Raw genomic sequence first — 57671 nt, forward strand, 5'->3', positions numbered from 1 at the left:
TTGAAGATGACAACGTTGATAGGCTATAGATGTAAAGGCAGTAATGTCAAAGTCGAGTAGTACTAATAGCCCGTAAGCTTATGTGTATCTCCCTCTACGTTATGTAGAGGGAGGGCAACTTTCTAAAGTTAGTTATGTATTTGTTAAGTTATAATATACAATATTAGTTATAGGATCCTTTTAGGAATTTATAACAACCGCTTTAGGGTGGTTATTGCGGCGGGGCTCACCTCTTCCCATTTCGAACAGAGAAGTTAAGCCCGCTAGCGCAGATGGTACTGCCACATGGTGGGAGAGTATGTCGTCGCCCTTCTTTTAAAAGCCTGATTACGCAAGTAGTCAGGCTTTTTTTTTGGTTTATAGTGAATGGTAAAGATGAGAATAATCAACACAGATTTCGTCGCTCGTCGCTCTTTGCGCTTCGTTCGATGCTCGTTGTAAAGCACAATTATCTTACAAATGAAGAAACTAAACAAACCGTGCAAACCGCGCAAATAACAAACCGTGCAAATCGTAGCGTAGCGTAGATTCATCGAACACCAAAACAAAATATAAACTAGGTGAGATAAACCGCGCAAAAAACAAATCGTAGATTCATCGAACACCAAAACCAATATAAACTAGGTGAGATAAACCGTGCAAACAACAAAAAGCGCGAACAACAACTTAGCATTCACTTCTCCTCAAGTATAATTATCAAAAACGTTTTTTTTGTCTAATTTCATTGAATTATTCGTAATATTTGAATTTATGTCAGAATTTTTATGTTTACAAATATTTAACTACCGAATAATATTCATTAAACATTAAATATTTCCGTATATTATTCTTTTGTATTATCTTTGCCGTGTAAAACTAGATAACGATGGAATATAAGTTAGATGAAATTGATTTAAAGATCTTGCGTATGATGCAAGACAATGCGCGAATCAATAATTCTGAATTAGCTCGTGAGCTTGGAATGGCGCCTTCAGCAGTGTTAGAACGAGTAAAGAAGCTCGAACACAAAGATGCGATTGTAGCTTATCACGCAAGAGTAAATCCCAATGCAATCAATCAGAAAATGCTTTCTTTTATTTTTATTAAAGTAGATGAGATCATTGGAGATGAAAACACAGGAAAAGCTTTAGCTCAAATTCCAGAAGTTTTAGAAGTACACGATATTGCTGGTGATGACGGTTATATCGTAAAAGTAAGAACATCGGATTCTATTGCACTTGTAAATTTAATGCGCAACTCCCTATCAAAGATTGAAGGGATTATTTCAACAAGAACAATAATCGTCTTACAAACAGTAAAAGAAGATAATAAATTAATAATTCCAGATACATTAGAATAGGTATGAAAGCAGTAGCTACAAATCAAACAAACAATAAATTAGTCTTAGGTGCATACTTAGTAGTATACTTTGTATGGGGGTCTACATTCTTTTTTATTCATAAAGCATTGAGTGATTTTACGCCCTTTGTTTTAGGATCCTTGCGATTTTTTGCTGCCAGTATGATTTTATTGACCTATTGTAAAATGAGAGGATATAAGATCTTTAATAAACAAGTAGTAAAACAAGCGTGTATTACAGGATTCCTATTGCTCTTCATTGATATGGGAGCCTTAATATGGGCGGAGCAACACGTATCAAGTGGTATTGCAGCTATTATGGCCGCAGCAGCAGCTTTGTGGTTTATTATTTTAGATAAGAAACAATGGAAACACAACTTTTCAAGTTTACCCATTATCTTGGGATTGATCCTTGGATTCGTTGGCGTTATCATGTTATTCGCTGAACAAATTACAATCGCTGGTGACGAGAGTCAACGTTTACTAAATATTTTCTGTATGGTGTTATTGATTTTGGGATCAATCGCATGGACAGTTGGTTCGCTTTATTCGAAGTATTCTAAAACAAAAAATGAGAATCAAGGAGAAGATTTACACGTAATGGTGAAAACATCATGGCAGATGATTACAGCAGGTGTTTTGTTTACCATCGTGGCTTTATTAAACGGTGAATATGCGCAGTTTGATATCTATGAGATTTCAGCTTCAGGATGGTTCTCGTTAGTGTATTTAATTACTTTCGGATCAATCTTGGCATTTGGATCTTATATTTGGTTGATTCAAAACCGACCTGTAACCGAAGTAAGTACGTATGCTTATGTAAACCCTGTGGTTGCAGTAGCTTTGAGCTATTTCTTTACGGACGATATTATTACAAGTCTTCAAATTGGCGGTTTAGTTGTTGTTTTGTTGAGTGTTGGATTGATGAATTGGGACCTTTATAAAGACAGTAAGTTCTTTAAGGGGTTTCAAAAGAAACGTCGCATGGACACTCAAGACAAAGAACAACTCCATATGAGTAATTAATTCTTTTTTCATTATTATAAAATTGATTAGAGCTAGCGCGTCATTGCGCTAGCTTTTTTTTTGTCTAATACTTTAGGGGTGAGTCATTTGATTTAAAAAATAGTACAAATATATTTTTTACATTTAAAAAATGTTGTACTTTTGCACAGCTTTTAGATCAGCGTTGTTTCACTAAAAGTCAAACAGTTATAAATGTAAAACCACTTCTGTTCCTTATCGCTGTATAAAGAAACTAGATAATGCAGAATACAAATTTATTATCAGCACATGTCTGAAAACGCAAAAACACAGGAAGAATTTTTAAAAGATTTTAATTGGGATAACTATGAAAATGGTATCGATGCAGTAGATGCAAATCAATTAAAAGAATTTGAAAGCTTAGTAGACAAAACTTTTATTTCTACAGACGACGAGGAAGTAGTTGAGGGAGTTGTAGTGAGAATCACTGACAGAGACGCGATTGTAGATATCAATGCTAAGTCTGAAGGTGTTATTTCATTAAACGAATTCCGTTACAACCCGAACTTAAAAGTAGGAGACAAAGTTGAAGTATTAATCGACGTTAGAGAAGATAAATACGGACAATTAGTTTTATCTCACAGAAAAGCTCGTACAATCAAAGCTTGGGATAGAGTTATTGCTGCTCATGAGTCAGGAGAAATCGTTAATGGTTTCGTAAAATGTAGAACTAAAGGAGGTATGATCGTTGACGTATTCGGAATCGAAGCATTCTTACCAGGTTCTCAAATTGATGTTAAGCCTATCCGTGATTACGATCAATACGTAAACAAAACAATGGAATTCAAAGTTGTTAAAATTAACCACGAATTCAAAAACGTTGTTGTATCTCACAAAGCGCTTATCGAAGCAGATATCGAAGTACAGAAAAAAGAAATTATCGGTCAATTACAAAAAGGTCAAGTGTTAGAAGGTGTTGTTAAAAACATTACTTCTTACGGAGTATTCATTGACTTAGGAGGTGTTGACGGATTAATCCACATTACAGATTTATCTTGGTCAAGAATCAACCACCCAAGCGAGGTGTTAGAGTTAGATCAAAAATTAAATGTTGTAATTTTAGATTTCGACGACGAGAAAACAAGAATTCAATTAGGTTTAAAACAACTTTACGCTCACCCTTGGGATGCTTTAGATTCTAACTTAAACGTTGGTGATAAAGTAAAAGGAAAAGTAGTTGTTTTAGCTGATTACGGTGCTTTCATCGAAGTTGCTGAAGGTGTTGAAGGTTTAATCCACGTTTCTGAAATGTCTTGGTCTACTCACTTGAGATCTGCACAAGATTTCGTAAAAGTTGGAGACGAAGTAGAGGCAGTTATCTTAACTCTTGATAGAGAAGAAAGAAAAATGTCTTTAGGTATCAAACAATTGTCACAAGACCCTTGGACAGATATCACTGCTAAATATCCAGTTGGATCTAAGCATTCAGGTATCGTTCGTAACTTTACAAACTTCGGTGTATTCGTAGAATTAGAAGAAGGAATTGATGGATTAATCTACATCTCTGACTTATCTTGGACGAAAAAAATCAAACACCCATCTGAGTTTGTAAACGTTGGAGACAAATTAGACGTTGTTGTATTAGAGTTAGACGTTGAAGGACGTAAATTATCTTTAGGTCACAAACAAACAACAGCTAACCCATGGGATAAATACGAAGATGCTTACGCAGTTGGTACAATCCACAATGGTGAAATCTCTGAATTAGTTGACAAAGGTGCTACTGTAATTTTCGAAGAAGATGTTGTAGCTTTCATTCCAACTCGTCACTTAGAAAAAGAAGACGGGAAGAAATTGAAAAAAGGTGATGCTGCTGAGTTCAAAATCATCGAGTTCAACAAAGAATTCAAAAGAGTAGTAGCTTCTCACACTTCTATCTTCCGCGAAGAAGAAGAGAAAAATGTGAAAACAGCTGAAACTTCTGTAAACACTGCAGAAAAAACAACTTTAGGAGATATCGACGCTCTTGCTGAGTTGAAAGAAAGAATGGAAAAAGGAAACTAATCCTTTCATCTATACAAGCTAAAAAGTCCTGACACTTTGTGTCAGGGCTTTTTTTTTATTTAGATAAATCGCGAATGCTTGTATTGTTTTGAGAATGGATCTTATCTTTGGTTATTTGATACTATTTATATACAACAGCCATGATTGAATTAAAACCGCTGTCCAAAGAGGATGTAATCCCTTTTTATACCTGGATTAATGATGAAGAAGTGATCAAGTTTTCTTTGAGTCTCTTTCAGCGTTTAACCTCAAAAGAACAAATAGACGCTTGGTATGAAGGTTTGTTTGATGAACAAAACACCTACAATATTGGAGTGTTTTTAAGGGAATCAGGAGAGCTAATTGGCTATGCGGGGATCAGTGGTATATCGACGCTGAATCACAGCGGAGAATACTTCATTTTCCTTGGAGATAAATCACAATGGGGCAAGGGAATTGGTACAAAAGTTACGCAAGAAGTTGTCACATACGGATTTGAAGTCCTGCAGTTGAATCGCATCATGCTCACTGTTTCAGAACTGAATTATGGCGGCATCAAAGCCTATGAAAAAGCTGGATTTACCGTCGAGGGGGTCCTGAAAGAAGCTTGCTATCGACAGGGGGCTTATCACGATAAAATCGTCATGGCTAGACTTCGATCTGGCTATAGCCTTAAAAAGAAGTAATACTGTTCCTATTTTATAAGGGTGTACAAGGTATAGCTAAAAAGAGAAACAATACTCGTGCTATAAAAAAAGGAGATTCAATCGAATCTCCTTTTCTATACATTTATTATTTTACTGCTTTAGAAGCGGTTAACTCAGCAATCTTAACGATTACTTCTGTTGCTTTTACCATGCTTTCTACAGGTACATATTCGTATTTTCCGTGGAAGTTATGTCCCCCAGCGAATATGTTCGGACAAGGTAATCCCATGTACGATAGCTGTGATCCATCTGTTCCACCGCGTATAGCTTTGATCAATGGTTTTATCCCCAATTCTTTCATCGCTTGTTCTGCCGTGTCTACAATGTGCATAACAGGTTCAACTTTTTGCTTCATGTTGAAGTACTGATCTCCAATCTCGCAAGAAACAATTGGTCCACCGAATTTTTTGTTGTGTTTTTTGTTGAATTTCTTCGCTAACTTGTCAATAAATACTTTGCGTTGCTCGTATTTCTTAAGGTTGTGATCGCGTATAATTAACTCTACAACAGACTCTTCAATACTACCACTCACTGTGTGCACGTGGAAGAATCCTTCGTATCCTGTCGTTTTTTGAGGTACTTCGTCTTTTGGCAATTTGTTGATGAACTTATTTGCTAGAAGAATTGAGTTGATCATTTTCCCTTTTGCATATCCAGGGTGGACACTCTTACCTGAGAAAGTTAGTTTCGCATATCCTGCATTGAAGTTTTCGTATTCCAACTCTCCAATTTGACTTCCATCCATCGTGTAAGCCCATTCTGCACCGAATTTTTTCACATCAAACAAGTGTGCTCCACGACCAATCTCTTCGTCAGGTGTGAATCCTACTCTGATTTTTCCGTGTTTAATTTCTGGGTGTTGTACTAAATACTCCATCGCTGAAACGATTTCTGTAATTCCCGCTTTGTCATCCGCTCCTAATAAAGTAGTACCGTCTGTGGTAATTAGTGTTTGTCCTTTATATTGTAATAAATCTTTAAAGTATGAAGGAGATAGTACAATATTTTGTTCTTTGTTTAAAACAATATCGCCACCATCATAGTTCTCGACAATCTGTGGTTTTACATTTGCACCAGAAAAATCAGGTGATGTATCAAAGTGAGCAATAAAACCAATTGTTGGTACTTCATGCTCTACATTGCTAGGCAAAGTTGCCATCACATATGCGTTCTCATCTATTGTTACGTCTTCTAGACCAATTTGTTTTAATTCTTCAACTAGTTTGTTTGCTAAGTCCCATTGCTTTTCAGTACTAGGGCAGGTTTGAGAAGAAGGATCAGACTCTGTATCAACAGTCACATAACTGATGAAACGATCAATAATATGTTGCATAGTATTAAATTTTATATCTAACAAAAGTATGAATTTATTAAATGAAAGCCTTATAATGTCCAGGCTTTTTCACGGCAGTAGTTTTACCCTGCTCTTTGGGGCTAGTTTAAAAAAATTAGAATATCATTAGTAAACGCTATTTTCACGGCAAGGCAATAATCTGTAAAGAAGGATTGTTGTATCTTTGAATTTCAATTCAAAAAAGACGCGTAATGAAGCATTTATTTTGTTTGTTGAGCTTGTTATTTGCACAAGTTGTACTGGCTGTAAATCCAATAAAAGAATATGTTGACACGCCGGCAAACTCTAAATTTCGCTATGAGGAAGTGCAGATTGAGACTGCGGATGGGTATGCCTTACAGTCCTGGACGATATATCCCGATGATGCTAATCGATTGAATCGAACCTTAATTCTCGCCTATAGCGATGCGGGTAATATGTCGTATTGGCTCAGGCAGGGGATTGAAATAGTCAACCAGGGCTATACAGTAGTGATGTTTGATTATCGTGGATTTGGGGCAAGTGATGCTTTTGAAATGGAAGAGGATATGCTGTATTACGACGAATTTGCTATTGATTTGCAAGCCGTTGTTGCTTATGCGAAAGAAAAATTCAATACAAAAATAGGCGTTTGGGCCCTGTCTATGGGAACAATTTCTGCAGTTATTACACATAATGTTCAACCGTATGACTACTTAATCGCTGATGGTTTTGTGGTGGATCCCAAAATAATTATTGAACGCTTGTATCATTTTTTGGAAAAAGAAATCCACTTACCTCCGGGTGCGAATGCGTATGACAAAGCCTTGACGCGTTTAACGCTTCCTGTTTTATTTATTGTTGGCGATCGCGATGGATTGACCACGATGCAAGACAGCCATCGAGTGAAACCACTAAATCCCAAAAGCGAAGTGGTTGCCTATAAAGGAGGACACTTACAAGGGTTTCAAGCCATGACTAAAACCTATCACGGTGAAGGTTATATCGATGCAATTAACGCTTTTTACACTAAGACATTTGAAAAATAACTAACACATAATGGAACACAGACACTTTCTTCTCTACAAACCACACGGGTATATCAGTCAGTTTATATACGAAAAGAAAAGAAACAAAAGAAAATTAGGAGAGTTATTTGATTTTCCAGTAGGAACTATGGCTATAGGGCGATTGGATGAAAATTCAGAAGGATTGTTGCTATTGACTACCGATGGAATGATGAGTGAGCGTATACGCGGGGAAAAATATGAAAAAGAATACTACGCACAAGTGGATGGACGAATTACAGATGAAGCAATTGAAATATTGCGTAAGGGCGTGGAAATTGGTGTAAAGGGAGAAAAGTACTTCACCAAAGAATGCGAAGTCGAAGCTTTGGATCAAGTGCCGGATTGGATTGGTGTAGGAAGGAGAATACGAGACGAAAGACATGGGCCAACCAGTTGGGTTCGCCTTGTGTTGACAGAAGGTAAGTTTAGACAAGTGCGAAAAATGACTGCTAGCGTCGGATTTCCGACCTTGCGATTGGTTCGTGTGAGAATCGGAAATATTGCTCTGGCTGGTTTGAAAGTGGGAGAGGTAAAAGAAGTAACAACGTTGTAAAACTAAGTGTATGCATAGTAAAGCAAATGAGAATTACCAATTTCAAAAAATTATAGCAATTGTTGGTGTACTGTTGTTTCTGATAAAGCTAGTTGCGTGGTATATGACTCGATCTGTCGCTATTTTTACAGATGCTTTGGAGAGTGTGGTCAACGTCATTAGCGGTTTTATCGGTTTGTACAGCTTGTATTTATCGGCACAACCTCGAGATCGAAACCATCCCTATGGCCACGGAAAAGTAGAATTTATTTCTGCAACTATCGAAGGAGGATTGATTATCATGGCGGGAATAGCCATTATTTTTGAGGGGGTACGCAACATCATTAATCCGCAACCGATAGGACAACTCGATTACGGAATCTTTTTAGTCGCGGTTACTGCGGTAGTTAACTATGTTCTGGGGTGGTACGCAATCAAAAAAGGAAAAATAAACAAATCACTTGCGTTGGTAGCGAGTGGAAAACACCTCCAATCTGATACCTATTCGACTGTCGGAATTATTTTAGGATTGCTCTTGTTGTTCTTCACTAACTTGCATTGGATCGATAGTGGGGTTGCCCTTATTTTTGCCTTGATTATTATTGTTACAGGGTATAAAATTGTTCGAGGTGCAGTATCGGGAATTATGGATGAAACTGACGAAGCCTTATTAGAAGAGGTAATAGAATACTTAGAAAGCAACCGAAAAGAGAACTGGATTGACCTACATAATATGCGCATCATAAAGTATGGCAGTGTGCTGCACTTTGATTGTCACATGACGGTTCCCTGGTATTTTACCATTGTAGAAGGGCATAAGGAAGTAGAATTGCTAGAAAAGGAGATCAGTGATCAATTTGGTTCTGATTTAGAACTATTTGTTCACATGGACGACTGTAAGACGTTTTCGTGTAAAATATGTAGCAAACAAGATTGTCCATTCCGCAAGGAACCATTTGAAAGACAAATCAAGTGGACCATAGAGAATGTTTCAAAAAATAAACGACATACCAGTACTACTGGACAAGAGTAAAACGCTTGTTTTGCCTGTCAAACCGCAAGTAATCCTCTTGAAAAAAGCGATCAAAAACACCATTGGCAATTAAGGCATCAATGGTGTTTTTTGTATACCCATCAGCTTGAAGAACTAGGGCTTCATCTGCAAAGTGCAGAGCTAATTCGATATCGTGACTGGAAAATAAAATGGTTTTATTTTCCTCTCGTGTAAGGTGGTGTAAGAGTTGGTATAACTTGACTTTGTGGTTGAGATCCAAATGACTAGAAGGCTCGTCCAAAATCAACAACGGTGTGTTTTGGGCAAGGGCTTTAGCGATTAACACCCGTTGCAATTGGCCATCGCTCAAATTCATTAGCGGTTGATGTACTAAAGAGGCGATTGAAGTTAGATCTACGGCTTTGTCAATCCAGTATTGATCCTCTTTTGTCAATTTTGCTTGCCAATTTACATGAGGTGTTCGACTGATTTGCAGTAATTCTATTACGCGAAGATTCAACTGAGGAATAGGTTCGGTGAGGACAACGCTAATCTCTTTTGCCAATTCATGTGCAGAATAGGAGGTAAGTGGTTTGTCACCAAGGGTGATCCCTCCACTTAACGGAGGTTGATGCCCTATCAAGGTTCGCAGTAAGGTTGATTTACCAATGCCGTTGATACCTAATAAGGTGGTTAATGAATTGGGCGTAAGCTCGAAGGTCAGGCTTTCTTGGATGACCTTGGTCTGTCTTCGTCCTGTCGAATAACCAATTGTTAACGCTTTTGTATGTAACATAATCCTCTTTTTTAAGTAACCAAATACAAACTTACTACATTCTTTTTAGCAGGTAAGATTCAACAGTAAAAAAGGTGAAGATCACTATTAGATTCGTCGGATTATACCATAGAGTACAGTAAATAAGTTTTATATTTGTTGCATAATAAATTTAGATTGTCGAAATAATGAAACCGAACACACAACAACTAACGGAGTTAACTACACAAGTAAGAAGAGATATTCTTAGAATGGTACATGCGGTGAATTCTGGGCATCCAGGTGGTTCATTAGGGTGTGCTGAATATTTAGTGTCATTGTATCAAGCGATTATGGATCGCAAAGAGACTTTTACAATGGATGGAGAAGGAGAGGATCTTTTCTTTTTATCTAATGGGCATATTTCCCCTGTATTTTACAGTGTATTAGCACGTAGTGGATATTTTCCAGTATCAGAATTAGTTACTTTCAGAAAATTAAATTCGAGATTACAAGGACACCCTTGTACTCACGATAAATTACCAGGAGTACGCATGGCTTCAGGATCTTTAGGGCAAGGGTTGTCTGTAGGTATTGGAGCGGCTCAAGCTAAGAAATTGAATAAAGACGAGCATTTAGTCTATGTACTTTTAGGTGATGGAGAACTTCAAGAAGGTCAAAACTGGGAGGCGATTATGTATGCTTCTGCTAATAAAGTAGATAATTTAATTGCAACAGTCGATTTAAACGGAAAACAAATTGATGGGCCAACAGAAGAGGTATTGAATTTAGGCTCGATGAAAGCGAAATTTGAAGCTTTTGATTGGAGTGTAATCGAAATCAAAGAAGGAAATTCCATTGATGCGATTCTAAAAGGATATGAGCAAGCGAAAGGGTTGGCAAAACAAGGAAAACCAGTTTGTGTATTGTTGCACACGGAAATGGGGAATGGCGTTGACTTTATGATGGGAACACATGCTTGGCATGGAAAAGCACCTAATGATGCTCAATTAGAAGAAGCGTTAAAACAAAATCCAGAAACTTCATTTGGAGATTATTAATCTGTTGACTTTAGAATTATCATGAAAAAATATATAAATACAGGAAGTAAAGATACGCGTTCAGGTTTTGGAGCTGGACTTACAGAATTAGGGCAAACAAACGAAAACGTAGTTGCCTTATGTGCTGATTTAATTGGATCATTGAAAATGGACGATTTTAAAAAGAATCATCCAGAGCGTTTTTTTCAAGCGGGAATCGCGGAAGCTAATATGATCGGTATGGCGGCAGGGATGACTATTGGAGGGAAAATTCCGTTTACGGGAACATTTGCCAATTTCTCAACAGGTCGCGTATATGATCAAATCCGTCAATCGGTTGCCTATTCTGAGAAAAATGTTAAGATCTGTGCTTCACATGCGGGATTAACATTAGGAGAAGATGGTGCTACTCACCAAATTTTAGAAGATATTGGTTTGATGAAAATGTTACCTGGTATGACGGTAATTAATACGTGTGATTACAATCAAACCAAAGCAGCAACATTAGCTATTGCAGCGCATGATGGTCCTGTATACTTGCGTTTTGGGCGCCCAGTTGTGCCTAACTTTATGCCAGAAAACGAGAAATTCGAAATTGGAAAAGCTGTGCTTTTACAAGAAGGAAAAGATGTAACCATAGTTGTAACAGGGCATTTGGTATGGGAAGCGTTATTGGCAGCTGAAGTATTAGAAGCCAAAGGAATCTCAGCAGAGGTTATCAATATTCATACGATTAAACCTTTGGATGAAGAAGCTATTTTGCGTTCGGTGGCTAAAACAGGATGCGTGGTTACAGCTGAAGAACACAACTTTTTAGGAGGTTTAGGAGAAAGCGTAGCTCGTGTATTGGCATTGAATAATCCATTACCACAAGAATTCGTAGCTGTACAAGACACTTTTGGTGAATCGGGTACACCAGATGAATTAATGGAAAAATATGGCTTAAAAGCTGCTAATATTGTTGAAAAATCAGAATTGGTTATCAACAGAAAGTTTAAGCGATAAGCGAAAGACAAAAAAAAGAGAGGTAATACCTCTCTTTTTTTTTGATAGATGTAAAAAAAGCAGTTGATAATCAACTGCTTTTATATTTTGTAATACGTGGTTTATTTGCTTGGCCACACCCATTCTCCATCAACCATAAATGGCTTACAAGTGTTGTCTAGATAACGAGGTGTTTCTGAACAATTCTTTAATTCTGCCGCATCGTATTGGTAGTGTTTTATTTTTCCATTTGCATCCTTATACTGCAATTCAATTCGCGTTGGAACCCCATCACCGTCATCGTCAATATCTAAGAAATTTGGTACATTGTCGTTGTTGGTGTCGTATTCGAAATAATCGTGAATCGTTAACTCAGTCCCTATTTTTTCAGGTTTTACTTCATATTTAGATGGGATTCCATCTAAATCGTGATCGCGTTCAAAAGTACTGATTAACGTCAAATCCGAAATAAAAGGTTCATAGGCTTTTAATTTGTCAAACCCACTGTTGAACTGACCTATTCCCGCAGGGATAAAAACAATAATTCGCCCAGCAGTTGCTTGGTCATATGAAATTGTTCCATCTGGATTAATACCTGAATGCAGAGCCGTTTTGATCTTCTTCAACATCTGACGCTCTCCAGTGTACATGCGCAAAGGAGCAGGAACAGTATTCTTTAACTCTGCAATTGTTGGAGGAAATGAATAGAATCCACCAGTTGTTGGGTGATTGTTTGAGGTAATACGTTCATTTTTTAAGCTGAAACTCGTTCTTTTAACAAAGATCGAATCTACAGGTGAACTTGTTTGACCTTGTCCTTGGTTCAAAACCAAATAGTATATTTTGTATTTAACTGTATCCGCCGATTTAGTATACTTGTAAATTACTTTAGTACGATCATACGGGTCGATCAAAGAAAAAGCAGCATAATCTTCATTGTTTACTACAATTGAGTCTAAGCGGCTATCGTAAAAAATAGCTTTTTCATTGGTGTGATTTGCACTGTTAATACTATCAAAAGTAATTACCCCGTTACGCTCAATCATGTAGTTGTTCTTTAAATACTTCAGGATTGATGCTTTGTTATTTACATATACTTCATGGGAATCTTTCAATGGCTCAGGTGTAAAACCTCCTGAATCATCACTTTTATTGCAGCTGATCGCCGTAATTACAAGTGTAAGAATACCAAAAATAGAAAATAGTCTATTCATTATTTTTGAATTATTTTAGTAGTGCAAGATACAATTTTACTTTATTTTTGTCTTGAATAATAAAGAATTTTAATATTTAATTATGCGTATTGACAAATACTTGTGGTGTGTACGGTATTACAAAACTAGAAACATAGCAACAGAGGCGTGTAAAAAAGGACATATTACAGTAAATGGGCAAACCGTAAAGCCTTCACGCGAAGTTTTTCCCACAGATAAGATTACGTTGCGAAAAGATCAAATTGTGTATAAACTAACGGTCTTAGACGTCCCTTTAAACCGAGTAGGGGCCAAGTTGGTAGATATTTACCGCAAAGATGAAACTCCAGCAGAGGCTTTTGAGCATTTGGATTTGTTGCGTCAAACCAAAGAATACTACCGCGCTAAAGGAACGGGAAGGCCTACGAAGAAGGATCGAAGAGATATTGATGGATTCTTGGATTTAGATGAAGATGACGAAGGAATTGAATAAAGCGTATTGGGAGGATCGCTATCGCAATCAGGAGGCTAAGTGGAATGCTAAGTCTATTACCACGCCTTTACAAGCGTATATCGATCAGCTTACGCAAACTGAACGAAGTATTTTAGTTCCCGGGGTAGGACATGGACACGAGTTGTTGTATTTGCATCGCAAAGGGTTTACTTCAAGTGTAGGTATAGATCTTACTGCTATTGCCATGGAAGAAACAGCAAAAGAGCACGCTGATTTCCCTGTCGATCACGTGATTATAGGGGACTTTTTTGCGCATGAAGGACAATATGATCTCATTTTAGAGCAGACGTTTTTTTGTTCGCTTCCTATGGAGAAAAGAGAGGATTATGTCAAAAAGATGTACGAATTACTTCGACCGAATGGCAAATTAGTAGGGGTGTTATTTGATGCTTTTTTTGAGCAACCAGGTCCTCCCTTCGGTGGTGATCGCGAAACGTATAAGGCGTTGTTCGAACCGTATTTTACTCTCGAGGTTATGGAACCCGCATTCAACTCGATTAAACCAAGACAAGATAGAGAATTGTTTATTATACTAAAGAAAAAGATATGACCAAAAAAATCATTTTAAATAAAGAGCAAATTGGGTTTAAAACCAAACGCATTGCGTATCAAATTTACGAGACCTTTTCAGAAGAACAAGAAATCGTTATCGCTGGAGTAGCGAATAGCGGTTTTATATTTGCGCAAAAGATTGCCAAAGTATTGAGTGAGATTGCAGCTATCGAAGTTAAACTATGCGAAGTTCAAATTGACAAGGCCAATCCAATTAATCCCATTCACACTTCTTTAAAAGAAGAAGAGTACACCGGAAAGGCGATTGTTTTGGTGGATGACGTTTTGAATTCGGGTGCAACACTTATCTACGGAGTAAAACACTTCTTGAATGTACCCGTTAAGAAAATGAAAACAGCTGTTTTAATCGATCGAAATCACAAGACCTACCCCATTAAAGCAGACTATAAAGGATTGTCGCTATCGACCTCCTTATTGGAGCATATTCAAGTTGTTTTTACAGCAGAGGATGAGTATGCTTATTTAAGCTAGTTGGTGAGTTGAGCGACAAGCTCATCTACAATTTGAGTTACAGACTTGTCATCCACAACCACAATGTGTTTGGCTTGATAATAAAAATAACTTCGATCAAAGAGGTGTTTGGCAATAAAAGTTTCAAGAGTATCGTCCGTGTTAATTTGCAGCATAGGGCGATGCTCTTTTTCTTTTTCTAATCTTTCAGCGAGGGTTGCTATTGATGCTTTGAGGTAAAACGAGTGTACGTGTTTCCATTGTAAAACTTCGTGATTATTGGCATAGCAAGGTGTACCTCCCCCAAGACTAATGATGGCTTTTTCTTCTTTGTTTAAAAGTTGATGGAGGACTTGGTGTTCTATTTTTCTAAAAAAGACTTCTCCTTTTTCAGCAAAGAGTGCGCTAATTTTTTTTTGTTGTTGTTTTTCGATTTCATGGTCTAGATCATAGTAGGGAAGGTTGAGTTGTTGCGCAAGTTGTTGCGCAATTGTGGATTTTCCTGCACCCATATAACCTAAAATAATTATTTTTTCCATAAAATAAGGGGTTGTAAAATAGTGAGTTATGTAAAAATACCCTGTTTTTGAGGGATGATGTTGACAAAAATAAAACAAAAACATGATGTTTTTAAAAAAAAACGTTCTATATTTGCACCCGCAATCAGGAATTGATTAGACTCGATAGCTCAGTTGGTAGAGCACAACACTTTTAATGTTGGGGTCCTGGGTTCGAGCCCCAGTCGGGTCACAGAAATTCTAAAAAATACAATTCTAAGATTGCAATGACTCGATAGCTCAGTTGGTAGAGCACAACACTTTTAATGTTGGGGTCCTGGGTTCGAGCCCCAGTCGGGTCACTTAAATTTTATAAAATACATCGCAATTCTTTGGATTGTAATGACTCGATAGCTCAGTTGGTAGAGCACAACACTTTTAATGTTGGGGTCCTGGGTTCGAGCCCCAGTCGGGTCACTATTTTATAAAATAAAAGAGACATACAAATTATAATTGATTAGACTCGATAGCTCAGTTGGTAGAGCACAACACTTTTAATGTTGGGGTCCTGGGTTCGAGCCCCAGTCGGGTCACTATCTTTTATAAAAAAAATGCACATACAAGTTACATTAGTAACGACTCGATAGCTCAGTTGGTAGAGCACAACACTTTTAATGTTGGGGTCCTGGGTTCGAGCCCCAGTCGGGTCACAAAAGCTATTCCTAATCGAATGGCTTTTTTTAATTCTTTAGCGATTTCTTGATGAAAGAAAATAGAAAAAGAATTATATTTACCCACTCACAAGGCCGGGTGGAGGAATTGGTAGACTCGCCATCTTGAGGGGGTGGTGTCGCAAGACGTATGGGTTCGAGTCCCATTCCGGTCACTTTTAAAAAACGCAAACATCTTATTTATAGGTGTTTGCGTTTTTTTATTACTGATTTAGCATGGCAATTATGCTATTGAGGTAGTATTGTTTAATTGTAAATACCTCATAAAAAGGGTTACAATAGGATGATGCACTTCCATAACCTCTTCTGTAGAGAAAGAAGTTAAGGGAAACCATTGTAAGGCTTTGATGTCATCTTTGGGTTGAATATCTGCTGTTGTTGCAGGAATTTCTAACAGATACAAATGGGTGATAATTTTGTCTTTGTGGTTGCGGTAGCGGGGATCATCGATTTTAGTTGAGCCTAAGTAGCGTATCTCGTCTGGAGTAGCTACGAGGTTGGTTTCTTCGAATAACTCTCTTACAGCGGCTGATTCATAGCTAGAATCATCTGCATCGACAAATCCGCCTACAAAACGCCATTTGGGTTCATTTTCTTTTTTACCCAGTAATAGGGAATAGGTTTGGTCTGCATTTAAACGCAGTACCGCAATATCCACTGTGGGAATTGCGTTAGGATAAACTTTTTCTTGCATTTTTGTTGTTTTGAGGAGATGAAGGTAAAACAAAAAAGGCTGAATACGTTATTCAGCCTTTGGATTATTTTAAAAAAGAAACGATTTTTTCTAAAGCCATTCCTCTTGAACCTTTAATTAAAACGGTTTTATTTGCCAAGAGTTCTTCTATCTTGGGGTATTGCGTAAAGAAATTATCGAGGGTTTCATAGAACTCCATGGATTCTACTTGAGTTGATTTTTTTGTTTTGAAGAATTCTCTACCAATGAAAAACGCTTTGGCGTGTGTGGTTTCTGTTAGTTGTTGTACGATGGCTTGGTGTTCTTTCTCACTTGCACTTCCTAACTCAAACATATCCCCTAAGATGTAAATTTTAGGCGTAGTGGACGGGAGTTGATCGAAGTTCGCTATGGAGAGTTCCATACTAGATGGATTTGCATTATACGCATCTAATAAAATAGCAAATGGTTCTTGTTTAATCCATTGTGATCGATTATTCGTTGGGATGTACTCCTGAATGGCTTGATTTGCTTCCTCTAAACTCACGCCAAAATATTGACCAATTGCTACAGCTGCCGCCATATTTGTGGCGTTGTATGTTCCAGTGAGGTGTGAGTGTATCTCTTGATTACCGACTTGAATACGAGCTACTTCTGCTGTAGGAAGATAAGTAACCTCTAGGTTGGGTTCTGTGTCTTTGGAGCCAAAGGTAAATCGTGAAAAGGTCATCGTTTTGGCATCTTGACGTGGATCATCTGCATTGACAAATGCCATCTTATGATTGTCTTCAAGGTAGTCATAGAGCTCACTTTTCCCTTTAATTACGCCTTCAAAACCGCCAAATCCCTCTAAGTGAGCTTTGCCAAAGTTGGTAATATAGCCGTAATCAGGTTGTGCAATGCTGCATAAAAGAGCAATTTCGTTGAGGTGGTTTGCACCCATCTCTACAATGCCTATATCAGTTTCGTCGTCAAATTGCAACAGAGTTAAAGGAACGCCAATGTGATTGTTGTAATTCCCTTGGGTTGCTTTGACGTTGTATTTTTGACTTAAAACAGATTTGATCAATTCTTTGGTCGTTGTTTTTCCATTGCTTCCCGTTAGTGCAATAATAGGAAGACCCAATTGTTGTCTGTGGTAATTGGCTAATTGTTGGAGCGCGACTAAAGAATTTTGAACAAGAAACATCTTATCGCGATCCGTTACGAGTTTGGAATTGTCCATGATCACATAACGCGCACCTTTGTTCAAAGCCTCTTGTGCAAATTCATTTGCGTCGAAGTTATCACCTTTTAAAGCGAAGAAAAGACTGTTAGGAGTAATATTTCTCGTATCAATTGATATGCCGTCAGCCTCTAAGAAGCAGCTGTATAGTTCTTGTATATTCATAAGTCAAAAGTAAAAAAAAAGTCCTAATTAAAATTAGGACTTTTAAAAGAAATATAGCGTTATATATTAGTTTTTCGTTTTGCGGATTACTTGTTTTTGCCCCACTTTCGTCATGGCTAAACGGAATCCGATATAATCAGTAGCTTGATCTTCTGGATGGAATCTTCTTGTAGCAGGATCTAACCAATAAGCTCTGTCTTTCCATGAACCACCTTTAATTACACGGCTTTTCTCGTTGTAAATATTGGCAATTTGCGTTTGTTTTTTCGCTCTTGAAGTTTGTGTTTCTTCAGCGTTTTCTTCTCCTGTAGCCTCATTTGTATTAGCATCATACACCGTTTGAGCTACTTGTCCAGGTAAGTTACGCACGCGTAGACGACCATTAGATAAAGTGTCAAACACAACCGTTTGATCTGTTACAATTTGCGGTTTTCCGTCAGGACCTATTTGATTTTTGTAGTAGATGTTTCCTTTGAAGAAGTTGAAATCAGTGTCAATTTGGTCGATTTGAGGATCGTAAACGTCAGCTACCCATTCCGCAACGTTTCCAGCCATGTCGTATAGACCGAAATCGTTTGGAGCATATGATTTTACCGCATTGGTAATATCTGCGTTATCAGTTGCCCAACCAGCAATTCCTCCATAATCACCACGACCTTGTTTAAAGTTAGCATATTGTGATTTTAACGTATTGTTACGTCCATTGCTTCCTCTCTTTTTCGTAGGATTTTCCCATGGATATGTTTTTCTTCCTTGGTAGTTGTTGTATTCTCTTGTTCCAGCCATTCCTATTGCAGCATATTCCCATTCTGCCTCAGTAGGTAGGCGGTATTCTGCAGTGAAAAGTCCGTAATTCATTGTAGCATAGAGGTTTTTCTCACCTTCTTTTGCTTTATTTTTTACTCCGCGGTATACGATATCACTATTTCCACCGTATACAGCTTCAGGATTTGCTAAATAAGTTTCAGTGCTAAAGTGTGCATCAGCGTAAGCCTCCACAATTTTAGCATCTTTTTTTAGGTACCCAGCTCTTTCTAACGTTAATTCATTAACTCGATCTGTTCTCCATTTTGCATAATCATTGGCTTGCAACCAAGTTACTCCAACTACAGGGTAATTTGCGTAAGCAGGATGTCTTAAGTAGCTGGAAATTAGTGTTTCATTAAATCCAGAACCACTTCTCCAAACTGTTGTGTCGGGTAAAGCGCTTTTGTAAATTTCTGCATACACCTGATTCGTAGGAGGGAAAACACTTTTTAACCAGTATAAGTATTCGTTATACGCGATGTTTGTTGTCTCAGCTTCATCTAAATAAAAAGATTGCACATACTGTTGCTTTGGATTGTTGTTCCAATCAGCCATGATGTCATCTTGTACTCTTCCCATTGTAAAAGCACCCCCTTCAATGGATACCATACCCTTAGGATTCTGCTGTTCAAAATTAGTGTTGTACTGAAAGCCTCCTTTTTTATCATTTATTTTCCAACCAGTAGCAGAAGAAACTCCATTATTTGTGTTACTGCAACTCGTTAAACCAACTGTAGCTAGTAGGCCAGCAAGCAGTTGTAAAGTCATAAGTCTATTAATCTTCATGTTAAAAACGGGTAAATAATTTGACGCAATATAAGAATTAACGATTAATTAGCAATATCCTTGCTGTGAATATTTTAAAAAAAACTTAATTTTCATGTTTCAAAATAATAATGATCACTTAAATAACGCTTTTTTTAGAAGCGTATTGTGTATGGAAAAAATAATTATTTTTGCCTAGGAACAATTCTTCCTCATGCAAATATATATGAAAATAATTATTAATACACTACTGATTCTTACTTGCTTTACACTTTTTTCCCAATCTAACCGATTAGAGTTGAAGTGGGACAATAATCTGGTAGAACGCGCGTTGACAACTTCTGATTTTGATGTGTCCAAAATAGATAAAAATTTAACATTTGAAAGTGTTAATAATAAGTTAATTTACATAATTTCAGAAATAAATAATTCAACTAATTTTAAAAATACTGCACGAATTGTGCAAGTTTCGTATGAAGAATTAGACAGTAATTTGCTGTCAAGTGAGAAGAAAAATCTATATCAAGAGGGGTTAAATCTCCAATTAAAGACGATTTATACTAACAATCAACCACAAGTTTTGCTGTATTTTTCTCCTATTGTGTACGAAAATGGTAGATTAAAACGCGTAAAAAGCTTGTCCTATAGCCTCGAAAATCAGTCTATATCCTCTTCATCAGTGCAGAATCGACGGCTCTTAACGGGACAGAATAGCGCCACTCCATCCGTCTTGCGCCAGGGAAATTGGTTCAAATTTGGTGTTGAGAAAACTGGAATTTACAAGCTTGATCGCAATTTTCTGACTCAGTTGGGGGTGCCTCAAGGGGTGGATCCACGTACGATTCAGATTTTCGGAAGTGGAGGAAGCATGTTGCCCCTCGTCAATCAAGGCGATTATCCGACCGACCTGCAAGAAAATAGTATTTACGTACACGGAGAAGAAAAGGGATCCCTAGATGCAAACGACTATATTTTGTTTTATGCCACGGGGGTAGATCAGTGGAATGAGGAGAGTTTAACCTATCAAAATTTATATACAGATGAGGGAATCTACTTTCTTACCTATGGACAACAACAGGGATTGCGCATCTCCAATATGGTTGAACCTAGCGGACGAGAAGTAGAGACAATTACAGAATTTGATGGACGTGTTTTTCACGAACGCGATTTGGTCAATATTGGAAAACTGGGACGCAAGTGGTTTGGTGAGGAGTTTGGTTTGGTAAATGAACGGAGTTTTTCAGTCGAGCTACTGCATTTGAATCCTAGTATACCGGTTGTGTTTGGAGCTAATTCAGCTTCAAGTTCCTATGGAAATACTTCTTTTTCCTTTGAAATTAATGGCAGATATGCAGGAGGAGTTTCCTTTTTTCCTATACGCAGTGCAACGACTAAAGCCTACGAAAGCTATGTAGAGAAGGAAGAGTATTTGAGTTCTCCTTTTGCTGAGGTAACCGTAACCTACCAAAATGGAGGTGTTCCCAATTCGACAGGCTATTTGGATTATATTGAATTCCTATACACAGGGACTTTGGTTGGAGGAAATAAACAGTATCGTTTTTCCAATGCAAAAACAAAAACAACGGCCGGTGTGTTGCGTTGGAGTTTAACCCAAACAAACGCGGTACATCGCATTTGGGAAGTCACTGATCCGAGTGCGATTCGCGTTATTGCCGTGGGAAATCAACCGCAGTTTAGCTTTAAAACACAAGGAGGAAGCACACAGTACTTTCAAGTTGAAATTCCATCGGATTACTATAGTCCAAAAATGGTGAACAACAGTCGGGTTCGCAATCAGGATCTCAAAGGCATGGTTCACGCTCAAGCTGCAGTAGATTACCTCCTTATTACTAATGAGGCCTTAGTTCCAGCAGCACAGCAGTTGGCACAGTTTCACCGTCAACACAGTCAACTGAACCCCTTAGTGGTTGCTGTGGAGCAGATTTACAATGAATTTTCGTCAGGTCAGCAAGATGGTACGGCAATTCGTAACTTCGTTCGCTATGTTTCCGAAGCGATGCAACAAAAAGGCAGTGAGTTAAGATACCTTAATATAGTAGGAACAGGATCTTATGATTACAAGCAGCGCATAGAGCAAAATACAAATATTGTTCCGTTGCATTATGGGATGAATAAAAACAAAAAAGCCCAAAACAGCAATGCCAACTTCTCGATGTATACCACCTTTATGTCGGATGATTTTTACGGGTTGCTCGATGAAGGTGAGGGCGATATGTATAGCTTGGCTTTTGGAATTGACGTAACGGTAGGAAGAATGTTGGTCAAGAATTTAGATGAAGCCAATCAAGCGGTTCAAAAAATTATAACGTACTACGGAGAGGAGGCAAAAGGACGTTGGAAGAACAATTTGATCGCCATGGCAGATGATGTCGATAAAGAATCAGATTATGCCTTGCAAGTTGAAACCGATACGATTGTCAAGCGAATTGTTGCCAATCATCCGTTCTTTAATCCAAAGAAAATTTACCTAGATGCCTATGTACAAGAAACAGCTGCGGGTGGAAATCGCTATCCTCAAGCGCGTATGGATTTCTTGGATGGAATTGAAAAGGGCGCGTTATTTGTCAATTATTTAGGACACGGTGGGGAAGATGGTCTAGGACAGGAACGCGTATTTACAATTGAGGACGCCCGAAAATTAACCAATGAAAACAAATACCCTGTATTTTCGATCATTACATGTGAGTTTAGTCGTTTTGACGATCCAAACTATACGAGTGGAGGGGAAGTGCTGTACAACAATACTAAAGGAGGAGCAATCGCCTTGGTAGGAACTACACGAGAGATCGGAATTGATATTGGACGATTGTTAAACCGCACGTTTACGGATTTGTTTTTTGAGCATTCAACAACCTATTCTGTAGCAGATGCGCTGCGCCACACTAAAAATAAATATACCAATCGCGATAAAAATGTCGTGTCTTTTATTGGAGATCCAGCATTAAAAATCGCCCTGCCCAAATTAAAGGTTGTGTTGTCCAAAGTAAATGAGAACGAGGTGGATCAAACGACACAACAACCGGTTAAAGCGCTGGATTATGTGCAAATGAAAGGTGAGGTACAAGACGAACAAGACAACCTAGTCGAATCGTATACGGGTCGTTTAGCGGTTGAGGTTTTTGATAAGTATTTGGATAAGAAAACCTTAGGTAATGACAATGTATCAACAAATGAAGGGTTGCTTTTAATGGATTTTCAAACGCTAGGCGAAGTTGTTTTTCGCGGAAATGCCAGTGTGAAAAACGGGGCTTTTTCCTTTGATTTTATTATGCCTAAAGACATTCGTCTGAATGAAGGCAAGGGCAAAGTGAGTTTTTATTCTGCTAATAATCAAGTCGAATACACCGGAAGTAATGATGAGGTAGTGATAGGAGGGTTGAATGAAAATGCACCAAAGGACACTACGCCACCGATGGCGAGACTTTATATGGACAATGAATCTTTTGTTTCGGGAGGATTGACAGACAATAATCCAATATTTCTTGCGTTTGTTGAAGATGAGAGTGGGATAAATACCGCAAGTGGGATCGGACACGATATCTCAATTGTTGTAAATGACAAGGAAGAACAAGCTGTTGTTCTCAATGATTATTACGAAACAGAAGTGGACAACTTCAGAAAGGGAAAAGTCACCTATCAGTTGAAAGATCTTGAGCCAGGAGTACATACCATACAATTTAAAGTATGGGATGTTTACAATAATTTGTCAACAAGTGAGATACAATTTGTGGTTAAACAAGACGAGGCTTTAAAAATTGAGCATGTCCTCAATTACCCAAACCCTTTTGTCAGCTATACCGAGTTTTGGTTTACTCATAACCGACCGTTAGAGCCATTGGATGTACAGGTACAAATCATGACTATTGCTGGAAGAATTGTAAAAACAATTAACCAGCAGGTGGTCACAGAAGGAAATTTATGTAGAGAAATCCAATGGGATGGTCGAGATGACTTTGGCGATCGAATAGGAAAAGGAGTATACATTTACCGCATGACTGTCCGTTCTACGCAGACAGGAAAAAAAGTAGAGAAAATAGAAAAATTAGTTATACTTTAGGAAACAATTATATTTGTATAATATTAATACACACAACTGGATGAAAAATATTACCGCATTAGTTTTATCTATACTTGGTGGATCTGCCTTGTATGCACAAACAGATATGCATCCGATCACAACGGGAGTGCCCTTCCTTACAATTGCAGCCGATGCTAGATCCGCAGGTATGGGAGACATGGGGGTGGCTACAACGACAGATGTTTTTTCACAACAACACAATGCTTCAAAATACGCTTTTGCTAAGAAAGACCAAGGGGTAGCGCTGAGCTATACTCCTTATATGTCAAAAATATCCAATGATATGTCTTTGGCACAAATGAACTATTACAACAAATACAACGAGAGAAGTGCCTTTGCTGTAGGATTTCGTTATTTTGGAATGGGGGAGGTAACCTATCGACAAGACTACAACAGTATGGGATCTACCTATAAACCAAGTGAATTTGCCATTGATGCTTCTTACGCTTTGAAATTAAGTGATAATTTTTCAGGAGCTGTAACCGGGCGTTTCATCAATTCCAATCTAAAACTACCTGATACAGGAGATGGAGATTCAAATAGTGCTAGCACTTTTGCGGTGGATATTTCAGGATTCTATCAATCGGATCGCATGTCTTTTGCTGATTTCGACGGTCGTTGGAGATTTGGTTTTAACTTGCAAAATTTAGGTCCTAAAATTAGCTATAGCGATAGACCTACTGGAGATTTCTTACCGGCTAACCTAAAATTAGGTGCGGGATTTGATTTTATCTTAGATGATTATAACACCTTGACAATTGGTGCGGAGTTTAATAAATTAATGGTACCGACGCCTCCAGCTGATATCAGAGATTCAGAAGAAATGCGCAAGTATAACGACATTGGTTGGTTTAAAGGTGTATTCAAATCTTTTGGAGACGCACCTGGAGGATTTAGCGAAGAAATGAAAGAAATAGCCTGGTCGTTTGGAGCAGAATATTGGTATGACAATGTGTTCGCCTTCCGCGCAGGTTATTTTAGTGAAAACAAAAACAAGGGGGCTAGACAATATGCTACTTTAGGAGCAGGATTCAAATACAGTGCTATTACTGTAGATTTATCGTATTTGTTCTCTACCTCCAAAGTAACCAATCCACTTGAAAATACCTTGCGTTTTTCACTGAGTATTGACTTAGGAAGAAAGACCTATCACAAAGGATAAATAGAAAAGTATTATATTTGTAACCAAATCCAAACCGTTGAAGTAAAAACGAGTTTGGATTTTTTATCTCTAATTGTTTGAGTTATGAAAAAAATAGAAGTTACAACAACCTTTATAGAGTATGAATCTCTAGCGGCATTGGAACAGCAAGACCAAGTGTTGATGCAACAAGCTGTTGAAATAAGAAAAAATGCGTATGCGCCATATTCGCAATTTCGCGTAGGTGCGGCCTTGCTTTTGGAAGATGGAACGATAGTGCTAGGCTCAAATCAAGAGAATGCAGCATTTCCCTCAGGTTTATGTGCGGAACGAACGGCTATTTTTCAAGCTGGGGCTTTGCATCCAGGAAAAAGAATTTTAAAACTAGCAATCTCAGCAACCTCAGACTTAAAAGTAACAGATCATCCTATTCCTCCTTGTGGAGCGTGTAGGCAGAGTATTTTGGAATACGAAGTGAAACAAGCACAACCCATCGAACTGTTTTTTATGGGGGCTGAGGGAATTGTATGCTATTCCCCTTCCTTAATTAATATGTTGCCTTTTCATTTTGAAGCAAAATCAATGTGATATACACAGCATTAGAAGTACAAGTACTCAGAAAAAAAAGTAGAAAGGCTAGTTGATTACTTCCTTGATACCGAGTTAATTGCTCGTTGCAAAAAAAACGAGTGTTAACCTTGATATTATATCAAAATAATTATTAATTTTGATATGAATTGGCGATGAAACTAAAACTTCGCTCTATAGGTCCTTAAAAAATCTAACCAGGACCTTTTGAATTTGTAAAATGGACATATACCCCCAGATCACGACAATATTAGCTAACGTTAGTATTGTACCAGAAGAAATTTCAGTTGGTAAGTTATTGCTTACCTTATTCTTAGTATTCCTAAATGGATTTTTCGTTGCAGCAGAATTTGCAATCGTAAAAGTAAGAACTTCACAGATTGAAGTACACCAAGAATTAAATTCTAAAGTAGCAGGTGTTGCAAAAAATATTGTAGCAAACCTAGATGCTTACTTAGCTGCTACTCAATTAGGTATTACTTTAGCTTCACTAGGATTAGGATGGGTTGGAGAAAGTTCATTGACTCCAGTTATCATGAAGGTTTTTGAATTATTCGGTATGACCGGACCTGAATGGTATTCAGTAGCTAAAAGTGTATCTTTCCCTATAGCATTTGCGATCATTACTATTTTACACATCGTATTTGGAGAATTAGCTCCTAAATCAATAGCGATTCACTTCCCTACAAAGACTACATTCTCGATTGCTTTGCCTTTGCGTGTGTTTTACTTTGTGTTTAAACCAATTATTTGGTTGATGAATGGATTAGCAAATGGTATCTTGCGTATGTTTGGTATTACTCCTGTACATGGGGCCGATATACACACAGAAGAAGAACTAAAAATGATTATTACCGAAAGTCAAGCTGGTGGAGCAATTGAAGAAACAGAACGCCTGTTGATTCAAAATGTTTTCGAGTTTGACGATAGACGTGTAAACAATATTCAGACCCTGCGTAAAAATGTTTCTGCCATTGAAATTAACACCAGTGTAAAAGAAGCTATCGATTATGCAATTACGGAAGGGTATTCTCGTTTTCCAGTTTACGATGACTCTTTAGATGATATCAAAGGTGTAATTTATACCAAGGATTTAATGAAAGCAATGATCAAAGAAAAAGAAGATGTATCCCTTGCTTCTTTGATGAGAGAGCCTATTTATATAGCAGAAAATGCGTTGATTAAAAACGTATTGAAACAGTTTCAAGCGAAACATTTGCAGATGGCAATTGCGACGAATGAGGTTGGAGAATTCACCGGAATTATTACAATGGAAGATATTCTTGAAGAATTAGTAGGTGAAATTCAGGACGAATACGACAACGAAGAGCCGATTGTAGTGTCTGTTGGTGAAGGAGTATACATGGTCGATGCCCACTCTAATATCTCAGATATCAACCGATGGTTGCCTTTCAAATTTGAAGAAAGTGAACACTACGATACCCTAGCGGGATTAATCAGCGAAGTTTGCCCAGATCAAGAATTAAAAGAAGGAGATGTCGTCGATTTACAACACTATACTGGAGAAGTGAAGAATATGTATCGAAATTCAGTAGAAAAGATGAAGTTAACCTTAAAAGACGAACATTTAGAAGATATAGCGCAGAGCTAAAAAAAGGAACCGAAAGGTTCCTTTTTGGTTTACGGTTAACAAACCGCACAAAGAGCAAACCGCACAAAGAGCAAACCGCACAAAGAGCAAACCGCACAAAGAGCAAACCGCACAAAGAGCAAACCGCACAAAGAGCAAACCGCACAAAGAGCAAGCCGCGCAAAGAGCAAACCGCACAAAGAGCAAATAACAAACTTTACAAAAAAAATGAATTACCAAGTTACCTACCAAAATATAGACGTACACACCTATTGTAACTTACGTGTACAATCGGGATTATCTCCCAAAACGCCAGAAGCAGCAACCATTGGATTGCGCAATTCACTTTGTTGTGTTGCCGTATTAGATGGAGAGAATAACAACGAAATTATAGGAATGGGACGTCTAGTAGGCGATGGTGCCTGTCATTGTCAAGTTGTGGATATTTGTGTTCTTCCAGCGCATCAAAAACGCGGGTTAGGTAAACGAATCATGACAAAATTAGATGAATTCATTCAGGCAAATATACCCGATTCTTGTTATGTTAATTTAATTGCAGACGGCGAAGCTTATCGCTTGTATGAACAATATGGATTCAAGGATGTATGGCCTGTCTCTCGTGGTATGGGCTATACAAAAAAATAGGAACCCCAAGTGAGTATGAACAAAAAACGCAAAGCTTAAAGCTTTGCGTTTTTTTTATAGTTCGATGATATCGAAATCGTGTGATAAAGGTTTTAATTGATCAAATAGCTTTTGTAATAAGGTGTCGCCTGCTTCTTGATAGAATTGAGCGAAGTTGTAATAGCGTTCTTGTAGGCTATTTTTAGGAAATAATTCCAGTTGAATTGCAATGATTCGATCCAGCGTTTCTTTATTTTTTCTTTTTTCTGCTTTTTGCAAGCGTTTTTCTAGGTGGTTTAGACCTTTGAGCTGTTTTTTCTCTTGTGCATTTACGGCTCCAATAAAAGAAGCATCCGTTTGTTTGGCAATAATCTTCAGCGCTTCGAACTGCTGTTGTAAGACTTGACGCTGCGCTTCAAAGTCGAAAGAAACATCAGATAAAGCAGCTGATTTGCTGTTGAGCAAGGTTTCCGTATCCTGGAACATATCGGTCCAAGATAGCTGTAACTTGTCCATTTTTTTGACTTGTTTTTCAGTTACAAGAAGTACAGAATTACGCAATAACAGCATAGGAAAATCCACTTGATGTAAATCGAAAACGGGTTTTAATTGCAACCAATACGCCAATTCGCCTCCACCTCCGATATAGCATAAATTAGGCAAGATGGTCTCTTGATACAAAGGGCGTAAAATGACATTGGGACTAAATCGCTCTGGGTGATTATCTAGTTCCAACAGAATCTCTTCTTTGGTAAAAGAAAGTTTGGTATTGTTAATCTTATACAGGTTGTCTTCCCAGATAATTCGCTCGCGCAGATCATCTTGAATATAGAATAAGTTGATATCACGCGGCGTTACTTGTATAAAGTAGTCTTGTAGAATCTCATAGGTTTTTTCTACCTCTCTGATGGCGTTTTGCTGTAGTAGTTCTTGCTGTATGGAAGGAGCAAACACCTTTTTTAATTGAGGGTGATCTCCATCTACAATAACTAAGCCGTGGGATTCAAACAGCGCATTGGCTAAAGAACGCGTAGCATCTGCTAGATTTTCGTGTTGCAAATAGCTGGCTTCAAATAGCGCTCTTAACTTTTTAGCATTCGTTCCGGCGTTCAATTGTCCTTTGAACACATCAAATACCTTGTCAAGAGTTGCGGTACTCAATCGCCCAACAGGACCTCTACTTTCTTGATCCCAACAGATTTTTTTATCTTGGAAATAGAAGTGGTTAATTTCTTCAAAATCGTGGTCTTCTGTAGCCATCCAATATACTGGCACAAAATTATAATCGGGGTATTGTTGTTTGAGTTGGACGGTCAAGTTAATTGTCGATACAATCTTGTACAAGAAATACAACGGACCTGTAAACAAGTTCAACTGATGCCCCGTTGTAATGGTAAATGTGTTTTCCTCTTGCAATAGCGCTATGTTTTGAAGCGTTGTAGCAGAAGGAGTTATTGTTTTATATTGCTCGAGTAGCGCGCGGTGTAGCACCCTGCGTTTGTCTTTGGAAAAATGTTTTTGTTTCGCTTGCAGCTGCAGTTTAAAGTTCTCTAACGTTGGAAAATGTTGATATAACGGTTTGATGTGCTCCTCTTGGTTGAGGTAATCCACCATCAACTTGGAAAAGTAACCCGAGTTTTGAAATGTAATAGTAGGTATATGCATAAGACACAAGGCCAATTAGAAAGTTTGTTTTAAAAAAAAAGTTTTACTAATCGATAGTAAAACTTTTTTAAGTATAGTAAAAATACGGTTTTATTTCAAATATTAATAGATTAATTCAATCCATCCGGTATAAACACCTGTAAGTCCTTCGAAGTAATACCAATAGGTGCCGCTTGGTAATTTGGTGTTGCCATTGGATTGTCCATACCATTCGTTTTTGTATCCCCCTGTTTTTTTGTATACTTCAACCCCATAGCGATTGAAAATCTTCAAGTTGAGTACACCATAAGGCGTTAAATCCCAGTAATCATTTTTCCCATCTCCATTCGGTGAAATTCCCTTTGGAATTATGCATCCTTCTGTTGTAATGGTAAAGCTATCTTCAAACGTACACACATTTAATGTCGGTTGGTCATATTCTTTTTTGGCGTGGATATAAATTGTTTTAGGCCCATAAAAGAGATGTGGAGCAGCCATTTGATCCAAGGATTCTCCTTCTGCATTTGCTTTCAAATAATAGGTATATCCTTCTGGTAAACTAGGTAATAGAAAAGGCGTACAATCGGTGTTCACCTGATCCGCTATTCTAAATCTTGGTTTAGCATTTAGTGTAATTTCGGAATAGGTAAAACAAGAATTGTCATCGCTTATCCTAACGGTAAGAGTTTGAACTTGGTCATAGGGAAGCAAGTATCTCGCAGGATCTACGATCTCATTGTTTTCGTTTTCAGCATCTTGAAGGCTGGTGAAAAATTGTAACTTAAACGGATCTTTATCTTTGTTTTGAAGTAAGATAGGAATGGTCTGTTCTAGGTTGTACATAATCCCCGTTTCGGTTTCTATACCGCAAAACTCTGAATACACAAAAGAAGTAGGTTCAATACCCAAATCATTTACGGTCAAGGTGAGCGTAGTTTCAACGGGACATTTTCCATTAATCTCCATGTGAATAGTGATCGGTTGACCGCTTGTTTTAAAGGCTGTTGGGTTGGCAATTTGTTGAGGTAGACCATTGACTTGTTCCCAATAGCTGAAAGTAATAGGATTGATATGTCCCTCAGAAAGCTGCGTTTCGAACTTTGTTAAATCAAAAGTGGCCACATTTTTACCAGCTATCACTTCTTGATAGCACAAGGCGTCTTTTAAGGCTTCATCGGGTACTTTAGGTGTTTCATTGGCAATTAACGTAATTTCTATTGTTTTGACAAAAAGTCCATTACTTCTTTTAAATCGTGCGTAAATTTTCTTTATATGATCTTCTACACTTACAGTATAAGGAGAAGGTAAAATATTGGTTGCATTTACATTTCGCGCGTCGTCAATCGACTCAAAGAAGTCAATGATAAAGGTATTGTTGATGTTGTTGATTTCCTCTTTAATCGGTTGTAGATCAAAAACCTCTTTTTTGTCGTGATTGATATCACATATTTCATATGTTTTTCCCAATATATCACAGTTTAACACGGCATCTCCTCCAAAAGAAAGTGTAAATCCAGCGTCTTCTGGTGACCATCGGTTGATGGCAATAAGAATACCATCTCCAGGTTGCACATCGTAATAGCGTACAAAACCAGGTACTGTTGCAGCGCCAGTTCCAGGGCGAACCCCAGGACCTTCACATAACATGGTTTCGGTTAATGATAATCCAATATCGTATAAAGCAGTGTTAACCCCATCGTTTTGAGAACCTCGATCGGATAAACCTAAATTATTGAAATCGGGATTTTGCCAAGAAGCAAAGTCATAGTCGACGGGTCCTTGAGGACTGATGGTAAACGTAAAGGTACTGCCTGATTCTATCTCAACAAAAAATAAGGCAAGGGAACTCGTCAGTGGAGAGAATATGTCACTACAACTGGTATATAAATTGTTGTATGCAGTGTTTTGTGGCGTTTGTCCAACAATTTGCTGATTAGAACAAACTAGAATCACATCCTCTGGGTTTATTCGTTGTGAATGTATTAAATTAGAGCATAATGCTAGTATTAATAGGTAAAAATATTTCATATGGTTATTGTTTTAGGATTGGTTATTTGTAAATATAAGTTAATATTAACTTAAATTTACGATTAAAAGTAGAAAAAAATAAAATATTATTTAGAGTGAAAAATTGTAGGTAATTTTGCTTTCAAATTTTGTACTGTGCAAACAACCATTACTTTAATTACACCACCTTTTACGCAGCTGAATACGCCTTATCCAGCTACTGCTTATATCAAGGGTTTTTTAAATACCCTAAACATTTCGAGTCACCATAGTGACTTGGGAATAGAAGTTATTTTAAAGCTGTTTAGCAAAAAGGGAATGACGCGATTGTTTGATCACATTCACGGCGTTGTAGAAGAAGTAAACGGCAATACCCATCGAATGTTGGCGTTAGAAACAGAGTATATTGCTACGATCGATGCAGTAATAAAATTTTTACAGGGAAAAAATCCCACGTTTGCACATACGATTATAAAGGAAGACTTTTTGCCACGTGCCTCCCGATTCGATCAGCTAGAAGAATTGGAATGGGCCTTTGGGTCCATGGGAATTCAGGATCAAGCCAAGCATTTGGCAACCTTGTATTTAGAAGATATTGCCGATCTCATTGTAGACACCATAGATCCGCATTTTGGCTTTAGCCGTTATGCAGAGCGATTAGGGCGTTCAGCTCATACTTTTGACGAATTATATCATTCGCTCCAACAACCTTTGACCTTTATTGATGAGTTGACGTTGGAGCTCTTAGCGCCTTTAGTGACGGAGACTACTCCCAAAATCGTTGGATTCTCAGTTCCCTTTCCGGGGAATCTCTACAGTGCTTTTCGCTGTGCACAATGGATTAAGCAACACCATCCTGAAATAAAAACCACCATGGGAGGCGGTTATCCAAATACAGAACTTCGTTCGTTGTCTGATGTACGCGTTTTTGAGTTTTTTGATTTTATTACTTTAGACGATGGTGAAGCTCCTTTAGAAAATTTGATTCTATACGTAGAGGGGAAGATCGCTCAAGAGGAATTAAAACGCACGTTTATTTGTCGAAACAAGGAAGTGCTCTACATCAATAATCCATTAAAACGCGATTATAAACAAGCAGAAGTAGGAACGCCAGATTATACTGATCTCAAACTCAATGATTATATTTCGGTTATAGAGGTTGTCAATCCCATGCATCGCATGTGGAGCGATGGACGCTGGAATAAGCTAACTATGGCACACGGATGTTATTGGGGAAAATGTACTTTTTGCGATATCAGCTTAGATTATATTAAGATTTACGAACCTGTAGCAGCCAAGTTGATTGTCGATCGCATGGAGACGTTAATTGAACAAACAGGCGAAACAGGCTTTCACTTTGTAGATGAAGCGGCACCACCTGCCTTGATGCGCGAAGTTGCCTTGGAAATTATCCGAAGAAAAATTACAGTATCATGGTGGACAAATATTCGCTTTGAAAAGAGTTTTACCCGTGATTTGTGCTTCTTGTTAAAGGCTTCTGGCTGTATTGCAGTATCAGGAGGATTAGAAGTAGCCTCTGATCGCTTGTTGAAACTCATTGAAAAAGGAGTGACCGTGGAACAAGTGGCACGGGTGAATCGAAATTTTACAGAAGCTGGTATTCTCGTACACGCCTATTTAATGTATGGATTTCCAACACAAACAGCACAAGAAACCATTGATAGTCTAGAAATGGTACGCCAGTTGTTTGAAGCGGGGATTATGCAATCGGGTTTTTGGCATCAATTTGCGATGACAGCCCATTCTCCCGTAGGAATGAATCCTGAGGAATACAAAGTCATTGCACAGAAAACGGAACACAGCGCTTTTGCCAATAATGATGTGCCCCACGTAGAAATGAATGGAGCTATACACGACAAGTTTTCCTTTGGCTTAAAGAAATCTTTGTTTAACTATATGCACGGCATGTGTTTGGATTGGCCGTTGAATGAATGGTTTGACTTCAAAGTACCCCGTACATCCATTCCGCCTGATTATATTGCGACTTGCTTGGAAAGTGAGCTTTTGCCCACGTACAGAGGAAATCAAAAAATTATTTGGTTAGGGACCTATCCATATAAAGAGTATTTCGAGAAAAAGAAAAAAGGAAATGTTTTTGAGATGGTCAACCTCATCTTTTACACTAAGAATGATACGCTTACGGTTAGTCTGAATCGAGAAGAAGGAGACTGGTTTGCGGCGTTTATTGAAGAATTAAAAGGAAGTACCACACAGACCAAGACCTACCAAGAGATGAAAAATAGTTTTGAAGCTACTTGTTCTACGGACTTTGAACCCTTTTGGTATTCCAAGCCCGTACAACAGTTACGCGAAATGGCTTTGCTCGTGGTTTAAATTTTGCTGCTTTTTTCAAAGCGATATAAACGATATTCTGTATAGAGAATAATTGAAAGAAGACCACCACCAATCAAAATCATTTCAACTAACGTAAAATACATGGAAGGTAAGATAGCAAAGTAAAAAAGCGTATTGACAAGGAGTAGGGTTAGACCAAAAATAAGTAGGAGTTGTCCACTTAGTTTCTGTGAATAATCCCAATTTTCTTGGTTTTTCATGCTACGTGGCGTGCGATATCCTACTGGACCAATTTGCTTACACTGCGGCAGAATAAAAGCGATGGCAAGAAATATAAGGGGTGTAAAAAAGTGGTTAAAAAGAAGGTTATCTGACATATGAAATTGTTTAAGGTGTTAGAATAAATGAAACAAGGGTTGGAACCAATTCAGGATGTAGTGAATAAGAAGGATCCCCATAGCTTTTCATGTTGTCTTCGTCTTTCTCTATTTGTTTTAAGACGTGATTCATATTTTTTAAAGTCGCGCGTTTAGCCTTGGAATTTGCTTGGCTCAGTAAGTCTCCTTGTTTGACAGGAACTTGTAGATCTTTATCCCCATCAATAATCAAGGTAGGTTGTTTTACTTTTTGTATTTGTTCGCTAGGATCATACTTCATCCAAGAAATTAAGTACGGTTGTACGCTAGGACGATATAAAGCCATAAGCATGGGAGGAATATGGTCTACCGTTTCTCCTCTTTTTAATGCGCTATTGATTTCTTTTACCCTTGGACCTAAGATTGGTAGTTGTTGCATGATTTGATCATAAATGATTTGATCAGCAGTTGTGCCTACTCCTGCTAAAGAAACGTACTTTGTAATTGCCGTAGACTTGTTTGCTAGTAGATTAGCTAGTAAAGCACCTTCACTATGCCCCACTAAGGTAATACGAGAATATAGGGGAGCAAAATAATCGACAATCAAGGCTAAATCAGCCACTCCATCTTCGAAACGACTATCTTCTTCTTTAACTTGATTGGCTTTTAATTGAGCGATAATGCGTTTGTCATAGGTAAATACATCCAACGACGCCGTCGACAATGCGGTGGCTAACATTTTATAAGAATCTCCTTTTAATCCAATATGGCTATTGCCATTGCGATTGGTTGGACCCGATCCTGGAACGATAATAACGAGATCGTCGTTTTCCGTCGACCTGCTGTATAAATCGCCAATTAACTGAGAATCAATTGTAATCTCTTTGGTTTGTGGTGCTTGTGCAAACCCCATTAACGCACATAGGGTTGTTAGGAGATAAATAAAGAAGTGAATAAATGCTTTCATATTAATATACTGTTGTTATTAAACGGGTTAATAGATCAACACTTAGAATTAGCACAATAAATACAATAATGTGCAGGGGCTTTTTCATGTGGGTAGCGGTCTTAAAGCCTTGATAGATATAATATCCGAAGCCAACTAAAAGAAGTATAGTAAGTATGCCGGTAATCGCAAGTGGAATAAGAAGTGCTGTTTGACTTGCAAGGGCTTCGGGATCGTTAATATATTGTAGGAGTATTTTTTGTTTTGAACTCAAATATCCATTGACATCAAAAAGGATACAAAGAAATAAAGGAATCCTTGCAAGGGTTACTGTATTAAAAATATCAATGCATCGAGTCTTTGGGTTAATGATACGACCAAAAATATATAATGCAAGAGTCATAATACCAGAACTAATTGCCAAATCAGCAAGCACTTGTAACAAAGTAGGAGGAGCCTGATCAATGTTAGCGATTTGCAAAATAGAAATGGTACGTGAATGCGTGGTCAATTGAACCAAGCAAAAAAGTAGACTAATACCTAGTCCAAAGACTAGTAGTTGCTTTTCTTGAAAATACGTAAAAGGTTTGAGTAAACTGTTTTTCATGTTGGTGGTTAAGGTTGTGTTATAGGTCTTGTAGCGTTTTAATGTGTTCAATCATATCGTCTAATTTGTTTCGAACAGTTGGGTAACTAATGTTCATCTGTTGTGCCATTTGCTTCAAACTACCGCTGTAAAGAAAAAATTGTAAGATAAAGTCTTGCTCCTCTTGTGTCAATTGAGTGAGTAGAGGTAATTCAAATTGTCCTCCTACCGTTGTTTCACAATTTTCACAAGCTAATTGGGTAACGTGAAGCTTATTTGTGCAACTCGGACAATGCGTAGGTAATTTATGTTTTGTTTTCAATTTGTTTAATTTTATTAAAATCTAATTTAATAAAATTAATTTATAAATAAGAAATATGTATATAATAATTACATTTATTTTCGAGTATTTATAGGTTGCTCCTTATAAGAAGGAGACGATTACCTCAATATGAACTAAAAAAGGTGTAAACTAAAAGCTAGTTTACACCTTTTTTAACGTAAGTAAAATAATAATTATCTTAAAAAAAAACCTCTTTCTTGACTAATATAGTAGTAGTGATTTAAAGCAAAGTAAATATTTTCTGGCTGTTGTCATCGTTAGCACAAGAAAGAGGAAGAAATAATAATAATTGAAATTATTTTTGAATATAGTTTTGGTTGATTTTCTGATTTACTTTCTCCAATACAGTTTCTGTATGGATGATGGTGTATAACACACAAAATATATTTGCGGTAATCATTATCGCTTGTTGTGTTTGCAAGGCGTATTCAAATTGAGTTAGCGTAAAATTCAAACATAGTAAGAATAATGACGCCGCTACTAAGGATGAACTACTTGTTCTTTGCGCTACACGCCAGTGCTTATCATCTTTAATTGCATTGTGACTTCTATACCCCACAAGATGCACTTGTTTGTGATGAAAGAGAAAATTTAGGATACCTATGCTACCGAGTAGAATAGGAAATAAATATAGAATAGTCATAATAATATGTTTTTGTTGTTTTTTTGGTATTTGCTAAAATAAACAAAAAATTAACTTAAACTTAATATTTGATGGTAAAAAGTGAGAATTATTTGTTTTTCAATAAATTAAGGTATACCTCCTTGATTATTCTTTTGTTTTTAGTTAAGAGTTGTTTTTATTATTGTTAATTCAATTAAATTGGGTAATTAATATAAGAAGTGTTATAGTCGGTAGGAGGGTGGTAGGGGGACAATTACAAAAAAAAGGCTCACTTACTAGAAGTGAACCCTTAAATATAACTATTTGAAAACAATGAATTTACAGTTTTAAAACCTGCTCCATAAATTTTTCTACTTCTTCCGAAGCAAAGTCCACGCCACCTACAATGCGCTGTATCATATTGCCTTTTTTATCAAAGATAACTGTAGTTGGAATAGAAGAACCTAAATATGTACTAGATATAGATGCAGCTGGAGTATAAACAGGTAAGTCTAAATTACGCTTATCCATAAAAGCTTTTGCCTTGTCGTATTTGCCATCGACATCAACTAGGAGGAAGACTACATCTTTTCCTTTCATTTTATTTTTCAGGGCTTCAATAGAAGGCATTTCCTTTATACAAGGCGGGCACCAAGTCGCCCAGAAATTGACAAAAACCACCTTGCCCTGCAGTGAACTCAACGATACTTTTTTACCAGTAGCATCGAGAAACACTGCATCTGTAGTTGTAGTATTGACTTTAGGAGCAGAATTTTGCTGGGCAAATAGTTGTGTTTGACTCCCTAATCCTAAGGTAATAGCTAAGGCTATTCCCCAAATGGAATGTTTAATTTTTTGTTGTAGTTTCATTTAGTAAAATTATTTTTTTGTGTTTTTCATATCTTCAGAGGGTTTATTGATCACGAGATCAGAGGCTTGTAACGAGCCGAATACCTCGGTGATGCTGTCCATTTGTACGCCCAACTCGACTGGGATTCGCGCTAATTCATCGCCTGTTTTTTTGGTGATCACAAAATTGCCCGACTGCGTATTGAGTATACTCTTTGTTGCAACCCACAGCGTTGGTTGTTTACGTTGTAGGTTTAGTTTCACTTGGGCGTAATCTCCTCCCTGTAGTTTTCGATCCTTATTGTCGATGTCAAATTCTAAGGTAAGAGAACGATCTTTTGAATTGAGTACACCAGATGATCTCGAGAGCTTGGCTGTAAAAACTTCACCGGGATAAGAGCTGATACTAAAAGTTGCGGTAGCAGCTTCAGGAATCGATCCTGCATGTTTTTCAGGAATGGATAAGGTCAGGCGTAACTTGTCATTTTGAGCCATTTCAAAAATCGGTTGATTCGCCGCATTGCCAACTAGCGAGCCTGTAGATAGGTTACGCTGGGTGATAATACCGTCAAAAGGAGCAACAATGCGCAGATAATCTTGCAATTGATTGGCCTGTGCCGTGCTCGCTTTCGCAGATTCAAAAGCAGATTTCGCGCTGTTCATCGAACTTTGTGCCCGATCTAATTCTATTTGAGCTACAGCTCCAGTTGTTTTGGAAGCCTCAACCAAGCGATCGTATACTTGTTTTGCTAAGAGGTAATCACTGTAGGCCTTGTCCTGAATGGAACGGTCAGATAACGCCCGCTGATTCATCTCAGGGGCTTCTAGTAGAGCGAGCAATTGTCCTTTTCTAACATAGTCACCGCGATCGACATAGAGTTGTTTGATGAATCCGCTAACCTTAGCGTGTAAAGCTACTTGTTCATAAGGATTTATTTCCCCTGGTAGGGTAATAGAATACGAAGGATTTAACTCGCGTATTGGAGACGTGCTTAAATCAACTGTAGTTTTGGGTTTTGTTTCCGTTGTTTCTACTGTAGCCTGGTCCTTACATGCCGTTGCTAAAACAGCACTCCCTAATACAACAATAGATAAAATGAAATATCGTTTCATAATTGAGCTATTAAAAATCAAAATTAATGGGTTTCAAGTGAGTGAAATTTACTTTTGGGATCCTCTGGATCGAGCGATGGATCAACTAATGTCGCTTTGTTCATTGTTGAGGTAAAGAAATGAGGCAACAGGAGTAAGATAGTAACAGTAGAGGCGATTAGTCCACCAATAACGGCTTGCCCAAGCGGAGCCACTTGTTCTCCACCATCTCCTAAGCCTAACGACATGGGTAACATACCCGCAATCATTGCTGCAGCAGTCATCAGTACAGGACGCAATCGCGAAGACGCTGCCAAACGGGCCGCATTAACCGTGCGCAATTTCATTTGTTTGCGGTAGTATTCTGCCTGATTAATCAGTAGAACTGCATTGGAAACCGAAACACCAATAGACATAATGATACCCATATAGGATTGCAAATTCAAGGTACTTCCACTGAGGTATAATAGAATCAAACTTCCTGCGATTACAGCTGGCAATACTGATAAAATAACCATAGGCAGTCGGAAAGATTGATAGTAAGCAGATAGCATCAAATAAATCGTAATAACCGCAACACCTAACCCAATAAGTAAATTACCCAAGGTTTCGTCTAGGAGATTCAATGTTCCTTCTGTCCACACAATAGTTCCTCGTGGGGGTTCACCTACACTGGCAATAGCCTTTTTCACCGCTTTGGATGCTGTTCCTAAATCCTTGTCGTGAATATTGGCAATAACAGTTACGTAACGATTCGGACCTTTTCGATTCACTTGAGCGGCTTCATTGACCAGTTTTACTGTGGCTACATCTTCCAATATAGGGCGTAAGCTACCTTTTTTTAGAGGAATCGCTTTGAGTTTTTCCGCACTGTCAATGGTGCCTTCTGGTATTTGTACTTGAACCTGAAATACTAATCCCGAATTGGGATCTACCCATAAGTTTTTGTCCGTATAACGCGTGGAAGAAGTTGCTGTTGCTAAACTTCGAGTCACATCGCTCATCGTTAAACCAAATTGACCAAGTAAATCGCGATTTACCTCAATCTGTAAGGTGGGATAATCTAGGGGTTCTGCAATTCGTATGTCGCGTAAATAAGGAATTTCCTTTAGTTCTTGTTCGATCTTTTTCGCATGACTCTCCGCTATCTTGATTTGTCTAGCGCCAACTTTAACCTCAATCGGCGTCATCGCTCCTTGTCCCATGATTTTTTCTACTAATTCCATCGGTTCGAAGTTGATCAAGACACCAGGCCTGTTTTCGCTAACTTTTGCTCTGATTTCCTCTTTTAATTCCGCAATCGATCCCGTGTACACTTGCTGGTCGATAGCGACTTGTAACACCGCTTCGTGTGATGCATTAGTGAATAAGAATATTGGGTTAATCGGCGTTCCCGAAGGATGCATCCCCACAAAAGAAGACGTAATGGAGATTCCATTTTCTGGCAGTATGCTAGCAATATCACCGATGATCTCTTTCACAATCTCTTCTGTTTTTTCAATTCGACTGCCTTGGGGTGCTTCAATTCGAATTTGGAAATCACCACTGTTAGATGTAGGCATAATATCCGTTCCAATAAATTGAAGTAAAAGCGCAATACAGCCCACAGCAATAACGATATAACCAACAAAAAGCGCGAAGGATCTCTTGTGCCAAACGCGGATAACTTGTGAATATCGCAAGCGGAATCGCTCAAAGAACTTGCGTTGTCTTTTGGTTTTCTTATCGTAAATCTGCAGGTGTTTGTTCTTCATTAACCAGTTGGCTAAAATGGGAACAAAGGTTTGAGAAGCCAAGAAAGAAAAGAACATGGCAAAAGCTACAGCTAAAGATAGCGGCATAAACATGTCTTTGGGAATCCCCGTCATAATAAATGCAGGTGTTAACACCGCAAGAATACACAGTAGAATGAGCAATTTAGGAATGGAAATTTCCAAAAGCGCATCTAAAATGGCCTTAGCTTTTGATTTCCCCATTTCAAAATGCTGGTGTATGTTTTCAATGGTTACCGTGGCTTCATCGACGAGAATTCCTATGGAGAGGGCGAGGCCACTCAAGGTCATGATGTTGATGGTCTGTCCCATGAAGTACAAAGCCGCCACAGCTGATAAAATAGCTACAGGAATGGTCAAGATTACTATAATGGCTCCACGGGTATCTCCCAAGAATAAGAAAATCATTAATCCCGTGAATAAAGCTCCTAAAATCCCTTCGTGAATCAAGTTGGTCAAGGAGCGCTCAATGTATTTAGATTGGTCAAATTCATAGCGAATCGACACGTCTTCAGGTAGCGTATTTTCCAACATTGGCAAAGACGCTTTTAAATTTTTCACCACGTCAATGGTCGAGGCATCTGCTTTTTTGATAATAGGCAAATAAACAGAACGCGTGCCATTGATCAAGGCGTATCCCGTGGTTTGATCCGCCGCATCAATAACTTGAGCTACGTCTTTGACGTAAATGGTTCTATCGGATGTTGTGCGTATAGGAGTATGTAGGAAAACTTCAGGATTATTGGCAATAGAATTGATGGGAGTCATGAAGTTTTGATCTCCAATGCGCAAGTTCCCAGCAGGTGAGGGATGACTGTTTTTGGTGATAGCTAACGTAATTTCTTCCGGACTTAATCCGTTGGCTTGCATGGCATGCGGATCAATATTGACAATGATTGAACGCACGTTTCCTCCAAAAGGTGCAGGAGCTGTAACTCCAGGAATTTCAACAAACATCGGTCTAATTCTAGTTTGTACCATGGTTTGTAATTCCGTAATAGACCGCTGAGGGCTCTCGAATACCAATTGTCCCACAGGCAGAGAGCTCCCATCAAAGCGCACCACCATCGGAGGCACAGCACCTGGAGGTAAGAACCCCATGGCTCGGGATACCTGTGTTGAAACTTCTCCCGCGGCTTGTGCCATGTCAGTTCCAGGATAAAAAGAAAGCTTCATCAAGGTTAACCCTTGTACGCTTTTAAAATCAATGTTTTGTACCCCTCCCACAAAGAGAAGTACTTTCTGAAATTCATTCGCCATAAAACCATCCATATAGGCAGGTGAAAGCCCCCCATAAGGCATAGCAATATAAATCGAAGGAAGTTCTATTTCTGGAAAGATATCGACATTGATTTTCTTAATAGAATTAATCGATAAGAATCCCAAAGCCATTACAATAATAAGAATGACTATAGGTCTTCTTAAGGCAAATCTGATAAGATTCATAAGTAGTCTATATTATAAATTAGTAAATAAAAAGTCGAAGTTGGCCGTTAGTGTTGCAGCAGAAACAAGCTGTAACCAATAGTGTTGGGTGGCTTCAATATGTGTTTTTTCTGCTTGTTCAAGCAACTGTTGAATCTGCAGTAATTCCGTTAAAGTGATTAGACCACTCTTATAGCGCGCCATATACATTACATAGGCTTGTGTGGCTTGTTCTACCGCCTGATGGGTTTGTACGAGCTGTTGTGTTTGCTCTTGAATCTGAATTTGACTCGCTTCGATATTGGCGTGAAGCGCTTGTTCATACGTACTGTATTTTTTCTCCGCGCTTTCTGCTTGTTTTCTCCGCGCGTGTTTTTTGTGTTGATTTGTAAATAAAGAAGAGAAATTCCAAGTTAATCCAATGCCTACTAGGTAGTTATCAACCGAATTTGAAAAACCATCCTTCCATTTATCCGATACGGTTTCTGCCTGAATACCCGTACCTCTAAGGGCATAGCCCCCGAGTAGTTTGATGCTAGGTAAGGACGCTCTACCAATAGATTTGCTACTGTGTTCAAAATAAGAAGCTTGTTGTTTGTATTGTTGTAAAATAGGGTGGTCCACACTTTCAGTAGCTTCAAGGACTGATTCCTGTAGTAGCGCATGCGTCAAGAAGCGCTGTACCGCTATAGAATCAATGGGTACTAAAGATTCGCCTACAAGTTCTACTACTGCAATATGGGCTGCTTGTTTGGTACCTGTCCAAAATTTTTGCTGTCCCGCAGCTTGTAAATAAGAAGCATGAGCCAGTAAATTGTCTGCCTCTGGTTTTAATCCCGATAAGGCTAAACTATTGGTTATCCCTTCTATATTTTTTAAACGAGCCGCATTTTTACTCATCCATTCGAAATTAGCTGTCGCATATAAATTTTTAATATGGCGAAGGGCTAATTCCTTTTTTAGCTCTACCACATAGAGCTCCTTTTGTGCAATAGATTGGTTGTGCTGCGCTGAGGCAGCTTTGTTTTCTTGTACTTGTTTTCCAAAGGCAAAAACCTCCCATTCTATGACGGCCGATCCAAACGTATTAAATGTTTGATCACTGCCATCAAGTAAATTTGGATTTCCACTGACGTTAAAAAAACCAGGTTGTGGAAAAAATGCCCCATTACTCCCCTCAAAAGTACCATAAGAGTTTTGGGCCTGAAATTTTAATTGGGGTAAAGCTTGACTTTTTACGGCTTGTTTTTGGCTAGCAGTGGACGCAACCAATGCCTCTTGTGCTTGTAAACCAGGATAATTATGCTCTACTTTTTGCCATAAGCTACCCAAAGTTGCCACTGGATGTTCCTGTGCCTGTACCGTAATACATACGCAGGTCAACCACAGCAATGTAGCCGAACGAAAATTCGTTTTCATGTGAAATAGAATTGAAGGAGACCTAAGCATATAGACCTCTTAGTTGTTGAATTGTTTGAACGCTAGATACTAGCTATCGTATAGGTGAGCTTTTCACAGCTTACACTACACTAATCAGTAAAAACAATAACAATCAAATTCTGAGATTCTGAAACTCGATAAATAGAGGCAGTTTGCCCTGAAATTGGGAAGTATCTTTGTATAACGGGTGATTGTTTGTATCGCCAGTTATGCGAAAACCAAAAAATAAAAATAACAAAGTAGAAACGAAAAGCGCCACAAACGGATTGGCAATATCCCAACCTGCTTGTTGTAAAAGCGAAGCATTGTCATCTTGTATAACATTTTGCTGACAGTTGCGTTCTGTTACTGTTGTATGTTTTTTTGCTTTATTGGTTTTTATGCGTTGTTCGATGGAAACAGCATCATCATGAAGTAAATGTGCCAAACTTGTCTGCATTGAACAAGTAGAGAAAATAAGCCATACCGCACAAAATAAAGCCAAGGCTTTGTACGTTTTTTGTAGTGTGCTATGTAATGCGTTTATTTTCATATGGAGACAAACATATAATATTTCAAATATAAATACAAGATTTTTATCGTTTAAGTGTTGAATGAAATACGTCAAGCGTGAATGCTTAATCCTTTAGCACGAAAGCTTACATACAAGCGCTTATTTTTACTTTTTTGGTACACCTTTTGCATAGTAGTATGTAGCTTGCTGTAGTTGAATATCGCCTAAAGCAAAATACGGAATAGGAAAAATGCTAGCTACTGTAAGCAGGTAAGTAAAAAAAGAAAATCAACAAAGGCGCGAATACTTACTTCCAGAAAGATAAAAAAAGGTCTCTTCGGTCCTGTAAACCGAAGGATTAAATATCTTTCTGATAAGTTAGACGTAGCGGACGAGTTTTAATTCTATATCTATAAATCAATTTTGGAAAATAGTCATCACCTAGTGTGGTGGCTATTTTTTTGTTTCCACAGAAGAGCGTACGATCAATAAGGAAAAAGAATATATTTGTTCATTATAAATCACCTATTTCATATGGAGAGCTTTAGCAACCGACAGATTAAAAATTCACAACTGCCAGAAATAACTGCTGTACAATTTGAACCGCTTCATGCGAAATACAAACAGGTAATGTTAATTACAACATTCGCAATTGTATTGATTCTTGTTGCAGTAGGCGCTTCGGGGTTTTATTTACCACTAAATGAAGAGCAAGCCCTATTAGTAGCGTACAAAGAAATGATACTGATAGGCAGCATCGTATTGGCTGTAAGCCTAGCGGTGTTGCGAATGGCAGGTGTTCATAAAAAAGGATATGTAGTTAGAGAACACGACATTATGTACAAAACCGGGTTAATCAACCAAAAACAAATTATCATTCCATTTAATCGCGTACAACACGTCGAAATTTACGAAGGATTTTTACTGCGCTTATTTGGCTTGTGTCAAATTGAATTCTTTACGGCAGGGGGAAATTTAGGCGATCTCAAAATTCCAGGATTGTTGTTGCATGAAGCAGATAAGATCAAAGCCTTTGTTATCGAGCAAGTGTTGCCCCTATCAGAAGAAACAACTCAAGCTCCTGAGGTAAACCTTAATTCAGAAGGCGAATGAATTTCTTTGTCCCAAATAAACAAGCACCCATAGGAATTGTCGTTAATTTCGTCTATGGATTACAAAAATTAGTGCGGGCCTTTTTTCCGTTGCTCATTCTAATGCTGTTGCGCGTAACCAAAGGCGAATGGACATCAATCATACCCTGGATTGTATTGAGTATACTTGCTTTTTTTGTTGTGGTACTCCTCATTGCCTATTTGAATTATCGCAATTTTACCTTTCACATCGAAAAGGAAACAGAATCTTTTGTTGTTCAAAAAGGGATTTTTAATAAAACGAAATCGACTATTAAATTAGCTAAAATTCAGCAAGTAAATATCAATCAGACATTTATCAATAAATTGTTGGGGATCTATTCGATCGAAGTAGATTCTGCGGGTAGTGTTGCCAAAGAAGGAATCATCAAATCTGTTTCTCACGAAGTAGCACAAGCCTTAAAACAAACCCTACTCACGTATAAAGAAAATGTAATCCAATCCACCGAAAGTACAAACAATCCATCAGTAGAACACCCAACGGTTTCCCCTAGAGATGTTCGCCATATTAGCATTGGAACCCTATTAAAAGTTGGTGCAACAACCAATTACCTCTATACGATGGGAATTGTTTTGCTATTCGCCAATTCCTTAGTATACGAAGGATCTAAATTTTTTGAAGATTCACTTGACGATGAGGCTATTGATGCCTTTTTGGAGGAACGAGTGACCTTGTATGTGGGATTAGTTGTGATGCTATTCTTTTTAGCTGCCATTTTTGTGGCTAATATTATCCGTACGGTGGTTAAGTTTTACAACTATAAAATGGTTGTACAGCACCAAAGCCTGTTTTTATCATACGGATTACTACAAACAAAAAGCACAATCATCAAGCCTTCTCGCGTGCAGTTGGTGAAAATTGTCCGCAATTACTTTCAGAAATTATGGGGAATCGCAGGATTTAAAATTCATCAAGTTTTTGGCAAAGAATCGTTAAATCAAAAAACAGCACTAGAAATTCCTGGTTGCTCCAATGAAGAGACCAAGGAGTTTTTTGAAATGATTTTTAACAAACCCCTTGAATTAGAAGGAACCACCCTCAAACATAACTATCGTTATTTTGGTTTTCGCTTTTTCCTCTTGGCGTGTATTCCCGTTGCGTTGTTTTTGCTTTTTATTTCTGATGCTGTAGAAGATACGTGGAAATTTTCTAGCGCAGCAACCTATTTTGCGATAGTAACTTTATTGATTTGGCGCTCTTTTAAAATTGGTCGTCTAATCATTACCCCTAATTTTATCGTGGTGAAATCAGGGGTATGGGATATTACCCACACTATAGTAGAACCACACAAAATTCAAAAGATTGTCTTGTCTCAACTATGGTGGCAAAAATCGGCCAATGTAGGAAGCTTAACCCTATTTACCGCTGGTGGCATGGTGAGTTTTAATACTTCTGATTACAATCAATTGAAACAGCTAAAAGACCAATGGCTATACGAAATAGAAAGTAAAAATAAGGCTTGGATGTAGGGAGTAGTTTACAGCTGGCAGTAAACAGTAAAATAACATAAAAAAAATTGTCCTTTTGGAGTAAAAGGACAATTTACAATTATTCGTTTGCTTTCGCTTCTTCTTTTTTTCTTTCTTGGATGAATTCATTCAAACTCTTTCCGTATTTGTGATTCACGATCTCAGGAGATAAGGAGTTGTAAATGGTGTCCAAGTATTTGATGTTGCGGTCATACAGCTCTGTTAGGGCGATATAAGGTGCAACGTCAGAGTTTTTGTTGTTCAACGCAAAGTTGATGGCATTTAAAAACAGACGGCCTGTCAGTTTCTTGTTTACCTCTTGCAAGCTGTCCAAGCTTGCGGTATTATTCGTCTTTTGTGCCTCAAAAAGCGATACGTACAACTCGTTTTGACGATCAGTAATAAGCGCTCTTGACTTTAAATATTCATTGTAAAGCTCATTGCTTTGTGATCCGCTTACTTTTGCGTCTTTAAAAAAGTTTTTCAACGTCGTTTCAATGGTCATAGTCCCCGGTTCTGCGAAGAATGACAGTTGGTTGTCTATCGAACTGCTGTGCCCACGATCTAAAGATAAAAACAACATTTCCGGTGATTCCAAATGGTGTTTGAAGGTAAAATTAGAAGATTTACCATCAACAACCAACGAATCAAGAACCACAAATGTCGTGTCTTGAACGTGGTATAAGAAAACTTTTCCTTGTTTTAAACCATCTACTTTTCCAGTGATCGTTAAGTTTTCAGTTCCTTTTGTGTCTTTGCCACAAGCGGCAAATAGGGAAGCAATAACTAGAGCTGCACCCAAATACTTTCTTATCATATACTACTTAAATAAATCTAAACCAGGAATATTAGGCATACCATCTTTAGCTGCTGCTGCTAATTCTGCTTCGTGAATAGTAGTCGCTTTTTCTATCGCTCTATTCAATACCATTACGAGGTAATCCTCTAATTGTTCTTTATCTTCCATTAGTTCATCCGAAATGGATATAGAACGGATAGTTCTGTTTGCCGTCAACGTAACGTGAAGCAAATCATCATTACTCTTGTCATCAATTAGAATGGTGTCTAATCTCTTTTTCGTTTCTTCAATTTTAGCTTGGGTCTCTTGTAATTTACCCATCATTCCCATTAAATCGCCAAACATAATATATAAATTAAAATTTTTCTGCCACAAAAATAGTATATTCTTTTCAAGTTTTGTTTCAAATGTGAGTGAAGACCAAATTATTTTTAGCTGATCTTTCGGTGAAAATTAATGTACAATAAGAGATGTCGTTTTTATAATTCGTATTTTTGAACGTACACGATCCGTAAATAATAAAAATATGAAAGAAGAGTTTTTAGCCATAGACGTACAACAGCATAGAGCAAACAAAAGGTTTGAATTAACGGTGGACGGATATACTGCTTTTATTGATTATAAAGAGGAGGCAGAACGCATTCATTTAACTCATACAGAAAGCCCAGAAGCCCTAGCAGGGCGTGGCGTTGCAACGGCCTTAATTGAGAAAACCCTACAGTTTATTGAAACGCATAACAAAAAGGTGATGCCGTATTGTCCCTTGGTGTTTGCATTTATTAAAAAAAATCCAGCATGGAAGCGCTTGGTAGACCCTAGTTTCCCTGCTTATGATAAATTATAAATAACAGGATAATGGAAAAGAAAAAGAAAGTTATCGGATTTGGAGCAAGTATTTCTTCAACGTCCATCAACAAAAGCTTTGCCTCTTATGCGTTAGAGTTTTTTAAAGAAGATGAGGTTGAATTGATCGACTTAAATGATTATTTAGTGCCTATTTTCTCTGTAGATTGCGAAAAAGAAAATTGCCCTGAAGAAGCAAAAGCTTTTTTAGCCAAACTCAAAGAAGCTGATGTGTTGATTTGTTCCATGGCAGAACACAATCGCAATTGGACTACAGCATTTAAAAACTTGTTTGATTGGTGCTCGCGATTGGACCTCAAACTCTTGCAAAATAAACCCATGTTGTTGCTATCCACTTCACCAGGAGGATATGCCGCACAAAATGCACTAAATATCGCTAAAACAATATTTCCCGCTTTCGGAGGTAATATCGTACAAACTTTTTCATTGCCTAAATTTCACGAGAATTTCGCTGCTGAACAAGGTATTATACCCGATGAATTACGCATGGAATTTGAACAAGCGCTAGCACAATTCAAAGAAAAAATAAAAGAAGTAAACTAAACATAGAAAAGAGATAGGGAAATACGCTATCTCTTTTTTGTTAGTATGCTGTTAAATGTACATTCATAGCCCAAAAAGTATGAATATATTTGAATACTAGATGCAACAAAATAAACTAGCGCAACCAAAACTCTACATGATGGCTCAAACTAAACCTCAAACTTTAACGCTGCACACTTTTGACTTTGCACAAGAGTATGTTTTGGAAAATGACCGCGTAAAATTGATTCCTTTAAGTGAAAAATATGCCGCAGATTTGCTGTACTATGCCTTACACGAATCGGATATTTGGCACTTTTCCTCAGACAAACCTACAACCAACGAAAACATGATCCTCTATATCAAAGCAGCTTTGGCTATGCGAAAGGAAAAACAGGGCTATGCCTTTGTAGTATGGGATAAAAAACAAAATAAAATCGTCGGTTCCACCCGGTATTACCGCATGGATTTGCGCAATAAAGTAAGTGCAATTGGCTATACCTGGTATGGAAAAACAGCCCAAGGAACAGGAGTGAATAAAAATTGCAAGTATTTGTTGTTTGAGTTTTTATTCGAAAAAGCGCATTTTGAACGCGTAGAGTTTGAAGCAGATAATGAAAACAAACGCAGTTTAGCTGCCATCAAAAGTTTGGGGTGTACGCAAGAAGGAATTTTGCGAAAAAACAAAATCCGAACGGATGGCACAAGACGAGATAGTGCCGTATTTGGCTTGTTGAAAGAAGAATGGTTGAAAGAGGCCAAAAAAAATCTACAAGCAAAATTGTAAAGCTGTCGAATTTTTACAGGGGAAACTAAGCGCTTTAATCTTGGTGAAGCCCATTAAAAACTAGTATTTTTGTATTTTAAATAATAAAAATGAACGAATCTATTCAAGCTCCAGTAGCAAAAAAAATAGCGCGTGAATTAACCGCGCACCAGCATACCCGAGTAGACAATTACTTTTGGTTAAACGACAGAGAAAACCCTGATGTAATTGCTTACCTAAATCAAGAAAAAGCCTACTATCAAGCAGCTACACAACACACAAAACCCCTACAAGAAGCCCTGTTTCACGAGATGAAAAACCGCATCAAGGAAGATGATTCATCTGTGCCCTATTTTTACAACGGGTATTACTATATTACGCGTTTTGAACAAGGGAAAGATTATCCCATTCACGCGCGTAAAAAAGGAAGCTTAGAGGCAGCTGAAGAAATTATGTTCGACTGTAATGAAATGGCCGCCCCCTATGCGTATTTCCACTTGAGGGGAATTACGGTTTCCGAAGACAACCAATGGGTCGCTTATGGCGTAGATACGGTTTCGCGCAGAGAATATACCCTATACGTGAAAAACCTACTGACAGGAGAAACTCTAGATTTAGCCATTCCCAATACCACAGGAGCTTCTACTTGGGCAAGTGATAATAAAACACTTTTTTATTCGCGTAAAGATACCGTAACCCTGCGTTCAGATAAAATCTACAGACATGTAATCGGAACCTCTTTGGCGGAGGATGTGCTAGTGTATCACGAAAAGGACGATACTTTTGACACCTTTATTTACAAAGAAAAATCGAGGAAATACCTGGTTATCGGAAGCGAAAGCACCCTGACTAGCGAGTACCGCATTGTAGAAGCAAACAATCCTACAGGAGATTTTAGAATCTTCCAAAAAAGAGAGCGTGGCGTAGAGTATGGGATTTCTCATTATGACAATCGATTTTATATCTTAACCAACAAAGACAATGCCGATAACTTTAAATTGATGTCTTGTCCAGAAACACAAACATCTAGCGCGTATTGGGAAGAATTAATTCCTCATCGCGAAGATGTGCTGTTAGAAGGAGTAGATATCTTTAGAGATTATTTGGTGATTTCTGAGCGATCTAACGGATTACCACACATTAAAATTCAACCGTGGAAAACAGGTGAACAAGCCTATTACCTGCCTTTTCAAAGCGAAACGTATAACGCACAAGCACAGATTAATGCCGACTTCGAAACGGAGAAATTTAGATTTGTATATCAATCGTTGAACACCCCTTCTTCGGTGATTGATTTTAATATGCGTACCCAAGAAAAAGAGATTCTAAAAGAACAAGAAGTGTTGGGTGACTTTGATAAAAATAACTACATTGAAGAGCGAATTTGGGCAACGGCTAAGGATGGGGTAAAAGTGCCAATTTCCATGGTCTACCGAAAAGGTATGGAACGCAACGGAAAAAATCCTTTCTTGTTATATGCTTATGGTTCTTATGGAATTACCATGGAACCCTATTTCTCCACGACGCGTTTGAGCTTGTTGGATCGCGGTTTTGTGTATGCGATTGCACATGTACGCGGAGGAGAAGACATGGGACGCGATTGGTATGAAGACGGAAAACTATTGGTAAAGAAAAATACGTTTACCGATTTTATCGCCTGCTCTGAATACGTGATTGAACAAGGCTATACCTCCCAAGAACACCTATTTGCTGAAGGAGGATCTGCCGGGGGAATGTTGATGGGAGTAATCGCTAATGAACGCCCCGATTTATACCAAGGTATTATCGCACAAGTTCCTTTTGTCGATGTGGTAACAACAATGCTAGACGACAGTATACCATTGACCACAGGCGAATATGACGAATGGGGAAATCCCAACGAAAAGTTGTACTATGACTATATGTTGTCGTATTCTCCTTATGACAATGTAAAAGCACAAGCGTATCCTAATATGTATATCTCTACGGGATTACACGATTCACAAGTGCAATATTGGGAACCCGCAAAATGGGTTGCCAAGTTGAGAGATACGAAAACAAACGACAAGCAATTGTATTTTGATATCAATATGGATACTGGACATGGAGGTGCTTCAGGGCGATTTGAATCGCTCAAAGAAGTAGCCAAAGAGTTTGCTTTTATGTTTGACTTGGAAGGAATTAAACACTAAAAAAATAATAATTCATACCTTTGTTTAGAATATGTGCTGTTCTAAATGCGGTAAAAAATAAATAGAAAAATGAAACAAGAAATCCAAGCTTATGATAATGTGATTTCCCTAGTAGGACAAACACCTTTAGTGAAATTAGAAAAGGTTACTGCTTCATTGGCAGGACATTTTTACGGAAAAGTAGAAGCTTTTAACGCAGGACAATCTGCAAAAGATCGAATTGCCCTGCATATTATTGAAACAGCTGAGAAAAAAGGAATCTTAAAACCAGGAGGGACCATCGTAGAAACAACGTCGGGAAACACGGGATTTAGTATTGCAATGATTAGCGCTATCAAAGGATATAAGTGTATTCTTTCGGTTAGTGATAAATCTTCTCCAGACAAAATCGATATGCTAAGAGCAATGGGAGCAAAAGTATACGTTTGTCCAGCAAATGTTGCCGCAGACGATCCCCGATCGTATTATGAAGTAGCCAAACGCGTCCATGAAGAAACACCTGGCTCAATTTATATTAATCAATACTTTAATGCCTTAAATACAGAAGCACATTATTTGTCTACAGGACCTGAAATTTGGGAACAAACGAAAGGGCAAATTACTCATTTTGTATGTTGTTCAGGAACAGGGGGGACAATCTCAGGAACTGCGCGTTTTCTAAAAGAGAAAAACCCAAATATCAAAGTATTAGGTGTTGATGCCTACGGCTCGGTGCTAAAAAAATACCACGAAACAGGTGAATTAGATCCAAACGAAATTGCTCCCTATAAAATTGAAGGGTTAGGGAAAAATCTAATCCCTTCAGCTACAGATTTCACAGTGATCGATCAGTTTGTCAAAGTAACAGATAAAGATGCTGCTCTAGTGGCAAGAGAATTAGCACGTACGGAAGGTTTGTTTTTAGGGTATACCTCTGGAGCCGTGCTTCAAGCAACACGTTTGTACGCAGAACAAGGAATGTTTGATGAAAATAGCGTAGTAGTTATGCTGTTTCCTGATCACGGTTCTCGCTATATGAGCAAAATTTACAGCGATGAGTGGATGAATCAACAAGGTTTTCTCGATGAGAATGAACCCAAAAATGAAATAAACTACATTAAGTAATACAAGAAAAGGCTGTTTTGATTCAAAACAGCCTTTTTACTTTCAGATTAAGGGGTTATCAGAAAGAAGTCGAGATAGTCTAAACTAGTTGGACTTTTTACTTTACCTTTTAGGTAATTACTTTAAAAGGATTATATTTTATTGTCTTTTTTAGTATAAGATCAAACAAATGTAGGTAAAAAAAATAAATAAAAAACGAATGCAATTTAAAATGTTGTTAAAAATATATGGTATTTGTTTTTTATTCTGTATTTGAGTGAATTATGGTGTATTCTACCGAAAAGTTCACACTTTTTCTGATAATAAAACGAATTAATGCAATTCTTCTAGAGGACTGTTCTCTTCGATCTCTATTTCTTGAAATGCCTTACTGTTGTGAATTAATCGAAGGCTGTCCGCCCGAAGATTGCGCAAAACAACTTTTTTGTTTAAATCACTGTATTTGCCTATAACTTTTTGGAGGATATCCAAAGCGGACATATCAGCAATATGTGATTCTTTAAAGTCAATAATAATACAGTTTGGATCCTCTTGAGGAACAAATTTTTCCGCAAAGGCAGTGGTGCTTCCAAAAAAAAGGGGGCCATAGATCTCGTATATTTTGTTTCCCTTTTCATCCCAAGATTTTCGTGCACGTATGCGCTTTGCGTTGTCCCAAGCAAAAATTAAAGCCGATACAATTACTCCTACCAACACCGCCAAGGCTAAATTATGGGTGAATACAATAAGTCCCGTAACGAGAAATAAAGTAAAAATGTCGGAAACAGGCATTTTGGTAATCAACCGAAAAGAAACCCATTCAAAAGTAGAAAGGGCCACAACCATCATCACCCCAACAAGAGCTGCTAAGGGAATTTGTTCAATAATCGTGCCTCCAAATAAAATAATGAACAAAATGGTGAGGGCTCCCAAGATGGCAGCAAGCCTTGTTTTAGCACCAGCTCCTATATTCACTAGGGTTTGTGCAATCATCGCACAACCTCCCATTCCACCAAAAAGACCATTGACAATATTAGCGCCTCCTTGCGCCATAGCTTCTCTGTTACTGTTACCCTTCGTATTGGTCAATTCATCTACAATATTGAGTGTCAATAAAGATTCGATTAAACCCACACCTGCCATAACCGCAGAAAAAGGCAGAATAATTTTCAGCGTTTCCCAAGTAAAAGGAACATCAGGCAGATGAAAATGAGGCAAGGAGCCACTGACGGAGGCAATGTCTACTACTTTTTTGGTGTCTAACTGCAAGAAAAAGACAAGCAGGGATATACTTATAATCGCAACTAAAGAAGCGGGAACTTTTGTTGTCCATTTAGGAAATAACCAAACAATACCAATGGTCAAAGCGGTCAGTCCTAACATATAATATAAGGATTCTCCGGTTAACCAGGTGGTTGTTCCAGCTGTGGTAACTTGGAACTGTGCGATTTGTGCCATAAAAATGATAACTGCTAATCCATTTAGAAACCCGTACATCACCGGTTGAGGAATGAGTCGAACAAATCGCCCCAATTGGCACACACCCACCAGGAATTGAAGGATACCCGCAACAACAACCGCAGCAAATAGGTATTCCACCCCGTGAAGAGAGGCTAAGGCAATTAAGACAACAACTGTTGCTCCTGCACCTCCAGAAACCATCCCAGGTCTACCGCCAAAAATAGCCGTAATAATGCCCATCAAAAAGGCAGCATACAACCCCGTAAGCGGACTTAAACCCGCGAGAATGGCAAAGGATAACGATTCAGGAATCATGGTCATCGCCACAGTTAATCCTGCGAAAATCTCATTTTTAAAGTTGATTTCCTTATATGTTTTATTCGAGAAGAAAGACGCTGCTATCATACTGCTAAAAAATACCGCAAAAATAAGATTTTATTTGACGTATAAGACCGATTTTCAAGGGGAAGAACAGAAAAGAAGTAGACTATACGTAAAAATTATACGAAACGTAAAGGAAAATAGAATAATTAGTACTTTTTATGTAACAAATGCTTGAAAAGGAACACTTATAGACTAAATCAAAAAATAGAAATATGAAATTAGTTATTGAAAATTTAAGTAAGACCTATAAAAATGGGGTAAAGGCATTGGATGACTTATCAATAGAAATTGGACCTGGTATGTTTGGACTTTTAGGACCTAATGGAGCAGGTAAGTCTACATTAATGCGAACAATAGCTACTTTACAAAAACCAGACGCAGGAACAATTCGATTCGGAGATATCAATATTTTAGAACAACAAACGGAATTTAGAAAAGTATTGGGATACTTACCGCAAGACTTTGGGGTGTATCCTAATATGTCTGCCTTAGACTTATTAGATTATTTCGCTCGTTTAAAAGGAATTTCTAACGCCACACAGCGCCGTGAAATCGTAACACGCGTATTGGAAGTTACCAATTTATATGATGTAAGACGCAAAAGCGTTAGTGGATATTCTGGAGGAATGAAGCAGCGATTCGGCATTGCTCAATTGTTGTTGAACGATCCTAAATTAATCATCGTCGATGAACCAACTGCAGGGTTAGACCCCGCAGAACGCCATCGTTTTTTGAATGTATTGCGCGAAATTGGTACAAACAATATCGTTATCTTCTCTACTCATATTGTAGATGACGTCAACGAACTATGCCACGAAATGGCCATCTTAAATGGTGGACATCTATTGGAAAGAAGTACACCAAAACAGGCAGAACAAAAATTAGATGGGCAAATATGGATCAAAGAAATCAATAGAGAAGAATTAGATCAATACCAACAGCTCAATATTTTATCTGGTAAATACAACCAAGAAAACCGACTAAAAATTCGTGTACATACCAAGGATTCCTTGACAAATGAAGGTTTTGAATTGGTAAAACCAACGTTAGAAGATGTTTATTTTGTTGCATTAAAAAACGACTAAGGGATGTTTAAAACTGTGTTTACTTTTGAACTTAAACGTTGGTTTAAGAGCTGGGTATTTTATCTTTACCTAGCAATATTTTTTACAATAAGCTTCTTTTCGATGATGGCCACCATTGGTGTTTTTGATGCCGTTCGAAATACTTCTGCTTCGCTTTTGCAAATGAACTCAGCTTATGTCCTTAATTCCTTGTTGAATTCGTTCAATACGCTGCTGTATTTTTTATTTCCGTCCATCATTGGAATGTCAATCTATCGCGATTACAAATATAATGTACATCACATTCTGTATTCTTATCCCTTTTCTAAATGGCAGTATTTAACGGGTAAATTTGCCAGCTCCTTTCTAGTTACGTTGTCAATCAGCGTAATGATGGGAATTGGGTGCTATTTAGCAACGCTCGTGCCTTGGGCAAAGCCAGAGTTACTAGGCCCTAATTTATGGTGGAATTATATCCAAGGATATCTTTTTAATTTGATTCCCAATATGCTGTTTATGGGGGCAATAATCTTTGCTGTTGTAACACTTAGCCGTAGTATTTATGCAGGTTTTATAACGATTATAATCATTATGATTCTACAGGGAGTTGTCAATAGTATTGCCGCAGATGTAGATTACAGAGAATTAGCCGCTTTACTCGATCCCAATGGAGATCAAGCAATCTATTATTATACGCAATATTGGAGCGTAGAAGAAAAGAATATCAATAATCTACCCCTAGAAAAATACTTTATTCTCAATCGTTTGTTGTGGTTAGGTGTTACTTTAGCGTCTCTGCTTGTTTTGGGAAGTGTCTTCAAATTCGCTCAGCAACCCGCCACTTTTTCGTGGAAACGAAAAAATAAAGGCGAGCGTTTGGTTAAAAATAATTTTGGTGGCATCTTTAAAATTGAGCTGCCAAAAGTCAACTACGACTTTTCTTTAAAAACAAGTTGGAGCAATGTCTTTGCCTTTGCAAAAATGGACTTCAAATTTTTAGCGCGCAATCGCGTATTTTGGATTCTTATCGGTGTGGGAGTTATGTTTATGATCTTGGTGGCTAGTTTCTCCATGACGATGTATGGTACACCAACGTATCCCTTAACCCGTCACATGCTGATGATCCCAGGAGGAACCTTTACTTTCTTTATCTTGATGATGACGTTTTTGGGCGCGGGATTACTCGTGCACAGAGGGGAAAATACGCGTATGAATTTATTGGTAGACTCAACGGCTGTGTCCAACTGGGTATTATTTACCTCAAAACTCTTCGCTTTGTTGGGGATGCAATTAATGTTGTTCTTAGTGATTATCCTCACGAGTATTGGAATTCAAAGCTACAATGGATATTTTCAGTTCGAAATCGGTTTGTACCTTCAGAGTTTATTAGGGTATAGCTGGATTGAGTTTATTATTTGGGCGATGATGGCACTAGCCGTACAAACGTTCTTTAAAAATTATATCATAGGTTTCTTTGCCCTGCTCGTTATTCAAATGGGATGGCCAGCACTTGGTTCAATTGGAATTGAACAAGCTGTTTTCTTCTTTAATTCGATTCCTACACCAACCTATTCTGATATGAATGGCTTCGGTTCAAGTGCCCTATTTGGTAGATTTATCATCTTCTCCTTGTATTGGTTGTTATTTGTAGGAGGGATTAGTGGCTTAACCTTACTGTTTTGGAGAAGAGGCGTTTTTAGTGGACTCAAAGAGCGTTTTTATTTCGCAAAGAAACGAGCGAAAACGATTGTAGTGGTGCCAACACTACTTTGTTTTACTGCATTTATCGGTCTAGGCGCTTATTTATACTATGAAAATACAGTACTCAATGTATTTCACTCTTCTAAAGACACGGAGCTTCTTCAGGTAGCTTATGAAAAAACGTACAAAAAATACCAAGATATGGCACAGCCACGTATCGTAGATGTAAAGGTTGACGTTGATTTGTATCCTGAGCAAAACAATTTTCAAGCTAGAGGAACCTATATCCTCGAAAACAAGACAAATCAAGCCTTAGACAGTTTATATGTGTCCTATTATCCAAGTTTAAAAAATACAATCGTCCTAGAAGGAGGAACGTTTTTATCAACCGATTCTATCCAAGGCATTAGCTTCTACCGTTTCGATACGCCTATGCAAGCTGGTGAAACTAGAACCTTAGAGTTTGTCGTCCAAAACAAACCCAATTCGTGGATCCGTTCCGACTCTCCTGTATTAGACAATGGAACCTTCATAAATAATAGTTATTTTCCAGGATTGGGGTATGCTGATCGCGCGGAAATTAGCGACGATGAGATTCGCAAAAAATACGGACTAGCACCAAAAGAACGCATGGCGGAGCAAACCGATCAAAAAGCGTTGCAAAATACGTATATCAACCACGATGCAGATTGGATTCACTTCGAAACAACAGTGAGTACTTCTGCGGATCAAATCGCCATTGCTCCAGGCTATTTACAAAAGGAATGGACCGAAGGAAACCGTCGTTATTTCCACTATAAAATGGATCAAAAAATGTTGCACTTCTACGCGTTTAATTCAGCGCGATACGAGGTGAAACGAGACAAATGGCAAGGTGTAAATATCGAAATTTACTACCATAAAGGCCATGAGTACAACCTTGATCGAATGGTGTCTAGTGTTAAAAAGTCGTTGGAGTATTACTCCAA

49 protein-coding genes, 6 tRNA genes and 2 rRNA genes (1 of these 57 running past the window's edge) are annotated in these 57671 nt (G+C 38.0%); 35 read left to right on the top strand and 22 right to left on the bottom strand.

The window, feature by feature from the left end:
* From H4K35_RS09055 to H4K35_RS09080, 6 genes are all read left to right on the top strand, one after another.
* Positions 1-87 (top strand): 23S ribosomal RNA (locus tag H4K35_RS09055); the annotation flags it as partial.
* A gap of 116 nt (positions 88-203) precedes the next feature.
* Positions 204-313: ribosomal RNA gene (rrf, locus tag H4K35_RS09060) — 5S ribosomal RNA — on the top strand.
* 552 nt (positions 314-865) lie between these two features.
* Complete coding sequence (locus H4K35_RS09065; RefSeq protein ID WP_182627197.1) at positions 866-1339, top strand: Lrp/AsnC family transcriptional regulator; 474 nt, start codon at positions 866-868, stop codon at positions 1337-1339.
* A 2-nt stretch (positions 1340-1341) separates the two neighbouring features.
* Positions 1342-2364: an EamA family transporter gene (locus tag H4K35_RS09070; protein ID WP_182627199.1), complete on the top strand. Its 1023-nt coding sequence runs from the start codon at positions 1342-1344 to the stop codon at positions 2362-2364.
* A gap of 267 nt (positions 2365-2631) precedes the next feature.
* Positions 2632-4386, top strand: coding sequence for a 30S ribosomal protein S1 (gene rpsA, locus H4K35_RS09075; RefSeq protein WP_182627201.1), 1755 nt, complete (start codon positions 2632-2634; stop codon positions 4384-4386).
* 140 nt (positions 4387-4526) lie between these two features.
* The gene (locus H4K35_RS09080; protein ID WP_182627203.1) at positions 4527-5051 is read left to right on the top strand and encodes a GNAT family N-acetyltransferase; all 525 of its coding nucleotides are present in this window, start codon (positions 4527-4529) and stop codon (positions 5049-5051) included.
* 106 nt (positions 5052-5157) lie between these two features.
* Here H4K35_RS09080 and pepT read toward each other — a convergent pair whose 3' ends face one another.
* The gene (pepT, locus tag H4K35_RS09085; protein ID WP_182627205.1) at positions 5158-6405 is read right to left on the bottom strand and encodes a peptidase T; all 1248 of its coding nucleotides are present in this window, start codon (positions 6403-6405) and stop codon (positions 5158-5160) included.
* A 212-nt stretch (positions 6406-6617) separates the two neighbouring features.
* Between pepT and H4K35_RS09090 the strand changes: the two genes are divergently transcribed.
* From H4K35_RS09090 to H4K35_RS09100, 3 genes are read left to right on the top strand one after another with little or no spacing between them, the layout of a single operon-like run.
* Positions 6618-7433 (top strand): alpha/beta hydrolase, encoded by an 816-nt coding sequence (locus H4K35_RS09090; protein WP_182627206.1) that lies wholly within the window; start codon positions 6618-6620, stop codon positions 7431-7433.
* Between the two features lie 10 nt (positions 7434-7443).
* Entirely contained in the window at positions 7444-8007 is a 564-nt protein-coding gene (locus tag H4K35_RS09095; RefSeq protein WP_182627208.1) for a pseudouridine synthase, read from the top strand.
* Between the two features lie 10 nt (positions 8008-8017).
* Positions 8018-9019 (top strand): cation diffusion facilitator family transporter, encoded by a 1002-nt coding sequence (locus H4K35_RS09100; protein WP_182627210.1) that lies wholly within the window; start codon positions 8018-8020, stop codon positions 9017-9019.
* On the opposite strand, the gene H4K35_RS09105 is transcribed toward H4K35_RS09100, so the two are convergent.
* Positions 9003-9776 (bottom strand): ABC transporter ATP-binding protein, encoded by a 774-nt coding sequence (locus H4K35_RS09105; RefSeq protein WP_182627212.1) that lies wholly within the window; start codon positions 9774-9776, stop codon positions 9003-9005. The genes H4K35_RS09100 and H4K35_RS09105 overlap by 17 nt on opposite strands.
* Positions 9777-9943: 167 nt before the next feature.
* On the opposite strand from H4K35_RS09105, the gene H4K35_RS09110 reads away from it, so the two are divergent.
* Both H4K35_RS09110 and H4K35_RS09115 read left to right on the top strand, forming a co-directional pair.
* Positions 9944-10795 carry a transketolase gene (locus tag H4K35_RS09110; protein WP_182627214.1) on the top strand — a complete coding sequence of 284 codons (852 nt, stop codon included), beginning with the start codon at positions 9944-9946 and terminating at the stop codon, positions 10793-10795.
* Positions 10796-10816: 21 nt separating this feature from the next.
* The gene (locus H4K35_RS09115) at positions 10817-11779 is read left to right on the top strand and encodes a transketolase family protein (RefSeq protein WP_182627216.1); all 963 of its coding nucleotides are present in this window, start codon (positions 10817-10819) and stop codon (positions 11777-11779) included.
* A gap of 101 nt (positions 11780-11880) precedes the next feature.
* On the opposite strand, the gene H4K35_RS09120 is transcribed toward H4K35_RS09115, so the two are convergent.
* Complete coding sequence (locus H4K35_RS09120) at positions 11881-12972, bottom strand: hypothetical protein (RefSeq protein WP_182627218.1); 1092 nt, start codon at positions 12970-12972, stop codon at positions 11881-11883.
* Between the two features lie 82 nt (positions 12973-13054).
* Here H4K35_RS09120 and H4K35_RS09125 point away from each other — a divergent pair, with 82 nt between their 5' ends.
* From H4K35_RS09125 to H4K35_RS09135, 3 genes are read left to right on the top strand one after another with little or no spacing between them, the layout of a single operon-like run.
* Positions 13055-13444, top strand: a complete 390-nt coding sequence (locus tag H4K35_RS09125; RefSeq protein WP_182627220.1) for an RNA-binding S4 domain-containing protein — start codon at positions 13055-13057, stop codon at positions 13442-13444.
* A complete protein-coding gene (locus tag H4K35_RS09130) occupies positions 13419-14015 on the top strand; it encodes a methyltransferase (protein ID WP_255492412.1) in 597 nt (198 codons plus the stop codon). Before H4K35_RS09125 ends, H4K35_RS09130 begins: the two co-directional genes overlap by 26 nt.
* A complete protein-coding gene (locus tag H4K35_RS09135; protein ID WP_182627222.1) occupies positions 14012-14509 on the top strand; it encodes a phosphoribosyltransferase domain-containing protein in 498 nt (165 codons plus the stop codon). The genes H4K35_RS09130 and H4K35_RS09135 overlap by 4 nt, the downstream gene beginning before the upstream one ends.
* On the opposite strand, the gene H4K35_RS09140 is transcribed toward H4K35_RS09135, so the two are convergent.
* On the bottom strand, positions 14506-15027 hold the full coding sequence (locus H4K35_RS09140; RefSeq protein WP_255492413.1) for a shikimate kinase: 522 nt from the start codon (positions 15025-15027) through the stop codon (positions 14506-14508). The two genes, H4K35_RS09135 and H4K35_RS09140, sit on opposite strands and share 4 nt — an antisense overlap.
* A 138-nt stretch (positions 15028-15165) precedes the next feature.
* On the opposite strand from H4K35_RS09140, the gene H4K35_RS09145 reads away from it, so the two are divergent.
* The 6 genes from H4K35_RS09145 to H4K35_RS09170 all read left to right on the top strand — a co-directional run bounded on the left by H4K35_RS09145 (position 15166) and on the right by H4K35_RS09170 (position 15871).
* Positions 15166-15238, top strand: a tRNA-Lys gene (locus tag H4K35_RS09145).
* 36 nt (positions 15239-15274) lie between these two features.
* A tRNA-Lys gene (locus H4K35_RS09150) sits at positions 15275-15347 on the top strand.
* A gap of 42 nt (positions 15348-15389) precedes the next feature.
* Positions 15390-15462: transfer RNA gene (locus H4K35_RS09155), tRNA-Lys, on the top strand.
* A 43-nt stretch (positions 15463-15505) separates the two neighbouring features.
* Positions 15506-15578: transfer RNA gene (locus H4K35_RS09160), tRNA-Lys, on the top strand.
* Positions 15579-15622: 44 nt separating this feature from the next.
* Positions 15623-15695: transfer RNA gene (locus H4K35_RS09165), tRNA-Lys, on the top strand.
* Positions 15696-15789: 94 nt separating this feature from the next.
* Positions 15790-15871, top strand: a tRNA-Leu gene (locus tag H4K35_RS09170).
* A 68-nt stretch (positions 15872-15939) separates the two neighbouring features.
* Here H4K35_RS09170 and H4K35_RS09175 read toward each other — a convergent pair.
* The 3 genes from H4K35_RS09175 to gldJ form a co-directional block, all read right to left on the bottom strand.
* Positions 15940-16410: an NUDIX hydrolase gene (locus H4K35_RS09175; protein WP_182627226.1), complete on the bottom strand. Its 471-nt coding sequence runs from the start codon at positions 16408-16410 to the stop codon at positions 15940-15942.
* A 64-nt stretch (positions 16411-16474) separates the two neighbouring features.
* Entirely contained in the window at positions 16475-17779 is a 1305-nt protein-coding gene (murF, locus tag H4K35_RS09180) for a UDP-N-acetylmuramoyl-tripeptide--D-alanyl-D-alanine ligase (RefSeq protein WP_182627228.1), read from the bottom strand.
* A 66-nt stretch (positions 17780-17845) separates the two neighbouring features.
* The gene (gene gldJ, locus H4K35_RS09185) at positions 17846-19372 is read right to left on the bottom strand and encodes a gliding motility lipoprotein GldJ (RefSeq protein ID WP_182627230.1); all 1527 of its coding nucleotides are present in this window, start codon (positions 19370-19372) and stop codon (positions 17846-17848) included.
* A gap of 205 nt (positions 19373-19577) precedes the next feature.
* Between gldJ and porU the strand changes: the two genes are divergently transcribed.
* The 5 genes from porU (at position 19578) to H4K35_RS09210 (ending at position 27415) form a co-directional block, all read left to right on the top strand.
* Positions 19578-23429 carry a type IX secretion system sortase PorU gene (gene porU, locus H4K35_RS09190; protein ID WP_255492414.1) on the top strand — a complete coding sequence of 1284 codons (3852 nt, stop codon included), beginning with the start codon at positions 19578-19580 and terminating at the stop codon, positions 23427-23429.
* A 40-nt stretch (positions 23430-23469) separates the two neighbouring features.
* Positions 23470-24612: a type IX secretion system outer membrane channel protein PorV gene (gene porV, locus H4K35_RS09195; protein ID WP_182627234.1), complete on the top strand. Its 1143-nt coding sequence runs from the start codon at positions 23470-23472 to the stop codon at positions 24610-24612.
* 84 nt (positions 24613-24696) lie between these two features.
* A complete protein-coding gene (locus H4K35_RS09200; RefSeq protein ID WP_182627236.1) occupies positions 24697-25179 on the top strand; it encodes a cytidine deaminase in 483 nt (160 codons plus the stop codon).
* Between the two features lie 220 nt (positions 25180-25399).
* Positions 25400-26791, top strand: coding sequence for a hemolysin family protein (locus H4K35_RS09205; RefSeq protein WP_182627238.1), 1392 nt, complete (start codon positions 25400-25402; stop codon positions 26789-26791).
* A gap of 207 nt (positions 26792-26998) precedes the next feature.
* Positions 26999-27415: a GNAT family N-acetyltransferase gene (locus H4K35_RS09210; protein ID WP_182627240.1), complete on the top strand. Its 417-nt coding sequence runs from the start codon at positions 26999-27001 to the stop codon at positions 27413-27415.
* A gap of 54 nt (positions 27416-27469) precedes the next feature.
* On the opposite strand, the gene bshC is transcribed toward H4K35_RS09210, so the two are convergent.
* Positions 27470-29059, bottom strand: a complete 1590-nt coding sequence (bshC, locus tag H4K35_RS09215) for a bacillithiol biosynthesis cysteine-adding enzyme BshC (RefSeq protein WP_182627242.1) — start codon at positions 29057-29059, stop codon at positions 27470-27472.
* Positions 29060-29161: 102 nt separating this feature from the next.
* On the bottom strand, positions 29162-31066 hold the full coding sequence (locus H4K35_RS09220) for a gliding motility-associated C-terminal domain-containing protein (RefSeq protein ID WP_182627243.1): 1905 nt from the start codon (positions 31064-31066) through the stop codon (positions 29162-29164).
* 135 nt (positions 31067-31201) lie between these two features.
* Between H4K35_RS09220 and H4K35_RS09225 the strand changes: the two genes are divergently transcribed.
* Positions 31202-33400 (top strand): radical SAM protein, encoded by a 2199-nt coding sequence (locus H4K35_RS09225; RefSeq protein ID WP_182627245.1) that lies wholly within the window; start codon positions 31202-31204, stop codon positions 33398-33400.
* Here H4K35_RS09225 and H4K35_RS09230 read toward each other — a convergent pair.
* The 10 genes from H4K35_RS09230 to H4K35_RS09275 all read right to left on the bottom strand — a co-directional run bounded on the left by H4K35_RS09230 (position 33397) and on the right by H4K35_RS09275 (position 43306).
* The gene (locus H4K35_RS09230) at positions 33397-33738 is read right to left on the bottom strand and encodes an SdpI family protein (protein WP_255492416.1); all 342 of its coding nucleotides are present in this window, start codon (positions 33736-33738) and stop codon (positions 33397-33399) included. The two genes, H4K35_RS09225 and H4K35_RS09230, sit on opposite strands and share 4 nt — an antisense overlap.
* Positions 33739-33748: 10 nt before the next feature.
* Positions 33749-34684: an alpha/beta hydrolase gene (locus H4K35_RS09235; protein ID WP_182627247.1), complete on the bottom strand. Its 936-nt coding sequence runs from the start codon at positions 34682-34684 to the stop codon at positions 33749-33751.
* A gap of 1 nt (position 34685) precedes the next feature.
* Positions 34686-35270, bottom strand: a complete 585-nt coding sequence (locus tag H4K35_RS09240; RefSeq protein WP_182627249.1) for a hypothetical protein — start codon at positions 35268-35270, stop codon at positions 34686-34688.
* Between the two features lie 19 nt (positions 35271-35289).
* Positions 35290-35571 (bottom strand): DUF2089 domain-containing protein, encoded by a 282-nt coding sequence (locus H4K35_RS09245; RefSeq protein WP_182627251.1) that lies wholly within the window; start codon positions 35569-35571, stop codon positions 35290-35292.
* A gap of 316 nt (positions 35572-35887) precedes the next feature.
* Positions 35888-36235, bottom strand: a complete 348-nt coding sequence (locus tag H4K35_RS09250) for an SdpI family protein (protein WP_182627252.1) — start codon at positions 36233-36235, stop codon at positions 35888-35890.
* Positions 36236-36535: 300 nt separating this feature from the next.
* Positions 36536-37066 (bottom strand): TlpA disulfide reductase family protein, encoded by a 531-nt coding sequence (locus tag H4K35_RS09255; RefSeq protein WP_182627254.1) that lies wholly within the window; start codon positions 37064-37066, stop codon positions 36536-36538.
* 9 nt (positions 37067-37075) lie between these two features.
* Positions 37076-38158: an efflux RND transporter periplasmic adaptor subunit gene (locus tag H4K35_RS09260; RefSeq protein ID WP_182627256.1), complete on the bottom strand. Its 1083-nt coding sequence runs from the start codon at positions 38156-38158 to the stop codon at positions 37076-37078.
* A gap of 23 nt (positions 38159-38181) precedes the next feature.
* Entirely contained in the window at positions 38182-41355 is a 3174-nt protein-coding gene (locus H4K35_RS09265; RefSeq protein WP_182627258.1) for an efflux RND transporter permease subunit, read from the bottom strand.
* A 12-nt stretch (positions 41356-41367) separates the two neighbouring features.
* Positions 41368-42753 carry a TolC family protein gene (locus tag H4K35_RS09270; RefSeq protein WP_182627260.1) on the bottom strand — a complete coding sequence of 462 codons (1386 nt, stop codon included), beginning with the start codon at positions 42751-42753 and terminating at the stop codon, positions 41368-41370.
* A 133-nt stretch (positions 42754-42886) separates the two neighbouring features.
* A complete protein-coding gene (locus H4K35_RS09275) occupies positions 42887-43306 on the bottom strand; it encodes a hypothetical protein (protein ID WP_182627262.1) in 420 nt (139 codons plus the stop codon).
* A gap of 495 nt (positions 43307-43801) precedes the next feature.
* Between H4K35_RS09275 and H4K35_RS09280 the strand changes: the two genes are divergently transcribed.
* Positions 43802-44380, top strand: coding sequence for a PH domain-containing protein (locus H4K35_RS09280; RefSeq protein ID WP_182627264.1), 579 nt, complete (start codon positions 43802-43804; stop codon positions 44378-44380).
* Positions 44377-45888 (top strand): PH domain-containing protein, encoded by a 1512-nt coding sequence (locus H4K35_RS09285; RefSeq protein ID WP_182627266.1) that lies wholly within the window; start codon positions 44377-44379, stop codon positions 45886-45888. Before H4K35_RS09280 ends, H4K35_RS09285 begins: the two co-directional genes overlap by 4 nt.
* A 79-nt stretch (positions 45889-45967) precedes the next feature.
* On the opposite strand, the gene H4K35_RS09290 is transcribed toward H4K35_RS09285, so the two are convergent.
* Both H4K35_RS09290 and H4K35_RS09295 read right to left on the bottom strand, forming a co-directional pair.
* Positions 45968-46705: a DUF4369 domain-containing protein gene (locus H4K35_RS09290; protein WP_182627268.1), complete on the bottom strand. Its 738-nt coding sequence runs from the start codon at positions 46703-46705 to the stop codon at positions 45968-45970.
* A gap of 3 nt (positions 46706-46708) precedes the next feature.
* Positions 46709-47032: a YbaB/EbfC family nucleoid-associated protein gene (locus H4K35_RS09295; protein WP_182627269.1), complete on the bottom strand. Its 324-nt coding sequence runs from the start codon at positions 47030-47032 to the stop codon at positions 46709-46711.
* A gap of 181 nt (positions 47033-47213) precedes the next feature.
* Between H4K35_RS09295 and H4K35_RS09300 the strand changes: the two genes are divergently transcribed.
* From H4K35_RS09300 to H4K35_RS09320, 5 genes are all read left to right on the top strand, one after another.
* Positions 47214-47531 (top strand): GNAT family N-acetyltransferase, encoded by a 318-nt coding sequence (locus H4K35_RS09300; RefSeq protein ID WP_182627271.1) that lies wholly within the window; start codon positions 47214-47216, stop codon positions 47529-47531.
* 11 nt (positions 47532-47542) lie between these two features.
* On the top strand, positions 47543-48094 hold the full coding sequence (locus H4K35_RS09305) for an NADPH-dependent FMN reductase (RefSeq protein ID WP_182627274.1): 552 nt from the start codon (positions 47543-47545) through the stop codon (positions 48092-48094).
* Between the two features lie 100 nt (positions 48095-48194).
* Positions 48195-48860, top strand: a complete 666-nt coding sequence (locus tag H4K35_RS09310; RefSeq protein ID WP_255492417.1) for a GNAT family N-acetyltransferase — start codon at positions 48195-48197, stop codon at positions 48858-48860.
* An 89-nt stretch (positions 48861-48949) separates the two neighbouring features.
* Positions 48950-51010, top strand: coding sequence for a S9 family peptidase (locus tag H4K35_RS09315; protein WP_182627276.1), 2061 nt, complete (start codon positions 48950-48952; stop codon positions 51008-51010).
* 69 nt (positions 51011-51079) lie between these two features.
* Positions 51080-52114, top strand: a complete 1035-nt coding sequence (locus tag H4K35_RS09320) for a PLP-dependent cysteine synthase family protein (protein WP_182627278.1) — start codon at positions 51080-51082, stop codon at positions 52112-52114.
* 312 nt (positions 52115-52426) lie between these two features.
* Here the strand turns inward: H4K35_RS09320 and H4K35_RS09325 are convergent, their stop codons facing one another.
* Complete coding sequence (locus H4K35_RS09325) at positions 52427-53959, bottom strand: SulP family inorganic anion transporter (RefSeq protein ID WP_182627279.1); 1533 nt, start codon at positions 53957-53959, stop codon at positions 52427-52429.
* A gap of 191 nt (positions 53960-54150) precedes the next feature.
* On the opposite strand from H4K35_RS09325, the gene H4K35_RS09330 reads away from it, so the two are divergent.
* Both H4K35_RS09330 and H4K35_RS09335 read left to right on the top strand, forming a co-directional pair.
* Complete coding sequence (locus H4K35_RS09330; RefSeq protein ID WP_182627281.1) at positions 54151-55023, top strand: ABC transporter ATP-binding protein; 873 nt, start codon at positions 54151-54153, stop codon at positions 55021-55023.
* A 3-nt stretch (positions 55024-55026) separates the two neighbouring features.
* A protein-coding gene (locus H4K35_RS09335; RefSeq protein ID WP_182627283.1) for a M1 family aminopeptidase crosses the window boundary here: on the top strand, positions 55027-57671 show its 5' portion. 1012 nt of this gene lie beyond the right edge of the window; 2645 of the gene's 3657 nt are visible here — the first part of the coding sequence; the start codon lies at positions 55027-55029; its stop codon lies beyond the right edge, outside the window.

It is taken from the genome of Myroides sp. NP-2 (assembly GCF_014145665.1).
Taxonomy (GTDB): domain Bacteria; phylum Bacteroidota; class Bacteroidia; order Flavobacteriales; family Flavobacteriaceae; genus Flavobacterium.

What these genes read in the sequence shown, in the direction of transcription:
- rpsA (WP_182627201.1), top strand. Translation starts at nt 2,632, where the DNA reads ATGTCTGAAAACGCAAAAACACAGGAAGAATTTTTAAAAGATTTTAAT.
- H4K35_RS09250 (WP_182627252.1), bottom strand. Translation starts at nt 36,235, where the DNA reads ATGACTATTCTATATTTATTTCCTATTCTACTCGGTAGCATAGGTATC.
- H4K35_RS09115 (WP_182627216.1), top strand. Translation starts at nt 10,817, where the DNA reads ATGAAAAAATATATAAATACAGGAAGTAAAGATACGCGTTCAGGTTTT.
- H4K35_RS09320 (WP_182627278.1), top strand. Translation starts at nt 51,080, where the DNA reads ATGAAACAAGAAATCCAAGCTTATGATAATGTGATTTCCCTAGTAGGA.
- H4K35_RS09285 (WP_182627266.1), top strand. Translation starts at nt 44,377, where the DNA reads ATGAATTTCTTTGTCCCAAATAAACAAGCACCCATAGGAATTGTCGTT.
- H4K35_RS09295 (WP_182627269.1), bottom strand. Translation starts at nt 47,032, where the DNA reads ATGTTTGGCGATTTAATGGGAATGATGGGTAAATTACAAGAGACCCAA.
- H4K35_RS09240 (WP_182627249.1), bottom strand. Translation starts at nt 35,270, where the DNA reads ATGAAAAACAGTTTACTCAAACCTTTTACGTATTTTCAAGAAAAGCAA.
- H4K35_RS09080 (WP_182627203.1), top strand. Translation starts at nt 4,527, where the DNA reads ATGATTGAATTAAAACCGCTGTCCAAAGAGGATGTAATCCCTTTTTAT.
- murF (WP_182627228.1), bottom strand. Translation starts at nt 17,779, where the DNA reads ATGAATATACAAGAACTATACAGCTGCTTCTTAGAGGCTGACGGCATA.
- H4K35_RS09090 (WP_182627206.1), top strand. Translation starts at nt 6,618, where the DNA reads ATGAAGCATTTATTTTGTTTGTTGAGCTTGTTATTTGCACAAGTTGTA.
- H4K35_RS09275 (WP_182627262.1), bottom strand. Translation starts at nt 43,306, where the DNA reads ATGAAAATAAACGCATTACATAGCACACTACAAAAAACGTACAAAGCC.
- H4K35_RS09130 (WP_255492412.1), top strand. Translation starts at nt 13,419, where the DNA reads ATGAAGATGACGAAGGAATTGAATAAAGCGTATTGGGAGGATCGCTAT.
- bshC (WP_182627242.1), bottom strand. Translation starts at nt 29,059, where the DNA reads ATGCATATACCTACTATTACATTTCAAAACTCGGGTTACTTTTCCAAG.
- H4K35_RS09140 (WP_255492413.1), bottom strand. Translation starts at nt 15,027, where the DNA reads ATGGAAAAAATAATTATTTTAGGTTATATGGGTGCAGGAAAATCCACA.
- gldJ (WP_182627230.1), bottom strand. Translation starts at nt 19,372, where the DNA reads ATGAAGATTAATAGACTTATGACTTTACAACTGCTTGCTGGCCTACTA.
- H4K35_RS09230 (WP_255492416.1), bottom strand. Translation starts at nt 33,738, where the DNA reads ATGTCAGATAACCTTCTTTTTAACCACTTTTTTACACCCCTTATATTT.
- H4K35_RS09200 (WP_182627236.1), top strand. Translation starts at nt 24,697, where the DNA reads ATGAAAAAAATAGAAGTTACAACAACCTTTATAGAGTATGAATCTCTA.
- H4K35_RS09260 (WP_182627256.1), bottom strand. Translation starts at nt 38,158, where the DNA reads ATGAAACGATATTTCATTTTATCTATTGTTGTATTAGGGAGTGCTGTT.
- porV (WP_182627234.1), top strand. Translation starts at nt 23,470, where the DNA reads ATGAAAAATATTACCGCATTAGTTTTATCTATACTTGGTGGATCTGCC.
- H4K35_RS09310 (WP_255492417.1), top strand. Translation starts at nt 48,195, where the DNA reads ATGCAACAAAATAAACTAGCGCAACCAAAACTCTACATGATGGCTCAA.
- H4K35_RS09100 (WP_182627210.1), top strand. Translation starts at nt 8,018, where the DNA reads ATGCATAGTAAAGCAAATGAGAATTACCAATTTCAAAAAATTATAGCA.
- H4K35_RS09280 (WP_182627264.1), top strand. Translation starts at nt 43,802, where the DNA reads ATGGAGAGCTTTAGCAACCGACAGATTAAAAATTCACAACTGCCAGAA.
- H4K35_RS09265 (WP_182627258.1), bottom strand. Translation starts at nt 41,355, where the DNA reads ATGAATCTTATCAGATTTGCCTTAAGAAGACCTATAGTCATTCTTATT.
- porU (WP_255492414.1), top strand. Translation starts at nt 19,578, where the DNA reads ATGAAAATAATTATTAATACACTACTGATTCTTACTTGCTTTACACTT.
- H4K35_RS09330 (WP_182627281.1), top strand. Translation starts at nt 54,151, where the DNA reads ATGAAATTAGTTATTGAAAATTTAAGTAAGACCTATAAAAATGGGGTA.
- H4K35_RS09305 (WP_182627274.1), top strand. Translation starts at nt 47,543, where the DNA reads ATGGAAAAGAAAAAGAAAGTTATCGGATTTGGAGCAAGTATTTCTTCA.
- H4K35_RS09095 (WP_182627208.1), top strand. Translation starts at nt 7,444, where the DNA reads ATGGAACACAGACACTTTCTTCTCTACAAACCACACGGGTATATCAGT.
- H4K35_RS09175 (WP_182627226.1), bottom strand. Translation starts at nt 16,410, where the DNA reads ATGCAAGAAAAAGTTTATCCTAACGCAATTCCCACAGTGGATATTGCG.
- H4K35_RS09135 (WP_182627222.1), top strand. Translation starts at nt 14,012, where the DNA reads ATGACCAAAAAAATCATTTTAAATAAAGAGCAAATTGGGTTTAAAACC.
- H4K35_RS09070 (WP_182627199.1), top strand. Translation starts at nt 1,342, where the DNA reads ATGAAAGCAGTAGCTACAAATCAAACAAACAATAAATTAGTCTTAGGT.
- H4K35_RS09205 (WP_182627238.1), top strand. Translation starts at nt 25,400, where the DNA reads ATGGACATATACCCCCAGATCACGACAATATTAGCTAACGTTAGTATT.
- H4K35_RS09120 (WP_182627218.1), bottom strand. Translation starts at nt 12,972, where the DNA reads ATGAATAGACTATTTTCTATTTTTGGTATTCTTACACTTGTAATTACG.
- H4K35_RS09110 (WP_182627214.1), top strand. Translation starts at nt 9,944, where the DNA reads ATGAAACCGAACACACAACAACTAACGGAGTTAACTACACAAGTAAGA.
- H4K35_RS09125 (WP_182627220.1), top strand. Translation starts at nt 13,055, where the DNA reads ATGCGTATTGACAAATACTTGTGGTGTGTACGGTATTACAAAACTAGA.
- H4K35_RS09105 (WP_182627212.1), bottom strand. Translation starts at nt 9,776, where the DNA reads ATGTTACATACAAAAGCGTTAACAATTGGTTATTCGACAGGACGAAGA.
- H4K35_RS09300 (WP_182627271.1), top strand. Translation starts at nt 47,214, where the DNA reads ATGAAAGAAGAGTTTTTAGCCATAGACGTACAACAGCATAGAGCAAAC.
- H4K35_RS09315 (WP_182627276.1), top strand. Translation starts at nt 48,950, where the DNA reads ATGAACGAATCTATTCAAGCTCCAGTAGCAAAAAAAATAGCGCGTGAA.
- H4K35_RS09065 (WP_182627197.1), top strand. Translation starts at nt 866, where the DNA reads ATGGAATATAAGTTAGATGAAATTGATTTAAAGATCTTGCGTATGATG.
- H4K35_RS09325 (WP_182627279.1), bottom strand. Translation starts at nt 53,959, where the DNA reads ATGATAGCAGCGTCTTTCTTCTCGAATAAAACATATAAGGAAATCAAC.
- H4K35_RS09210 (WP_182627240.1), top strand. Translation starts at nt 26,999, where the DNA reads ATGAATTACCAAGTTACCTACCAAAATATAGACGTACACACCTATTGT.
- H4K35_RS09290 (WP_182627268.1), bottom strand. Translation starts at nt 46,705, where the DNA reads ATGATAAGAAAGTATTTGGGTGCAGCTCTAGTTATTGCTTCCCTATTT.
- H4K35_RS09235 (WP_182627247.1), bottom strand. Translation starts at nt 34,684, where the DNA reads ATGAAAGCATTTATTCACTTCTTTATTTATCTCCTAACAACCCTATGT.
- H4K35_RS09255 (WP_182627254.1), bottom strand. Translation starts at nt 37,066, where the DNA reads ATGAAACTACAACAAAAAATTAAACATTCCATTTGGGGAATAGCCTTA.
- H4K35_RS09270 (WP_182627260.1), bottom strand. Translation starts at nt 42,753, where the DNA reads ATGAAAACGAATTTTCGTTCGGCTACATTGCTGTGGTTGACCTGCGTA.
- pepT (WP_182627205.1), bottom strand. Translation starts at nt 6,405, where the DNA reads ATGCAACATATTATTGATCGTTTCATCAGTTATGTGACTGTTGATACA.
- H4K35_RS09220 (WP_182627243.1), bottom strand. Translation starts at nt 31,066, where the DNA reads ATGAAATATTTTTACCTATTAATACTAGCATTATGCTCTAATTTAATA.